The 57,332-nt window shown below is 63.7% G+C and carries 48 protein-coding genes and 1 other RNA gene (2 of these 49 running past the window's edge); 26 read left to right on the top strand and 23 right to left on the bottom strand.

Features of this window, described 5'->3' with window-relative positions:
- The 3 genes in view from purL to purS are tightly spaced (at most 22 nt apart) and all read right to left on the bottom strand, a layout consistent with a single transcriptional unit that may run on beyond the window.
- Positions 1-1,001, bottom strand: the beginning of a protein-coding gene (gene purL, locus P2G67_RS09985; protein WP_275822584.1) for a phosphoribosylformylglycinamidine synthase subunit PurL. 1,189 nt of this gene lie to the left of the window's left edge; only the first 1,001 of its 2,190 coding nucleotides appear in the window; it begins with the start codon at positions 999-1,001; its stop codon lies beyond the left edge, outside the window.
- Positions 1,002-1,023: 22 nt separating this feature from the next.
- Positions 1,024-1,713, bottom strand: a complete 690-nt coding sequence (gene purQ / locus P2G67_RS09980; protein ID WP_275822582.1) for a phosphoribosylformylglycinamidine synthase subunit PurQ — start codon at positions 1,711-1,713, stop codon at positions 1,024-1,026.
- Positions 1,713-1,955, bottom strand: coding sequence for a phosphoribosylformylglycinamidine synthase subunit PurS (purS, locus tag P2G67_RS09975; RefSeq protein WP_275822580.1), 243 nt, complete (start codon positions 1,953-1,955; stop codon positions 1,713-1,715). The genes purQ and purS overlap by 1 nt, the downstream gene beginning before the upstream one ends.
- An 81-nt stretch (positions 1,956-2,036) precedes the next feature.
- On the opposite strand from purS, the gene P2G67_RS09970 reads away from it, so the two are divergent.
- On the top strand, positions 2,037-3,374 hold the full coding sequence (locus P2G67_RS09970) for an NAD(P)/FAD-dependent oxidoreductase (protein WP_275822578.1): 1,338 nt from the start codon (positions 2,037-2,039) through the stop codon (positions 3,372-3,374).
- Between the two features lie 14 nt (positions 3,375-3,388).
- On the opposite strand, the gene radC is transcribed toward P2G67_RS09970, so the two are convergent.
- Both radC and map read right to left on the bottom strand, forming a co-directional pair.
- Entirely contained in the window at positions 3,389-4,075 is a 687-nt protein-coding gene (radC, locus tag P2G67_RS09965) for a RadC family protein (protein WP_275822576.1), read from the bottom strand.
- Between the two features lie 37 nt (positions 4,076-4,112).
- Positions 4,113-4,940 carry a type I methionyl aminopeptidase gene (gene map / locus P2G67_RS09960; RefSeq protein WP_275822574.1) on the bottom strand — a complete coding sequence of 276 codons (828 nt, stop codon included), beginning with the start codon at positions 4,938-4,940 and terminating at the stop codon, positions 4,113-4,115.
- Between the two features lie 172 nt (positions 4,941-5,112).
- Between map and P2G67_RS09955 the strand changes: the two genes are divergently transcribed.
- From P2G67_RS09955 to P2G67_RS09915, 9 genes are all read left to right on the top strand, one after another.
- Complete coding sequence (locus P2G67_RS09955) at positions 5,113-7,107, top strand: alpha-1,4-glucan--maltose-1-phosphate maltosyltransferase (RefSeq protein ID WP_275822572.1); 1,995 nt, start codon at positions 5,113-5,115, stop codon at positions 7,105-7,107.
- 8 nt (positions 7,108-7,115) lie between these two features.
- Positions 7,116-10,385 carry a maltose alpha-D-glucosyltransferase gene (treS, locus tag P2G67_RS09950; protein WP_275822570.1) on the top strand — a complete coding sequence of 1,090 codons (3,270 nt, stop codon included), beginning with the start codon at positions 7,116-7,118 and terminating at the stop codon, positions 10,383-10,385.
- Positions 10,382-12,589, top strand: a complete 2,208-nt coding sequence (gene glgB / locus P2G67_RS09945; protein WP_322099680.1) for a 1,4-alpha-glucan branching protein GlgB — start codon at positions 10,382-10,384, stop codon at positions 12,587-12,589. Before treS ends, glgB begins: the two co-directional genes overlap by 4 nt.
- 10 nt (positions 12,590-12,599) lie before the next feature.
- The gene (gene glgX, locus P2G67_RS09940) at positions 12,600-14,675 is read left to right on the top strand and encodes a glycogen debranching protein GlgX (RefSeq protein WP_275822568.1); all 2,076 of its coding nucleotides are present in this window, start codon (positions 12,600-12,602) and stop codon (positions 14,673-14,675) included.
- Positions 14,672-16,492, top strand: coding sequence for a malto-oligosyltrehalose trehalohydrolase (gene treZ / locus P2G67_RS09935; RefSeq protein WP_275822566.1), 1,821 nt, complete (start codon positions 14,672-14,674; stop codon positions 16,490-16,492). The genes glgX and treZ overlap by 4 nt, the downstream gene beginning before the upstream one ends.
- 4 nt (positions 16,493-16,496) lie before the next feature.
- Positions 16,497-18,335, top strand: coding sequence for a 4-alpha-glucanotransferase (malQ, locus tag P2G67_RS09930; RefSeq protein ID WP_275822564.1), 1,839 nt, complete (start codon positions 16,497-16,499; stop codon positions 18,333-18,335).
- Positions 18,332-20,902 carry a malto-oligosyltrehalose synthase gene (treY, locus tag P2G67_RS09925; RefSeq protein ID WP_275822562.1) on the top strand — a complete coding sequence of 857 codons (2,571 nt, stop codon included), beginning with the start codon at positions 18,332-18,334 and terminating at the stop codon, positions 20,900-20,902. Before malQ ends, treY begins: the two co-directional genes overlap by 4 nt.
- Before the next feature lie 135 nt (positions 20,903-21,037).
- Complete coding sequence (gene rpsD / locus P2G67_RS09920; protein ID WP_275822560.1) at positions 21,038-21,655, top strand: 30S ribosomal protein S4; 618 nt, start codon at positions 21,038-21,040, stop codon at positions 21,653-21,655.
- Between the two features lie 185 nt (positions 21,656-21,840).
- Entirely contained in the window at positions 21,841-22,611 is a 771-nt protein-coding gene (locus tag P2G67_RS09915) for a DODA-type extradiol aromatic ring-opening family dioxygenase (protein ID WP_275822558.1), read from the top strand.
- Positions 22,612-22,626: 15 nt separating this feature from the next.
- On the opposite strand, the gene rsmD is transcribed toward P2G67_RS09915, so the two are convergent.
- The 4 genes from rsmD to P2G67_RS09895 are packed head-to-tail and all read right to left on the bottom strand — an operon-like array spanning position 22,627 to position 25,110.
- Complete coding sequence (rsmD, locus tag P2G67_RS09910) at positions 22,627-23,205, bottom strand: 16S rRNA (guanine(966)-N(2))-methyltransferase RsmD (protein WP_275822557.1); 579 nt, start codon at positions 23,203-23,205, stop codon at positions 22,627-22,629.
- The gene (locus P2G67_RS09905) at positions 23,186-23,968 is read right to left on the bottom strand and encodes a pseudouridine synthase (protein WP_275822555.1); all 783 of its coding nucleotides are present in this window, start codon (positions 23,966-23,968) and stop codon (positions 23,186-23,188) included. Before P2G67_RS09905 ends, rsmD begins: the two co-directional genes overlap by 20 nt.
- On the bottom strand, positions 23,961-24,677 hold the full coding sequence (locus tag P2G67_RS09900) for a gamma-glutamyl-gamma-aminobutyrate hydrolase family protein (protein ID WP_275822553.1): 717 nt from the start codon (positions 24,675-24,677) through the stop codon (positions 23,961-23,963). The genes P2G67_RS09905 and P2G67_RS09900 overlap by 8 nt, the downstream gene beginning before the upstream one ends.
- Before the next feature lie 7 nt (positions 24,678-24,684).
- Complete coding sequence (locus tag P2G67_RS09895; RefSeq protein ID WP_275822551.1) at positions 24,685-25,110, bottom strand: DUF3775 domain-containing protein; 426 nt, start codon at positions 25,108-25,110, stop codon at positions 24,685-24,687.
- Between the two features lie 109 nt (positions 25,111-25,219).
- On the opposite strand from P2G67_RS09895, the gene P2G67_RS09890 reads away from it, so the two are divergent.
- The gene (locus P2G67_RS09890; protein ID WP_367575374.1) at positions 25,220-25,681 is read left to right on the top strand and encodes a nucleoside deaminase; all 462 of its coding nucleotides are present in this window, start codon (positions 25,220-25,222) and stop codon (positions 25,679-25,681) included.
- 276 nt (positions 25,682-25,957) lie between these two features.
- Positions 25,958-27,025: a GNAT family N-acetyltransferase gene (locus tag P2G67_RS09885; RefSeq protein ID WP_275822546.1), complete on the top strand. Its 1,068-nt coding sequence runs from the start codon at positions 25,958-25,960 to the stop codon at positions 27,023-27,025.
- Positions 27,026-27,042: 17 nt separating this feature from the next.
- Here P2G67_RS09885 and thyX read toward each other — a convergent pair whose 3' ends face one another.
- Positions 27,043-27,984: an FAD-dependent thymidylate synthase gene (gene thyX / locus P2G67_RS09880; protein WP_275822544.1), complete on the bottom strand. Its 942-nt coding sequence runs from the start codon at positions 27,982-27,984 to the stop codon at positions 27,043-27,045.
- Between the two features lie 145 nt (positions 27,985-28,129).
- Here thyX and ssrA point away from each other — a divergent pair.
- Together ssrA and P2G67_RS09870 are read left to right on the top strand one after the other, a co-directional pair.
- Positions 28,130-28,494: a transfer-messenger RNA gene (gene ssrA / locus P2G67_RS09875) on the top strand.
- A gap of 89 nt (positions 28,495-28,583) precedes the next feature.
- A complete protein-coding gene (locus tag P2G67_RS09870; protein ID WP_275822542.1) occupies positions 28,584-29,090 on the top strand; it encodes an SspB family protein in 507 nt (168 codons plus the stop codon).
- A 31-nt stretch (positions 29,091-29,121) separates the two neighbouring features.
- On the opposite strand, the gene pabB is transcribed toward P2G67_RS09870, so the two are convergent.
- Positions 29,122-31,185 carry an aminodeoxychorismate synthase component I gene (gene pabB / locus P2G67_RS09865; RefSeq protein ID WP_275822540.1) on the bottom strand — a complete coding sequence of 688 codons (2,064 nt, stop codon included), beginning with the start codon at positions 31,183-31,185 and terminating at the stop codon, positions 29,122-29,124.
- Between the two features lie 158 nt (positions 31,186-31,343).
- Between pabB and P2G67_RS09860 the strand changes: the two genes are divergently transcribed.
- Positions 31,344-32,555, top strand: coding sequence for an argininosuccinate synthase (locus P2G67_RS09860; RefSeq protein ID WP_275822538.1), 1,212 nt, complete (start codon positions 31,344-31,346; stop codon positions 32,553-32,555).
- Positions 32,556-32,675: 120 nt separating this feature from the next.
- On the opposite strand, the gene P2G67_RS09855 is transcribed toward P2G67_RS09860, so the two are convergent.
- The 3 genes from P2G67_RS09855 to P2G67_RS09845 form a co-directional block, all read right to left on the bottom strand.
- Positions 32,676-33,635, bottom strand: a complete 960-nt coding sequence (locus P2G67_RS09855; protein WP_275822536.1) for a ribonucleotide-diphosphate reductase subunit beta — start codon at positions 33,633-33,635, stop codon at positions 32,676-32,678.
- Positions 33,636-33,697: 62 nt separating this feature from the next.
- Positions 33,698-35,491, bottom strand: coding sequence for a ribonucleoside-diphosphate reductase subunit alpha (locus P2G67_RS09850; RefSeq protein ID WP_437124255.1), 1,794 nt, complete (start codon positions 35,489-35,491; stop codon positions 33,698-33,700).
- A gap of 317 nt (positions 35,492-35,808) precedes the next feature.
- Positions 35,809-37,125: a DUF2254 domain-containing protein gene (locus tag P2G67_RS09845; protein WP_275822532.1), complete on the bottom strand. Its 1,317-nt coding sequence runs from the start codon at positions 37,123-37,125 to the stop codon at positions 35,809-35,811.
- A gap of 118 nt (positions 37,126-37,243) precedes the next feature.
- Between P2G67_RS09845 and P2G67_RS09840 the strand changes: the two genes are divergently transcribed.
- From P2G67_RS09840 to P2G67_RS09830, 3 genes are all read left to right on the top strand, one after another.
- Positions 37,244-38,191: a threonine/serine dehydratase gene (locus P2G67_RS09840; RefSeq protein ID WP_275822530.1), complete on the top strand. Its 948-nt coding sequence runs from the start codon at positions 37,244-37,246 to the stop codon at positions 38,189-38,191.
- A gap of 99 nt (positions 38,192-38,290) precedes the next feature.
- Positions 38,291-39,412, top strand: a complete 1,122-nt coding sequence (locus tag P2G67_RS09835; RefSeq protein WP_275822528.1) for a TRAP transporter substrate-binding protein — start codon at positions 38,291-38,293, stop codon at positions 39,410-39,412.
- Between the two features lie 172 nt (positions 39,413-39,584).
- A complete protein-coding gene (locus P2G67_RS09830; protein WP_275822526.1) occupies positions 39,585-40,175 on the top strand; it encodes a tyrosine phosphatase family protein in 591 nt (196 codons plus the stop codon).
- A 19-nt stretch (positions 40,176-40,194) separates the two neighbouring features.
- Here the strand turns inward: P2G67_RS09830 and P2G67_RS09825 are convergent, their stop codons facing one another.
- The 6 genes from P2G67_RS09825 to phnD all read right to left on the bottom strand — a co-directional run bounded on the left by P2G67_RS09825 (position 40,195) and on the right by phnD (position 47,496).
- Positions 40,195-41,598 carry an MFS transporter gene (locus P2G67_RS09825; protein WP_275822524.1) on the bottom strand — a complete coding sequence of 468 codons (1,404 nt, stop codon included), beginning with the start codon at positions 41,596-41,598 and terminating at the stop codon, positions 40,195-40,197.
- 35 nt (positions 41,599-41,633) lie between these two features.
- Positions 41,634-43,916 carry an ATP-dependent helicase gene (locus P2G67_RS09820; RefSeq protein WP_275822522.1) on the bottom strand — a complete coding sequence of 761 codons (2,283 nt, stop codon included), beginning with the start codon at positions 43,914-43,916 and terminating at the stop codon, positions 41,634-41,636.
- 123 nt (positions 43,917-44,039) lie between these two features.
- Positions 44,040-44,843 (bottom strand): phosphonate ABC transporter, permease protein PhnE, encoded by an 804-nt coding sequence (gene phnE / locus P2G67_RS09815; RefSeq protein WP_275822520.1) that lies wholly within the window; start codon positions 44,841-44,843, stop codon positions 44,040-44,042.
- Positions 44,837-45,631 carry a phosphonate ABC transporter, permease protein PhnE gene (phnE, locus tag P2G67_RS09810; protein ID WP_275822518.1) on the bottom strand — a complete coding sequence of 265 codons (795 nt, stop codon included), beginning with the start codon at positions 45,629-45,631 and terminating at the stop codon, positions 44,837-44,839. Before phnE (P2G67_RS09810) ends, phnE (P2G67_RS09815) begins: the two co-directional genes overlap by 7 nt.
- Positions 45,628-46,422, bottom strand: coding sequence for a phosphonate ABC transporter ATP-binding protein (phnC, locus tag P2G67_RS09805; protein ID WP_275822516.1), 795 nt, complete (start codon positions 46,420-46,422; stop codon positions 45,628-45,630). The genes phnE (P2G67_RS09810) and phnC overlap by 4 nt, the downstream gene beginning before the upstream one ends.
- Positions 46,423-46,488: 66 nt before the next feature.
- A complete protein-coding gene (gene phnD / locus P2G67_RS09800) occupies positions 46,489-47,496 on the bottom strand; it encodes a phosphate/phosphite/phosphonate ABC transporter substrate-binding protein (RefSeq protein WP_275822514.1) in 1,008 nt (335 codons plus the stop codon).
- Between the two features lie 162 nt (positions 47,497-47,658).
- On the opposite strand from phnD, the gene mnmA reads away from it, so the two are divergent.
- On the top strand, positions 47,659-48,816 hold the full coding sequence (mnmA, locus tag P2G67_RS09795; protein ID WP_275822512.1) for a tRNA 2-thiouridine(34) synthase MnmA: 1,158 nt from the start codon (positions 47,659-47,661) through the stop codon (positions 48,814-48,816).
- 13 nt (positions 48,817-48,829) lie between these two features.
- On the opposite strand, the gene P2G67_RS09790 is transcribed toward mnmA, so the two are convergent.
- Positions 48,830-49,321, bottom strand: coding sequence for a copper chaperone PCu(A)C (locus tag P2G67_RS09790; RefSeq protein WP_275822510.1), 492 nt, complete (start codon positions 49,319-49,321; stop codon positions 48,830-48,832).
- A gap of 71 nt (positions 49,322-49,392) precedes the next feature.
- Positions 49,393-50,169, bottom strand: coding sequence for an SDR family NAD(P)-dependent oxidoreductase (locus P2G67_RS09785; RefSeq protein WP_275822508.1), 777 nt, complete (start codon positions 50,167-50,169; stop codon positions 49,393-49,395).
- Between the two features lie 123 nt (positions 50,170-50,292).
- On the opposite strand from P2G67_RS09785, the gene P2G67_RS09780 reads away from it, so the two are divergent.
- From P2G67_RS09780 to P2G67_RS09765, 4 genes are all read left to right on the top strand, one after another.
- Complete coding sequence (locus P2G67_RS09780) at positions 50,293-51,192, top strand: YicC/YloC family endoribonuclease (protein WP_275822506.1); 900 nt, start codon at positions 50,293-50,295, stop codon at positions 51,190-51,192.
- A 57-nt stretch (positions 51,193-51,249) separates the two neighbouring features.
- A complete protein-coding gene (gene gmk / locus P2G67_RS09775) occupies positions 51,250-51,855 on the top strand; it encodes a guanylate kinase (protein ID WP_275822776.1) in 606 nt (201 codons plus the stop codon).
- Positions 51,856-51,871: 16 nt separating this feature from the next.
- Positions 51,872-53,239 (top strand): cysteine--tRNA ligase, encoded by a 1,368-nt coding sequence (gene cysS, locus P2G67_RS09770; RefSeq protein WP_275822504.1) that lies wholly within the window; start codon positions 51,872-51,874, stop codon positions 53,237-53,239.
- A 73-nt stretch (positions 53,240-53,312) separates the two neighbouring features.
- Positions 53,313-54,197 carry a 50S ribosomal protein L11 methyltransferase gene (locus P2G67_RS09765; RefSeq protein ID WP_275822774.1) on the top strand — a complete coding sequence of 295 codons (885 nt, stop codon included), beginning with the start codon at positions 53,313-53,315 and terminating at the stop codon, positions 54,195-54,197.
- A gap of 18 nt (positions 54,198-54,215) precedes the next feature.
- Here P2G67_RS09765 and P2G67_RS09760 read toward each other — a convergent pair whose 3' ends face one another.
- Positions 54,216-54,638 carry a DoxX family protein gene (locus P2G67_RS09760; protein ID WP_275822502.1) on the bottom strand — a complete coding sequence of 141 codons (423 nt, stop codon included), beginning with the start codon at positions 54,636-54,638 and terminating at the stop codon, positions 54,216-54,218.
- 416 nt (positions 54,639-55,054) lie between these two features.
- Here P2G67_RS09760 and P2G67_RS09755 point away from each other — a divergent pair, with 416 nt between their 5' ends.
- The 3 genes in view from P2G67_RS09755 to P2G67_RS09745 are tightly spaced (at most 10 nt apart) and all read left to right on the top strand, a layout consistent with a single transcriptional unit that may run on beyond the window.
- Positions 55,055-56,056 (top strand): aliphatic sulfonate ABC transporter substrate-binding protein, encoded by a 1,002-nt coding sequence (locus tag P2G67_RS09755; protein ID WP_275822500.1) that lies wholly within the window; start codon positions 55,055-55,057, stop codon positions 56,054-56,056.
- A 10-nt stretch (positions 56,057-56,066) separates the two neighbouring features.
- Entirely contained in the window at positions 56,067-56,924 is an 858-nt protein-coding gene (locus tag P2G67_RS09750; protein ID WP_275822498.1) for an ABC transporter permease, read from the top strand.
- On the top strand, positions 56,917-57,332 hold the 5' portion of the coding sequence (locus P2G67_RS09745; protein WP_275822496.1) for an ABC transporter ATP-binding protein. Its footprint extends 322 nt past the window's final position; only the first 416 of its 738 coding nucleotides appear in the window; it begins with the start codon at positions 56,917-56,919; its stop codon lies off the right edge, out of view. Before P2G67_RS09750 ends, P2G67_RS09745 begins: the two co-directional genes overlap by 8 nt.

The following is a 57,332-nucleotide window of genomic DNA, read 5'->3' as shown; positions in this document are numbered from 1 at the left end:
AGGTCCCACTTCTCGAAGATGCGGCGCGCCCGGTCCTCGCGGCCGGGCTTGAGCACCATGAGCATACGCTCCTGGCTTTCCGAGAGCATCAGCTCGTAAGGCGTCATGCCTTCTTCGCGCATGGGCACCCGGTCCAGATCCAGTTCAACGCCGACGCCGCCCTTGGAGGCCATCTCGAAGGAGGAGGAGGTAAGGCCGGCCGCGCCCATGTCCTGGATGGCGACAATGGCGTCGGTCTCCATCAACTCCAGGCAGGCCTCGATCAGCAGCTTCTCCGTGAAGGGGTCGCCCACCTGCACAGTGGGACGCTTCTCCTCACTATTGGCGTCGAACTCGGCCGAGGCCATGGTGGCGCCATGGATGCCGTCGCGCCCGGTCTTGGACCCAACGTAGACCACCGGGTTTCCCGGACCGGCGGCCGCGGAATAGAAGATGCGATCGGCCGGCGCCAGCCCCACCGTCATGGCATTGACCAGGATGTTCCCGTTGTAGGCGGGGTGGAAGTTCACCTCACCTCCCACGGTGGGGATGCCGACACAATTGCCATAGCCGCCGATGCCAGCCACCACACCGGAGACCAGATGGCGTGTCTTGGGGTGGTCGGGGCTGCCGAAGCGCAGGGCGTTGAGGTTCATCACCGGCCGCGCACCCATGGTGAAGACGTCACGCAGGATGCCGCCGACGCCCGTGGCCGCGCCCTGGTAGGGCTCGATGAAGCTGGGATGATTGTGGCTTTCGATCTTGAAGATCGCGGCAAGGCCCTCGCCGAGAGCGATCACCCCGGCATTCTCGCCCGGCCCCTGAATGACTTGTGGCCCTTCGGTGGGCAGGGTCTTGAGCCACTTCTTGGACGACTTGTAGGAGCAGTGCTCCGACCACATCACTGAAAAGATGCCCAACTCCACCAGGTTCGGCGCGCGACCCAGGATATCCAGGACCTTCTCGTACTCTTGGGGCGTGAGGCCGTGTTCGGCGACCAGCTCCGGAGTTATCTCACTCACGTTGCTTACTCCCTCGGGGCGCTCAGGCCAGCGCCCGGGCCATACTATCGAAAAGGCCGCAGCCGTCAGTGCCGCCCTGCAGCGGGTCCGTGGCGTCCTCGGGATGCGGCATCATGCCAAGAATGCGGCGATTCTCGCTGAGAATGCCGGCGATGTCGCGACGCGATCCGTTGGGATTGGCGCGGCTCTCAGGTTCGCCCGGACCAGCTACATAGCGGAAGGCGACGCGCCCTTCGCCCTCCAGGCGGTCGAGCGTTGCCTCGTCGGCAAAGTAGTTGCCATCGTGATGCGCGACCGGAACCCGCACGACCTGGCCGAGACGATAGCCCTCGGTGAAGGGTGAGCGATCGCTCTCTACCCGCAGGTGCACGTCTCGGCAAACGAAACGCAGGCCCGCATTGCGCATCAGAGCGCCGGGCAGCAGGCCGGCCTCGGTCAGCACCTGGAAGCCGTTGCATATCCCGATCACGGGAACACCGCGCTCCGCCGCCTGACGCACGGCCTGCATGATCGGTGACTGCGCGGCCATGGCGCCGGCGCGCAGGTAATCGCCGAAAGCGAAGCCACCCGGCAAGAGGATCAGGTCCACGGCCGGCAGGCCGCTTTCCTTGTGCCAAATGATTTCCGGTTTGCGGCCGCAGGCCCGTTCAAGGGCAACGACCGCATCCTTCTCCCGGTTCGTACCGGGAAAGCGGATGACAGCCGTGCGCATCAGTCTTCGACCTCGACCGAATAGTTCTCGATCACCGTGTTTGCGAGCAGCTTTCGGCACATCTCTTCGACCGCGGCCCGCGCCTTGTCGGGGTCGCTTTCCGCAAGGTCGAGCTCGATGTACTTACCCTGGCGCACGTCATCGACGCCGGAGAAGCCCAGGGCGCCCAGCGCGTGCTGGATGGCTTTGCCCTGGGGGTCGAGCACACCGTTTTTGAGGGTGACGTGCACGCGCGCTTTCATGGAGGCTGGTACCTTCGGCTGTCGGCTGGAAAGATGGGCGGACACTAGCCTTCGCCGCCGCCTCATTCAACGACGACCGCCATGCCCCTGTACCCTCCCAGCTATTACAACACAGCGCAGCCCACGCCCTCCTGGTGGCAGGCCAGCGCCAGCGAGCCTGCACCGCTCTGTCCCGCCCTGGAGGGGGATGAGACTTGTGACGTGGCGGTTATCGGTGCGGGCTACACCGGCCTCTCGGCCGCCCTGCATCTGGCGCGCGATCACGGGCTGTCCGTTCGGGTGCTCGAGGCCGGCTATCCGGGCTGGGGTGCCTCGGGCCGCAACGGCGGCTTTTGCTGTATCGGTGGTGCCAAGCTCTCGTACCAGGCAATGATCCGCCGCTTCGGCCTGGAGGAGACCCGGGCCTTCTTCGGCGTGCAGCGCGCCGCCGTCGATCTGGTACGCGCCATGGCCCAGGACGAAGGGATTGACTTGGCTGCAGGCGACGCGCAGGGCGAGGTCTGTCTGGCCCACCGGCCCAATCGTGCGAAGGAGCTGCAGGAGGAGGGCGCCTTTCTTGCGCGCAATTTTGGCGTCGAGGCCCGCTGGCTTTCCCGCGAGGCCTTGGCCGAGGCGGGCCTGCGCAGCAGCCTGCACGGCGGTCTCTTCCTGCCGCAGGGATTCGGGCTACACCCCCTGAACTATGCGCGGGGTCTGGCCCGCGCGGCCTTGGCGCATGGCGCTGTGATTCACGGCCACAGCCAAGTCATCGGCTGGGCGCGTGAGGGGAGGGTGCATCGCCTGGCCACGGATCGGGGAAGCCTTCGTGCCGCGCAGGTCCTGCTCGCCACCAATGGCTATGAGCATGGCACGCTTTTGCCAGCGCAGGAACGGCAGCGCTTGCCGGTGCTCTCCAGCATTATCGTCACCCGACTGCTGAGCGCGGAGGAGCGCCGGGAGCAGGGCTGGCAGGCCACGACACTCGCCTACGACAGCCGCGATCTGCTGCACTACTTCCGTCTATTGCCGGACGGCCGTTTTCTTTTCGGAGGGCGGGGTGGGGTCAGCGGCAGGCCGGGGGAAACGGCCCGGCAGCGCCGCTGGATGGAGGCTCGCTTCCGCAGCTTCTTTCCGGCCTGGCGTGCGGTGCCCTTCACCCACTTCTGGAACGGCCTCGCCTGCCTGGCCGCCGATCGCTTGCCGCACATTGGGCCGATCGAGGGGCTGCCCGGCGCCCATCAGGCTTTCGCCTATCACGGCAATGGCGTGGCTCTGGCCACCTGGGCCGGGAAAGCCGTGGCCGAACAGATCGCCGGTCGCGCTCCGCACCTGCCGGCCCCGCTGCGCCAGGCCGCCGCGGCCTTCCCCGTACCAGCCCTGCGGAAGCTTTATCTCCGCAGCGCCTATTTTGGGCTGCGTCTGCGCGATGAATTGCTGTGAAGGGCGGAGATCGTCTACAGCAAGCCATGGCTGCGGAAGGAGTAGTGCCCACTGCGGCCGATGACAACGTGATCGTGCACCGTGATCCCGAGATGGCCCGCGGCCTGGGCGATGGCCTTGGTCATGTCGATGTCGGCGCGTGAGGGTGTGGGGTCGCCGCTGGGGTGGTTGTGGACCAGGATCAGGGCCGAAGCGCTCAGTTCCAGGGCGCGTTTGACCACTTCCCTGGGATAGACCGGCGTGTGGTCCACTGTACCCCTTTGCTGGCGTTCATCGGCAATGAGGCGGTTCTTCCGGTCCAGGAAGAGCAGGTGAAAGTTCTCCACGGAATCGTGCCCCAGGTGCACCCGGCAATAGTCGAGCAGGCGGTCCCACGAGGTGATCACGGGTGCCTCGAGCAGGGCTTCGCGGGTGGTGCGTTCCAGCGCGGCCTGGACGACCTTGATGGAGGCAGCGGCGGTCTCGCCCATGCCGGGGATCGCTGCCAGTTGTTCCGGGCTGGCCTTGAAAAGGCTTCCGAGGCTGCCGAAGCGCAGCAGCAACTCGCGCGCAAGCGGCTTGGTGTCGACCCGGGGCTTACCGGCGAACAGCAGCATCTCCACGATCTCGTGATCGCCGAGCGCCTGGGGCCCGCCGCTGAGCAGGCGGGCGCGCAAACGGCTGCGATGGCCTCGGTGAGGCGCCGGGGCGTCTTCCGGCACTGCAATCTCCTAGCGTAAAAACGCCTCGGAGATTACCCTATTCGTTGTAGGGAGGGAAGCGCCAGCCCTTGGGCGACTGGGTGAATATCTCGTAGCCCTCGGCCGTCACGGCGAGCGAATGCTCGAACTGGGCCGAAAGCGACCGATCGCGCGTCACAGCAGTCCAGCCGTCTTCGAGGATCTTCACGTCGTAGCGCCCCGCATTCACCATCGGCTCGATCGTAAAGAACATGCCCTCGCGCAGCTCCACGCCGGTGCCCGGCTTGCCGTAGTGCAGGACGGAAGGTGGCTCATGGAAAATGCGCCCCAGACCATGTCCGCAGAAGTCGCGCACCACGGAAAAGCGCTGCGCTTCCACGTAGGACTGAATGGCGTGACCGATATCGCCCAGCGTTGCGCCGGGCCGCACCGCCTCGATGCCGCGCATCATAGCTTCGTAGGTCACTTCCACCAGGCGCCGCGCCTTCACCGGCACCTTGTCGCCGAGCAGGAACATGCGGCTGGTGTCGCCATGCCAGCCGTCGAGGATGACCGTGATGTCGATGTTCATGATGTCGCCGTTGGCGAGCTTCTTCTGCTCGCTGGGGATGCCATGGCAGACGACATGATTGATCGAGGTGCAGATCGAGCGCGGGAAGCCCCGATAGTTGAGCGGCGCGGGTGTCGCGCCATGCTCCAGAATGAAATCGTGACAGAGCTTGTCCAGTTCGCCTGTCGTCACGCCGGGCTTCACGTAAGGCGTGATGAAATCCAGGGTTTCCGCAGCCAAGCGGCCGGCCCGGCGCATCCCTTCGAAGTCGTCGGGGCCATGTAACGTGATCTGGTCGCGTTCGCGTCCCGCAAAGCTGCTGAGTTCGTCCTGCATCTGCCTTCTCGATTGAACACCCCACGCTTGGTCGGGGTCTGATGTTCAGAAGATTGCGACTTTGCCCCGCAATCGCAACCCCTGGCCCGGGACTGTCGAGCTATCCCGGTACGGGAACCGGCTTACGGCGGCTGCGTTCTGATGGACAAGACGACGCGACAGGGTGGCAGGCATGGATGCGGCAGGCGATGCGCGGCTAAAAGGGATGGCGAGCCGGCGCATTGCCATCGAAGCGGTTTCGCCGGCCGTGGATCGTGGCCGCTTTGCAGCCAAGGCAATCGTCAACGAACCAGTTGGCATCGAAGCGGATGTCTTCTGCGATGGGCATGAAGTCATCGCGGTGGCGGTGGAGCATCGCCCGCGCGACGCCAAGAAATGGCTGGAGCAGCCGATGCGCCTGCTGGTCAATGACCGCTGGCGCACCCGGGTGACCTTCACCGAAGCCGGACATCATGTCTTCCGCATCCTTGCCTGGCGCGACCTCTTCGCCACCTGGCGCGCCGACACGCTGAAGAAGCAAGCCGCCGGTCAGGACATCGCGCTCGAACTGGAGGAAGGGCGCCGACTGATCGAATCCGCGGTACGCAGCCCACGCGCGGCCGCCCCGGCCGACCGGCAAGGGCTGGGCGCGACACTGGAGGAGTTGGCCGAGGCCCGCCACCCCGATCTGCTGGCGAGAGCATTGCTGAGCGAGCAGACGGCGGTTGCGATGGCCCACTCAGCCGCCCGGATCAACCTGACTATCAGCGACTGCAGCTTCCCGCTTTTCGTGGACCGGCCCAAGGCGGCCTTCAGCGCTTGGTATGAACTCATGCCGCGCTCCCAGTCCGGGCGGGTCGATCGGCACGGCACCTTCGACGATGTGATCGAACGACTGCCCTACGTCCGCGAACTAGGCTTCGATGTGCTCTACTTCCCGCCAATCCACCCGATCGGAAGAACGCACAGGAAGGGGCGGAACAACGCGCTGGTGGCCGCGCCGAACGATCCCGGCAGCCCCTATGCCATCGGCTCGGAGGAGGGCGGCCACGACGCCATCCATCCGGAGCTGGGCAGCTTCGAGGACTTCGCGCGGCTGTTGAAAGCGGCTCGCGAACATGGACTGGAGATCGCGCTCGATTTCGCGATCCAGTGCTCGCCGGATCATCCCTGGATCAAGCAGCACCCCGAATGGTTCGACTGGCGGCCGGACGGCACCATCAAGTACGCGGAGAACCCGCCCAAGAAGTACGAGGATATCGTCAACCTGCACTTCTACCGGGATGCCTTTCCCGGCGTCTGGTATGGGCTGCGGGACATTCTGCTGTTCTGGCACGCCAGGGGCGTGCGGATATTCCGGGTCGACAATCCGCACACCAAGCCCCTGCCATTCTGGGAATGGGTGATTGAGGAAGTGCGCGCCGTCGATCCGGGCGTGATCTTTCTTTCGGAAGCCTTCACGCGGCCGAAGATGATGAAGCGGCTGGCGAAGATCGGCTTCACTCAGTCCTACTCCTATTTCACCTGGCGCAACAGCAAGCAGGAGCTGACGGACTACCTCACGGAGCTCACGAGGGAAGACTGCCGCCACTACATGCGGCCGAACTTCTTCGACAACACGCCGGATATCAATCCCTACTACCTGCAGAGCAGCGGCCGGGCGGGCTTTCAGGCGCGCCTGGTCCTGGCCGCCACGCTTGCCGGCAACTACGGGATCTACAGCGGCTACGAACTCTGCGAGGCTCAGGCAATCCCGGGCAAGGAAGAGTACCTTCATTCGGAGAAGTACGAGATTCGCGCCTGGGACTGGGACAGGCCAGGACACATCAAGGACGACATCGCTTTCGTGAACCGGCTGCGCCGGGACCATCCGGCGCTCAAGTGCTTCACCAATCTGCGTTTCTACAACGCCTGGAATGACGCCATCCTCTACTACGGCCGCTTCACCGACGACCTGAGCGATTTCCTACTCTTTGCCGTCAACCTCGACCCCCACAACGATCAGTCCGCACATTTCGAGGTCCCGCTATGGGAGTTCGGTCTGCCCGACGATGCGTCCATTGAGGCTGAGGACCTGGTGCTCGAACAGCCCTTCCGCTGGAGCGGCAAAGTCCAGCACATGCTCCTCGACCCCAAGCAGCGTCCCTACATGGCTTGGCGCTTATTTGCGCCCGAGGTCAGGCAGTGATGCCGGCCGTGGACCAGGTCGAGCCGGAGGCGGCGTGGTACAAGGACGCGCTGATCTATCAGCTCCACATCAAGGCCTTCTGCGATGCCAATGGCGACGGCATCGGCGATTTCCAAGGCCTGATCGAGCGCCTGGACTACATCGAGCGCCTGGGCGTGACGACGATTTGGGTGCTGCCCTTCTATCCCTCGCCGTTGCGCGACGACGGCTACGACATCGCCGACTACCGTGCGATCAACCCCTCCTACGGCACCATGCGGGACTTCCGCAACTTCGTCGCCCAGGCGCACCGGCGTGGTTTGAGAGTCATCACCGAACTGGTGATCAATCACACCTCCGACCAGCATCCCTGGTTCCAGCGTGCCCGCCGAGCTAAGCGCGGGTCTGCGGCGCGGGGCTTTTACGTCTGGAGCGATGACGATGAGAGCTATACCGGAACGCGCATCATATTCCTCGATACCGAAACCTCCAACTGGACCTGGGATCCGGTGGCCGGCCAATTCTTTTGGCACCGTTTCTACTCACACCAGCCTGACCTGAATTTCGATAATCCGCGCGTTCTCAAGGAGGTCATCCGGGTGATGCAATTCTGGCTGTCCCTGGGTGTGGATGGCCTGCGCCTTGATGCCATTCCCTACCTTGTCGAGCGCGAGGGCACCAACAATGAGAACCTGCCGGAAACCCACGCCGTCCTGAAACGTATCCGCGCTGCGCTGGATGCCGCCTATCCCGATCGCATGCTGCTGGCCGAAGCCAACCAGTGGCCCGAGGACACCCGGCCCTACTTCGGCGAGGGCGACGAGTGCCACATGGCCTTCCACTTCCCGCTGATGCCGCGCATCTACATGGCCCTGGCCCAGGAGGACCGGCACCCGATCACCGACATCATGCGCCAGACGCCCGATATTCCCGACGGCTGCCAGTGGGCGATCTTCCTGCGCAACCACGATGAACTGACCCTTGAGATGGTGACCGACCGGGAGCGGGACTATCTCTGGCGGGTCTACGCCGAGGACCAGCGGGCCCGAATCAATCTCGGCATCCGGCGTCGGCTTGCGCCTCTCATGCAAAACGACCGGCGCAAGATGGAACTGATGAACAGCCTGCTGCTCTCCATGCCAGGAACGCCGGTGATCTACTACGGCGACGAACTGGGGATGGGCGACAACATTTTTCTGGGGGACCGCGATGGCGTGCGCACGCCAATGCAGTGGTCCATGGACCGCAACGGCGGCTTCTCCCGCGCCAACCCGCAAGCCCTCTACCTGCCGCCGATCATGGACCCGGTCTACGGCTACCAGACCATCAACGTCGAGGCGCAGGAGGCCGATCCTTCGTCGCTGCTAAATTGGATGCGGCGGATGATCGGGGTGCGCAAGCAGCACGCCGCCTTCGGCCATGGGGACTTCAGGCTGCACTATCCGGCGAACCGCCGGGTCCTGGTCTACACGCGCAGCTTGGGCGAAACGACCATTCTCTGCGTCGCCAACCTCTCCCGCTCGGCCCAGGCAGTGGAACTCGATCTCTCGGCCTTCCGCGGCACGGTGCCCATCGAGATGATCGGGCAATCCGCCTTTCCGCCGGTGGGCGATCTGCCCTACATGCTGACGTTGGCTGGCTATGGCACCTACTGGTTCCTGCTCGCCCAACCTGCCCAGCTTCCGGAAGGCTATGCCCCGGTAGAAGCCTTGCCGGAGCTGTTCACGCTCGCCTTGCGCGGCGGACGGCTGGAGCGTCTGCTCGAAGGCAGGGAGAAGCAGCTGCTGGAGCAGGAGGTGCTGCCCGCCTTTCTGCCGCGCCAGCGTTGGTTTGCTGCGAAAGGGGAAAGCGTTCTGAGCGCGCGCCTGCAGTCCATTGCCACGCTTGGCGAAGAGGCGGGGCTGCTCAGCGTGGTGGAGGTGGCCTTCAAGGAGGCGGACAAGCAGTCCTACCTGCTTCCCTTGAACAGCCATTGGGGCGAAGAGCAGGTGCAGCCGGGCGCGCCACTGCTCCCCGTAACCCTGGCCAGAGTGCGCAAGGGCAGTCTGCTGGGAGCGCTCGTCGACTCAGCGTTCGACGAGCGCTTTGCTTGGCATCTGGTGGAAGCAATGCGCCAGCAAAAGCAGCAAACGGTGGCTTCTGGCCTGCTGCGCTTTCACGGCACGTCGGCGCTGAGCGAGATGGTGCTGGACGAACCACCCAAGCCGCTGGCCGTAGAACAGAGCAATGTCTCAATCGCCTTCGGCCGACAGGCCCTCTTGAAGCTCTATCGCCGTCTGCGCACCGGCGAGCAGCCGGATGTCGAGGTGCCGCGTTTCCTGACAGAAGTGGCGAACTTCCGCTCCACGCCGGCCCATTTTGGCATGGTGGAACTGGAGGAGAATGGCGGCGCAAGGACGGTGCTGGCCAGCCTTTCAGCTTTCGTCGAGAACCAGGGTGATGCCTGGGGCGTTTTCGTCCACGCCTTGGAGCGCATCATCGAGGACACGATCCTGCGGGCAGGCAGCGACGAGGCGCAAGGGGAGGCGGCACCGCCTCTGCAATACCCACTCGATCTGCTGGAGCGGCTGGGGCAGCGCAGCGGCGAGTTGCATTGCGCACTGGCGGTCGACACTCATGATCCGGCCTTTCTCTGCGAAGCCGTGACAGCTCAGGATTGCCGCCGCTGGGCCAAGGAGGCGGGCCAGGAGTTCCATCAGGCGCTGGCCGCGCTGAAGCGCGCCCAAAGCCATTTGCCCGATCAGTTCCAACCTGCCCTGGAGAGACTGCTTGGTGCGGAGGAGGTCGTGAAGGGCAGGCTGGACAGCCTCGCAGGATTGGCGCCATCGGGTATGAAATCGCGCATTCACGGTGATTTTCACCTGGGCCAGGTGCTGGTCTCGAAGCAGGACTTCGTCATCATCGATTTCGAGGGTGAACCTCAGCGCCCGCTGGAGGAGCGGCGGCAAAAAACCCTGCCGCTGCGCGATGTCGCCGGCATGCTCCGATCCTTCGACTATGCTGCCTGGACCGCGGTGCGGCAGATCGCAGCGCGTCTGCCTGACCAGATCGGTGAGATGGCTCCCTTGGCCCGCCACTGGCGGGAACTCATGATCGAGCGGTTTCTTGCCGGCTACGGTCCGGCGGTTCAGGGCGCAGCGAACCAGCCGGAAAGTGACGATTTGCGCGCCGGTCTCTTGGAACTCTTCCTCCTGCAGAAAGGTTCCTATGAGGTTCGCTATGATCTTTCCAACCGTCCCGACTGGGTGGGCATTCCGATCATGGGCCTGCTTGAACTGATCGAAGGCACACCAGAATGATGTCGGCGGCAGCGGAGCCCTGGCGACTGTCCGACACCCACGCGGTGGCAGCGCTCGTTGCAGGGCGACACGGCGACCCTTTCGCATTGCTTGGCCCGCATGCCGTGGCGGAGGGCCTGGTGATCCGTGTGTTGCGGCCCGATGTCGAAAAGGTCTTCGCGATCGAACCGGGCGAGGGTGACGTCCTTGCGGAACTGGATCGGCGTCACGCCCGCGGTTTCTTCGAGGGATTGCTTGCCGATACGCCCGCCAGTCAAGGCTATCGATTGCGGTGCGAGCAAAAGGGGGCGGTCTGGGAGGAAGAGGACTGCTACCGCTTTCCTTCGACCTTCGGAGAGCTAGATCTGCATCTCCTGGGTGAGGGCCGCCATCATCAACTCTACAAAGTCTTGGGCGCTCACCCACTCGTGTATGAGGGGGTCGCGGGCACCCGCTTTGCCGTTTGGGCGCCCAATGCGAGCCGGGTCAGCGTGGTCGGCAACTTCAATCAGTGGGACGGTCGGCGCCATCCCATGCGACGCCATCCGGCGCAGGGCCTTTGGGAGCTTTTTGTGCCGACCGTGGCACCGGGCGCGCTCTACAAGTTTGAACTCCTCGGCAGCCAGGGTGAGATGCTTCCGCTCAAGGCCGATCCCTGCGCCTTCCGCAGTGAGGTGCCGCCGGCCACGGCCTCCATCGTTGCCGGTCTGCCCGAGCGGCAGTGGCGCGACGAGGCCTGGATGGAGCAGCGCCATGGACTACAGGACTGCAAGGCGCCGATCTCCGTCTATGAAGTGCATCTCGCATCCTGGCGCCGGCAGAGCGACGGGAACTATCTCAGCTATGATGAACTGGCCGACAGCCTGCTCCCCTACGTGAAGGACCTCGGTTTCACGCACATCGAGTGCCTGCCGATCAGCGAACACCCCTTTTCAGGCTCCTGGGGCTATCAACCCATCGGGCTTTACGCGCCGACAAGCCGGTTCGGTACACCGGAGGACTTCGCTGCTTTCGTGGATCGGGCCCACCGTGAAGGGATCGGTGTGATCCTCGACTGGGTTCCGGCTCACTTCCCGGCCGATGCCCATGGTCTCGCAACCTTCGATGGCACGGCGCTCTATGAGCATGCCGACCCACGCCTGGGCTTCCATCGCGACTGGAACACGTTGATCTACAACTTCGGCCGGCAGGAGGTGGCAAACTTCTTGCTGGCCAACGCGCTTTATTGGCTTGACCGCTTTCACATCGACGCTCTTCGGGTCGATGCAGTCGCCTCCATGCTCTACCTGGACTACAGTCGCGGCCCCGACGAGTGGCTGCCCAATGTCCATGGCGGACGGGAGAACCTTGAAGCCATTGCCTTTCTCCAGGAAACGAACAGCGCACTTTTCGCCGAGCATCCTGGGGCCACCTCTATCGCAGAAGAGTCCACTGCCTATCCTGGCGTCTCTCGACCGGTCTATGCCGGCGGGCTAGGCTTCGGCTTCAAGTGGAACATGGGTTGGATGCACGACACCCTGGACTACGTTGGCCGGGATCCGCTGTACCGTCATCACCACCACGACCGGATGACCTTCGGCCTGCACTACGCCTTTTCGGAGAACTTCGTCCTGCCGCTGAGCCATGACGAGGTGGTGCACGGCAAGGGCTCGCTGCTGGGGCGGATGCCGGGCGATACCTGGCAGCGCTTTGCGAACTTGCGGGCTTATTTCACCTTCATGTGGACCCATCCGGGAAAGAAGCTGCTGTTCATGGGTGGCGAGTTCGCCCAGATCCGCGAATGGGATCATGACAGCGAACTCGATTGGCACCTACTCGAGCAACCGCTGCACCGGGGCATGCAGGACCTCATAAGGGATCTCAATCACCTGTATCGCCAGGAACCCGCGCTGCACGAACTGGATTGCGAGCCTGAGGGATTCGAGTGGATCGATGCCTCCGCACCCGACCTCGGCACCTTCATCTTCTTACGCAAGGCCAGGGACGGCAGGCGGCCGCTGATCGTGGCCTGCAATTTCACGCCGCTGGTACATGAGAACTTCCGGCTCGGCGTGCCGCGTAATGGCGGCTGGGAGGAGCTCTTGAACAGCGACGACAGCCGTTACGGCGGCTCGGGCGTTGTCAATCGCGGGCTGCGCGCAGAGGAGCAGCCGTGGCACGGCCGGCCCGAATCGCTCGTTCTCCGACTGCCGCCGCTGGGCGGCTTGGTTCTGGCACCGACATGAGGAATCCAACATGCGCGTGGAACCTGGGCTGCCTTACCCTCTCGGAGCGACCTGGGACGGGGCCGGGGTCAACGTCGCTGTCTTCTCAGCCCATGCTGAGAAGCTCGAGCTTTGCCTCTTCGATCAAAAGGGCAATCGCGAGCTTCAGAGGATCGCGCTGCCGGAGCACACCCATGAAGTCTGGCACGGCTACTTTCCCGACCTTTTTCCGGGTCAGGTTTACGGCCTGAGGGCCCATGGTCCGTATGACCCGGGGCAGGGGCATCGTTTCAATCCGGCAAAGCTGCTGATCGACCCTCATGCGAAGCTGCTGATGGGTAACCTACGCTGGCACGACGCCTGTTTTGGGTATCGCGTGGGCTCGTCACGACAGGACCTATCTATCGATCGGCGCGATTCCGCATTCGTCATGCCGAAATGCGTGATCAGTGACACGGCCATGACCTGGGGCGAGGACGTGAGACCCCAGCATTCCTGGTCGAATACGGTGATCTATGAAGCGCATGTGAAAGGCATGACCGCACGGCTGGACGACCTTCCTGACCAGCTGCGCGGCACCTTTGCCGGGCTGGCTCATCCCCGCGTGATCGACCATCTGGTCAAGCTTGGGGTGACCGCCATCGAATTGCTGCCGATACAGGCCTTCTTCGATGATCGCTATCTGGTGGAGAAGCGCCTGGTGAACTACTGGGGCTACAACACCATCGGCTTTTTTGCCGCCGCCCCACGCTATGTCTCTCCTCACGGAGGTGTGCACGAATTCAAGCGCATGGTGCGCAAGCTGCACGCAGCGGGCATCGAGGTGATCCTCGATGTGGTCTACAACCACACCGCCGAGGGAAATCAACTCGGCCCGACACTGTCCTTCCGCGGGCTGGACAACGCCAGCTACTACATCCTCGGCGATGACCCACGCTACTATTATGACACCACGGGCTGCGGCAACACGCTGTATTTGAAGCACCCACGGGTGCTGCAAATGGTGATGGATTCCCTGCGCTATTGGGTCGAGGAATGCCATGTGGATGGCTTCCGCTTCGATCTGGCAACCGCTCTGGGGCGGGAGAGGGATAACTTTGAACCCTCTTCGATCTTCTTCGACACGGTGCACCAGGACCCGGTGCTTTCGCGCGTTAAGCTGATCGCCGAGCCCTGGGATTTGGGGCCGGACGGCTATCAGTTGGGCAACTTCCCGCCGGGTTGGGCCGAGTGGAATGGGGCTTATCGCGACCAGGTGCGCTCTTTCTGGCGGGGCGATGAACACCTTGCCTCGGGGCTGGCGTCTTGCCTGCTCGGCAGCGCTGAGACCTTTGATCGCCGGGGGCGCAAGCCTTGGGCCAGCGTCAACTTCATCACGGCGCACGACGGTTTTACGCTTGCCGACCTCTATGCCTACAACGAGCGCCACAACGAAGCGAACCTCGAAGACAATCGCGACGGGCACAGCGACAACCGCAGTTGGGACTGCGGGGTGGAAGGCCCAAGCGACGACCCGGAGGTTTCGCACCTGCGGGCGCGGATGCGGCGGAATCTCATCAGTACCCTGCTGCTCTCTCAGGGAACGCCGATGCTGCTCATGGGCGATGAAGTCGGCCGCTCGCAGCAGGGCAACAACAATGCCTACTGCCAGGACACGGACATCAACTGGCTTGCCTGGGACGACCTGGACGAAGAGTCGCTGGCCTTCTGCGAGTTCGTTGCCCGCCTTGTTGCGCTACGTCACACCCATGAACGCCTGCGCATTCCGCATTTCCTGCATGGCCGTCCGGTTGACGAACGCTTCCGTGACGTCACCTGGCTTGCGCCCTCCGGCGAAGAGTTGACGCCGGAGCAGTGGGACGATCAGGACCTGCGCAGCCTCGCGCTGATGCACTGCACGCGCGATGGCGACTGCCTTCTCCTGCTGATCAACGCAGCGCCAGACGATGTGAACTTTCACCTGCCTGTACTCGACGAGCAGCAAGAGTGGCACCTTGTGATGCACACCGACTGCGACACCTGGGGTGGCTGGGAGGAAAGACACCATAGCGGCCATGTGGTTGTCACCGCACGCTCGCTCACCCTGTTGGAGAGAGACCCACAATGAGCAGGCCGGCTTTCGAGCCCCGCTGGGGTGCCCATCTGCGTGGCGACGGCACGGCCTGCTTCCGCCTCTGGGCACCGGCTGTCGAGGCGCTTGAGTTGGATCTGCTGTCCGACACGCCAGTGGCGATGACCGCAGTAGGGGACGGTTGGTTCGAAACCAGCCACGACGGCCTCGCGGAAGGGCAGCTCTATCGCTATCGGCTGCCCACGGGCAGAAACGTGCCAGATCCCGCGGCCCGGGCGCAGAAATCGGACGTGAACGGACCCAGTCTGCTGACCTCCAGCGCCTTCGATTGGCAGTGCAGCGACTGGAAGGGGCGACCCTGGGAAGAAACCGTAATCTACGAACTGCATCCCGGAACCTTCACGCCCGAGGGAAGCTTTGACGGCGTCATCGGCAAATTGGACCATCTCGCCGACCTGGGCGTCACGGCCATCGAGTTGATGCCGGTGGCCCAGTTCGCCGGGGAGCGGGGCTGGGGCTATGACGGCGTGCTGCTCTACTGCCCCCATCGGGCCTATGGCGGCGTCCGGGGACTCAAGCGGCTGGTGGATGCGGCGCACCAGCGCGGCCTGATGGTCTTCCTCGACGTGGTCTATAATCACTTCGGCCCCGAGGGAAACCACCTGGCCGACTACGCCCCGGATTTCTTCGATCCGGACCGGCAAACCCCCTGGGGTGCCGCCATTCGCTATGCTGAGCCCGCAGTCCGGGACTTCTTCGTCGATAACGCACTCTATTGGCTCGACGAGTTTCGCCTCGACGGCCTGCGCTTCGATGCCATCGACCATGTGATCGATGACGGTGCGCCGCACCTACTGGAGCAGATGGCCGCACGCATCCGGGAGCATTGGCCGGATCGACACATCCATCTTATGACCGAGGACGAGCGGAACATCGTCACGCTGCATCCCTATGATGAGCGGAATCAGCCTCGGCTCTTCACAGCTGAGTGGAACGACGACCTCCATCATGCCGCCCATTGCATCGCCACCGGCGAGAGCAGCGGCTACTACGCAGCTTTCGCCGACGATCCGCTTGAGCATCTGAGCAAGGCCCTGGCCAAGGGCTTCGTCTATCAGGGCGAGGCCTATGCGCCCTGGAACGGCCAACCCCGAGGCGTGGCCAGTGGGAAGCAGCCGCCGCAGTCCTTCATCGCCTTCCTGCAAAACCATGACCAGATCGGCAACCGGGCCTTTGGCGAAAGGTTGAGCCGGCTCAGCGACCCGAAGAGCTACGAGCTCTTGCTGGCCATGCTGCTGCTCAACCCGCAGGTTCCGCTGCTTTTCATGGGCGAGGAGTATGGCGAAACCCGTCCCTTTCTCTTCTTCACCGACTTTCACGGCGCGTTGGCCCGGGCGGTTCGGGAGGGGCGTCGCCACGAATTTCGCGCCTTTCCGGCATTCAGCGCCGCAAAGGCAGCAGCCATTCCCGATCCCAACGAGCTTTCGACCTTCGAGGCCAGTCAACTTGATTGGGCTGAGGCCGTCACGCCGCAAGGCGAAGCGCGCCAGAACCTTATTCGAGACCTGCTTGCCATTCGAAAGCGGGAGATCAGCCCGCTGCTGCCGCACATGCGCTCCTTTCAGGGGCGGGCGGCTCGGCTGGCTCCCGATGCGCTCTTCGTGTGCTGGCAAGTGCTGGACGAGCAACTGATGCTGCACCTGAACCTGGGGACAACGGACTGCCAGGCCATGCCCGGCGCCGGCACGGGGCGCCTGCTATACGAGAGCGACCAGGGCAGCGGTGCGGCCCTGCGCCAGGGCAGCCTCTTCGCGCATAGTCTGGTGACGACCCTGGGACCGGCCGGAGGCTAGGGGCATGGCACCTGAACTGGACCGTCTGGCCATGGCCTATGGCCTCGTGACCCGCTATCGCGGTGCTGATGGAAGGCTGTTCCAGGTGCCGGAAACGAGTGTGGCGGCTCTGCTCGAGGTGCTCGGCCATGGCGCGGTGCCAGCCGAAGGTTTCCCGGTTCCCCAAGAACCCTGGCCCCCGCCGCCCGAGGCACCGGAGGGCGTCACGTGTCATCTACCCAGCTTTCTCACGCGTGGTCGCGTCTGGGGCGTGACCTGTCAACTCTATGCCCTGCGTTCGCAGCGCAACTGGGGAATGGGTGATTTCGAGGATCTGGCCCGCCTGGGCGAAATGCTTGCCGGCAGGGGGGCGGATTTTCTCGGGATCAATCCGCTGCACGCCCTTTTCATGGCCGCTCCGGAGCGCAGCAGCCCTTTTTTTCCAAGCCACCGCAGCTTCCTCAACCCGCTCTATATCGCGGTCGACTGCGTAGAAGGCTTCATTCCAGCGGACGTTGATGCGGCTGCACTTTCCGGGCTCCGTTCGGTAGAGACGCTTGATTATGCCGCCGTCGGTGCGGCCAAGCTGCGCGCCCTGCGTCACGTGTGGCAACGTCGACGGCCGAGCGTGCCGCAAGCCTTCCTGGAGCAGGGCGGAGCGGAGCTGCAGCGCTACGCCCTCTTCGAGGCGCTGAGCTGTTTCATGGTGTCCGAGGGCTTCGGCGCTGGATGGACCAGTTGGCCCGCCGCCTATGAACATTCCGAGAGCCAGGCGGTGGCACTCTTTGCGCATGAGTACGACGGCGAGGTGGACTTTCATCTCTGGCTGCAATGGCTCGCCCAGGAGCAGCTCGCAGCGGCGAAGCAGCGCCTGAAGCAGGCCGGTATGCGCATTGGGCTCTACCTCGATCTTGCGGTCGGCACCGCTCCGGACGGCGCGGCCACTTGGAGCGACCGCAGCCTGACGGTCGTGGGGGCGACCATCGGCGCGCCACCGGACAGCTTCAACCCGTTGGGTCAGGATTGGGGGTTGGCGCCCCTCTCGCCGGCCGCACTGTTCAAGAGCGAGCTGATGCCGCTGCGACGTTCCTATGACGCGATACTGAGCCAGGCTGGCGCCTTGCGGATCGACCACGCCATGAGCGTCTATCGCCTGTTCTGGATCCCGGAAGGTGCCACGCCGGCGGAAGGCGCCTATGTGCTTTATCCGATGGATAGGATTCTGCGCGCCCTTGCTGCGGCATCGCAGGAGGCCCGGGCGCTCATCATCGGAGAGGACTTGGGAGTGGTGCCCGCAGGCTTCCGCGATGCCATGGCGACGGTGGGCATGGCCGGCTATCGCCTGTTCTATCTTGAGCGCAGCAGGACCGGCGGCTTTAAGCCGCCGGCACGCTGGCCGCGGTCAGCCCTGGCCTGTCTTGGCAGTCACGACACCCCCACATTCGCCGGCTGGTGGCGGGGCGAGGATGTCCTAATGCGACGATCTCTCGAGCTGCTTTCGGCAGACGCCGCCGAAGGGCTCAGCAATGCGCGAGCGAGCGAGAAACAGGAAGTCTTGAAGGCTCTGGCTGCGGAGGACATCGACAGTGGTGAGATCGCTGCGGGCGAGCCGCCAGTCATTGGCGTGCATCGCTTCCTCGCCCGGACGCCCAGCCGCCTGATGGCCGTGCAGATCGAAGACCTTCTGGGAGAGCGCAGGCAGGTCAATCTCCCTGGAACGCGCGCGGAGTACCCCAACTGGCGACAACGGCTCTCCTGCAGTCTCGAGGCACTGGACGCCGAGCCGCTTTTCAACGCCACGCTGGCAGCGGTGGCGGCGGAGCGGCCGCGACCTAACGCGCAGGGGGCGAGCAGGCTGCCATGACTGAGTTTCTTGCTAGCTATCGCCTGCAGTTTCGCAACGGCATGACCTTCGCGAAGGCAGCGGAGCTGGTGCCTTATCTGGCCGAGTTGGGGGTCAGCCACCTCTACGCGTCGCCGATCTTTGCCGCCGTGCCCGGCTCGACTCACGGCTACGATGTCATCGATCACCAGCGGTTCGATCCCGGCCTGGGAGGAGAGGAGGGATTCCGGCTGCTTTCGGAAACACTACGCGATCACGGCCTGGCGATGCTGTTGGATATCGTGCCCAATCACATGGCTGCCCGCACCGCGAACCCCTGGTGGCATGACCTGCTGATCCATGGACAGGACAGCACTTACGCGCACTGTTTCGATATCGACTGGGGGGCACCGCGCCTGCTTCTGCCTCTGCTGGCGGAGCCCTATGGTGAGGCACTGGCGGCGGGTCACTTTTCCGTGGTGTGGCATCAAGAAAGTGATGAGTTCCAGTTTCGCTACAGGGACCTGCACCTGCCTTTGCATCCGGCTTCGCTGGATGTGGTGTGCGGCGCAACGCTGGACAAGCGCAGCGTAGTGGAACGGGTCAATCGCAACCCTGAACTGCTCCACGCTCTGCACGAAGCGCAGGTCTGGCGCCTGGCTCATTGGCGATTGGCCAGGGCCGCACTCAGCTATCGTCGCTTCTTCGAGATCACGGATCTGGTTGGGGTGCGCGTTGAGGACCCGCGTGTTTTTGCAGCCGTTCATGCCCTGCCGTTGCGGCTGCTCCGGGAAGGCTCGGTCGATCGTTTGCGGATCGACCACATCGACGGGCTGGCAGATCCGAAGACCTATCTCTTTCGTCTCCGCGAGGCGAGTGGGCGCAGTTCCGCCCTCGTCGAGAAGATCCTTGGGCCGGATGAAAGCCTTCCGGAAGACTGGGCCTGTGCCGGCACCACGGGCTATGAACTGGGTGCGATGCTAACGGCCCTGCAGGTCGATCCGGAGGCTGAACCTGCTTTCACCGAGGCCTGGTGTCGTTTCACCGGAGCCGGGGCCGATTATGCTGCGGCGCTTCGGGCCGCCAAGCGGCAGGTCCTGAGCGACAATCTTGCAGCCGAGTTGACGGCGCTCGTCGAAATGATGACGCAGATTGCAGCCGAGGACACGGCAAGCCGGGACCTTCCTGCGGATTCCCTAAGGAAGGCGATCATCGAATTGCTGATCGCGCTCCCCGTTTACCGAACCTATATCGACACCGGCGGCCCCTCGCGGCGCGATCGCTTGCTCCTGCTCCAGGCTGCCCAAGAGGTGGTGTCCGATCGCCGGATAGAAGACAGACGCGCGCTGGGATTCATCATAGATCTGCTGCTGCAGCCGGTGAAAGAGGACCCCTGGCATGGCGGTGTTCGCCGGACCTTCATTCAACGCTTTCAGCAGACCAGCGGCCCTCTGATGGCGAAGGCCATGGAGGATACACTCTTCTATCGTTTCAATCGCCTCATCGCCCTCAATGAGGTTGGGGCGGAGCCGGCGCGCTTCGGGCTGGAAAGCGAGCACTTCCATGACGCCATGGGCCGACGCCAAGCACAGGGATCCGGCGCGCTTTCGGCCACTGCAACCCATGACACCAAACGTGGAGAGGATGCCCGCGCCCGCCTTGCCGTGTTGAGCGAAATGCCGTCTGCCTGGGCCGAGGCGGTGGAGCGCTGGCGGGCTGCAGCCGCGCCTCTCTGGCCGGCTCCGGACGTATCGGGACTGCCGGACCGATCGGTCGAGTGGCTGCTCTACCAAGCCTTGCTGGGCGCCTGGCCGCCGGAACTTGCGCTGGACAATGAGGACGGGCTGCAGGAGCTGGCAGAGCGGACTGCCGGTTTCTTGATCAAGGCGGTGCGCGAAGCCAAGGAGCGAACGAGCTGGACCGCACCGAACCGGGCTTATGAACAGGGCTTGGAAACCTTCGTCAGGGGGCTGTTCGAGCCGGCACAACGGCCGCTGCTGCGCGACATTCGCGCAACCATCGCACAGACTGAAACGGCCGGGGCGGTGAACTCCCTGTCGCAACTCACCCTGAAGCTGACCCTGCCGGGCGTGCCCGATATCTATCAGGGCTCGGAACTCTATGATTTCAGCATGGTCGATCCGGACAATCGCCGGCCCATCGACTTCGTCCGGCGTATGCAATTGCTGGAAGAGGCGAAGGCCCTCACGGCGACGCAGGTTCTCGAGCGCTGGCGCGAAGGCTTGCCGAAGCTTTGGTTGCTCACCCACCTGCTGGGCCTGCGCCAGGCGAGGCGGGCGCTGTTTCAGGACGGTCACTACGAGCCGCTCAGAGTCGAGGGTGACGAAGCGCAGCACGTGCTGGCCTTCTCGCGCAGCCTGCCCGACAGCAGGCTTATCGTGGCGGTTCCCCGCCTGGTGCTGCGGCATCTTTTGCCCGGCCAACTGGCCTGGAGCCCCGGCGCGTTTGCCCGGACCTTCCTGTGCTTGTCCAGCGGTTCGGTCTTGCGCATGCTCAGTGGCCGCCGCGTGCCGGACGGCCGTATAGCCTTGGATCGGCTGTGGCGCGACTTTCCGGTGGCGGTTGCCTGGACCGACGCTGGCCCTTGACCTTTGCCCGCCGCCGGATAAAGTGCCGGCCTCACTCCTGGGAACGCGGGCGTGCACCTTGTTGTGCGTCCCGCCATTGCCTTTCGGCTTTGGACTACCGGGACAAAGGCAACCGCTCAAGCGAAGGATCAGCGCATGTCAAAGCGCCTTCAGTCTAAGTACAAGATCAATCGCCGTCTTGGCGAAAACCTCTGGGGCCGGCCGAAAAGCCCCGTCAATCGCCGCCAGTATGGCCCGGGCCAGCATGGCCAGAGCCGCCGGCGCAAGCCTTCCGACTTCGGCACCCAGCTCTCTGCGAAGCAGAAGCTGAAGGGCTACTACGGCAACATCGGCGAGAAGCAGTTCCGCAAGTACTACGAGGAAGCCACCCGTCGCCGCGGCGACACGGGCGAGAACCTCATTGAGCTGTTGGAGCGCCGCCTGGACGCGGTGGTCTATCGCTCCAAGTTCGTGCCGACCGTCTTCGCTGCCCGCCAGTTCGTGAACCACGGCCATGTGCTGGTCAACGGCAAGCGGGTGAACATTCCCTCCTATCAGCTGCGCGACGGCGATGTGGTGGAAGTGAAGCAGAAGAGCCGCGAGCTTGTTCTGGTGCTGGAGGCCGTGAGTTCCGCCGAGCGCGACGTGCCGGACTACATCGACATCGAAGACAACGGCCTGAAGGCCACCTATCTGCGCGGCCCGAAGCTGGCCGACGTGCCCTATCCGGTGCAGATGGAACCGAACCTGGTCATCGAGTTCTACTCCCGCTAACGCGACGCGGGCCGGGGCTTCTGCTCTGGCCCGCTGCGCGAAACGACAAGATTGTCACCCGTGGCGAAACAGTCATTCGCCACGGGTGTTTCTTATTCGGCCGCCGGTAAAGGGTTATCTTGACGTCCAGGAGGTGTTGCCGCCCGGTCGGTGACGCCGCACTCCAGAGACGATAGGTGCCCGAGATGACTCGCAAGCTTCCCAGCCTTTTCCTTTCTCACGGCGCGCCGACGCTGCCGCTTGAGGAAGGCGCGACGCCTGCCTTCCTGCGAACGCTCGGGCAGAACCTGCCGCGACCGAAGGCCATTCTGATCGTGTCCGCACACTGGGAAGCGACCGTCCCCTCTCTCGGCACGGCGGAGCGGCCCGAGACCATTCACGACTTCTACGGCTTTCCCGATGCGCTCTACCGGCTGCGCTATCCGGCACCGGGCAGCCGAGACCTGGCCGAGCAAGCAGCGGCGCTGCTCGGCGATGGCGGACTTCCACCGAAAGCAGTCGCGGACCAGGGCCTGGATCACGGCGCCTGGGTGCCCTTGCTGTTGATGTACCCCGAGGCGGACATTCCGGTGGTGCAGCTTTCGCTGACCCGCGGGCAGGGCGCGGCCCATCACCATGAGATCGGACGCCTGCTTGCGCCGTTGCGTGAGGAAGGCGTGCTGCTGGTCGGCTCCGGCGGCGCCGTGCACAATCTGCGCGCCCTGAGCCACAGCGATCGCCCTGCGGCCTGGGCTCAAGCCTTCGAGGACTGGCTGGTGGAGAGCGTGACGGAAGACCGGCGCGACTCTTTGCTGGCCTGGCAGGATCGCGGCGATGCCCGGCAGGCCCAGCCGACGGACGAGCATTTCTTGCCGCTCTTCTTCGCCATGGGAGCGGGGCAGGGCGCCGGACGCCTGCTGCACCGCGGCTTCACCTACGGCAACCTCTCTATGGCGGCCTTTGCCTGGGACCAGTGACACGCACCGGCCGGATCAATCCTGAAGGCTGACAGGGTCTTGACGCAGGAAGGACAGGCGCGCGCGCCCGTAGCGCCGCTGATCCAGCAGGATAAAGCCTTCCGGGGCGTGCTCCAGTTCCCGGTTTGATGTCTCCACGACAACCAGGGTCTCGGGACCGATCCAACCGGCATCCGCCAGCGCCGTTAGAGCAGGGGCTGCGAGGCTGCGGTCATAGGGGGGGTCCATCAGAACCAGATCGCTGGGTGCTGGCGCGACGGGCGGTTTCAGGACATCCGCACCTTTGACCTGCAAGGCGTCGGAAGGTTCTAGGCCCCTGAGATTGCGGCGCAGGAAAGTCAGGGATTCCTGGGCGTTCTCCAGGAAGCAGACACTCGCTGCCCCCCGGGAGAAGGCTTCGATGCCAAGCGCCCCCGTACCGGCAAAGGCGTCGAGCACTCGGGCGCCCTGCGGCAACCGACGACCTTCGCTGCGGCGACCGGACTCCAGGATGCTGAAAAGCGCTTCCCGGCTGCGTTCCGAGGTGGGGCGAAGATTGCGGCCCTGTGGCGCCTCGAGCCGACGGCCCCCGTATCTACCGGCGACGACGCGCATGCCCGCCGCTGTCGATCTTGCCTGGAGCAGGTGTCGCAGCCGTCCCCAGCTGTTCGCGTAGGACCTTGGCCGGCACTTCCTCCAGCTCGCCCTCGGGCAAGGCGCCGAGCTGGAAGGGTCCGTAGGCGACCCTCAATAGTCGGTTCACCCGGTAGCCGAGGTGGTCGCAGAGCTTGCGGACTTCGCGATTCTTGCCTTCGCGCAGCCGGAAGGTGAGCCAGGCGTTGCTGCCGCTCTGCGAGTCGAGCCGCGCCTGCACCGCGCCATAGACGACGCCATCGATCGTCACGCCGTGGGACAGCCGATCGAGATCGCTTTGCTGCACCCGGCCATAGACCCGCACCCGGTAGCGCCGCAGCCAGCCGGTGGCGGGCAGTTCGAGACGCCGTTTGAGCCCACCGTCATTGGTGAGCAGCAGCAGGCCCTCGGAGTTCAGGTCCAGGCGCCCCACGGGCATGATTCGCGGCAATCCCGCCGGCAGGCGGTCGTAGATCGTCGGACGCCCCTGTGGGTCACGCTCGGTGGTCAGCAGGCCCTTCGGTTTGTGGAAACGCCAGAGGCCCGCGGGTTCGGCCGCGGCCAGGGCTTCGCCATCGACCGTGACCCGCTGACCGGGCAGCACCTTGGTTCCCGGTTCCTGCACCGTCTGTCCGTCGAGGTCGACGCGCCCCTGTTCGATCAGCGCCTCCGCTTCCCGCCGCGAACAGAGGCCGGAGCGGGCGATGACCTTGGCAATACGCTCGCCGGTTTCAATTTCAGCCACGTGCTGCCTCGACAAAGGAATGAAAAAGGGCGTGGTCGGCAGCCGAGATCTCATACTCAGGATGCCATTGCACCCCGATACAGAAAGCCAGATCAGGGTGCTCGATGCCCTCGATTACCCCGTCCGGGGCCCGGGCGTTGATGACCAGCCCGGTGCCCAGGTCGGCCACCGCCTGATGATGGGCCGAATTGACCTGCAGTTCGCCGGCACCGCAGACGCGTTCCAGGCGGGTGCCGGCGACGATGGAAACGGCATGGCCCGGGCGGTCGCGCGGTCCGGGCTGCTCGTGCGCCAGAGCCGCTTCGACACTGTCGGGGATGTGCTGGATCAGGGTGCCGCCGAAGACCACGTTGAGAAGCTGGGCGCCGCCGCAGATGCCGAACAGCGGCAGGTCGCGTTTGACTGCAAGGCGTGCGGCTTCCAACTCGAAGGCTGTGCGCGCCTGCTTCATGGTGACGCTGGGATGGCGTTCTTCTTCCCCGAAGAGGGCAGGGTCGATGTCGAACGCACCGCCGGTGACGATGAGACCATCCAGCAGATGAAGGTAGGCCGCCGCAAGCTCCGCCTCGTGGGGCAGGGCCAAGGGCAGGCCGCCGGCACGTACGACGGCGGAGAAGTAGTTCCGTCGCAAAGCGTACCAGGGCATCGCTGAGTAACCGCCGGCTTCCTCCGAATCGAGTGTCAGGCCGATGACTGGGCGTCGCGCCATGGCTGGGTTACATCCTCGCTTCGTCAAATTCGGCACAGGACAGGCCGAAGGTGTCCAGCCCTTCCTCAAGGTAGTCGGCCACCATGGGCATCCCCAATAGGTACTCGGCCGTGCGTTGATTGCTCCGGTCCGCAGCCGCCTCCAGAGCGTCGCCCCATTCAGTCTTGTCGTAGTCGCCTCGCCCGAGCCAGGCCAGCGCCACCAACTCGACCTGCTCGTCCTCGCTCATGGCGTCGATGAAGCCTTCCAGTTCCTCATGCAAAGGATTGGCTTCCTGCGGGTCATGCCCATCCAGCTCGTCGAAGGCCTCCTCATGGGCAAGATCGAAATCCTCGTCGTCGTCCTGTTCCGGATTCTCGATCAGATCTTCTTCCTGCAGTTCGCGCGCGCGCAGGACGATGAAGCAGACCTTGTCGGGGTTCATCTGAAGCATGGCCGCTCCCGAATGGATGCTTGTGGTTGGTGCTAAGGGTTACCGACGATTAGCGGAAAAGGGGTAGCGTGATCCTTGACCCAGCGCAACGGCGGTGCAGTCTCAAGCCATGCATGTAAACGACAGCTCCCCTATGCAGTTTGCCCTGGCGCAGGCTGAACAGGCAGCCAGGGCCGGAGAGGTGCCGGTTGGTGCGGTTGTGGTTGAAAGCCGAAGCGGGCGCATTCTTACTGCGGCGCACAATCTGGTGGAGCGGGATTGTGATCCAACCGCCCATGCCGAGCTTCTGGCAATCCGCGCCGCTGCTGCAGCGCTTCATAGTCCGAGGCTGGTGGAGTGCGATCTCTATGTCACGCTGGAGCCCTGCGCCATGTGCGCTCAGGCCATTGCCTTTGCACGCATTCGCCGTTTGATCTTTGGTGCCTATGATCCCAAAGGCGGTGGCGTGGAGCACGGTGCCAGAGTGTTCGAACGAACCACCTGTCATCACAAGCCGGAGGTAATCGGTGGAGTGATGGAAGCTGCCGCGGCCAGGCTGTTGCGAGACTTCTTCCACGCGAAAAGAAGATAGTGACGCAGCAAGAGGCTGTCGTTCTCCCTTTGGTCACTCCTCAAAGTGGCAGTACAGATCGCCCATTGATCCTGCCTACCGCCATTCCCCCGCGTAACGGACCGAAAAGTGACCCAGCTCAGCAGGCCCTTCACCTAAACTTTGAGTAGCTCGGACCAGAGCTTGTTACGCTGATAGGTGCAGTCTTCACGGGTGGGGGATACGATGGAGCCGCACATTAAAGTGCTCAAGACCTCGGCTGAGGCCGAGGCCTTAGTGCCGGCTTGGCGCGCACTCGTGGGCAGCCAGGAACGCCATGTGAGCACATTTCAAACGCCTGAGTGGATACTGGCGCTGTTGCGCCAGCAGCATCGCGGCCAGGAGAGGGCACGCGTGGTCGCTGCCTTTGATCAGGGAGAGCTCTTGGTGATAGCGCCCATGGCTTTCGTGGAGCGCAATGGCGTTGGAGTGCTGCAATGGCTCGGGGAACCGCTTTCCGCTTACGGTGATGTGGTGGCCCAGGACGAATGCGATGTCCGGGCGCTCATGAACCGGATCGTCGACCACCTGCGGCGTGATGGCGACCAGATCGATGTCATCTACCTACCCAAGACACGCACAGACGCTGCGGTGATGCCCTTCATTAGGGATTTCAAGGCCGTGCCCCTGGCTGAGAAACGGGGACCCTATGTCGATTTGGCATCCTTCGACTCCTTCGAGGATTACCTTGCCACGCTCAGCAAAAGCGCTCTTAAGAGCTATCGCCGTAAACGCCGCCGCCTGGAAGAAAGCGGCACCCTATGCTTCGCTGTCCATAAGGGCGGCACCCGGGCCCGGGACCTGGGCCGGCGTGCGATCGATCTGAAGGTCGAATGGATGGAAACGCACGGCAAGATCAGCCGCGTCTTCGCGGATGCCGGCTGCTTGGCCGCGTTACTCGACTTTCTTGAATGCGAGGAATCCGGTGGCTTCGTCTCGGAGCTGAACCTGGACGGTCATCCGATTGCCCTGGAAATCGGGTTCATCAGCAAGGATCACTACTATTCGTTCCTTGGCGCGATGGACGCTGACTATGCGCGTTATAGCCCGGGGCACCTTCAGCTTCTGGAGACACTGCGATGGTGTTTCGACACAGACATCACGGTCTTCGACCTGCTTCCCTCCGACAGCGCATACAAGCGCGCCTGGGCCACGCATTTCGCAACCGAGAACGAGTGGATCCATGCTTGCACTTTCCGCGGTATGCTCTACGCCGATTTGATCGTCAGAGGGGTCATGCCCCTTTTGAGGCGGCTCTATGCTCGCACGCCCCTGTCGTTGCGTCGGTCGGCACGTTCAACGGTCCACAAGGTCATGCAGATCTGATCGACCAGCGCGACAGGTCAGGACTGGCCGCGCCCCAGCAGCCCCATGAGCTCACGCCACTCACGTGGAGACAACCCGCTGTCTTCCTGTTCGACCTGTTCGCCGGCGAGAAGGCGTCGCGTCACCTCCAGCCCCTGGCGCGAGAGCTGTGCCCCGCCGGCAATATAGTCCTCGTATGCCTCAAAAGTGAGCGGCACCCAGCGCTTGGCTGCCTCCAGCATGGCTTCGGCGTAGGCCCGAATCTCGTACTGTGCGTGGGGGTCGGCGCGCAGGGAGAGGAAGTGCAGCAGATTGTGCAGGTCGGTCTTCCAGTACCACTGAGTGTAGAAGTTCACCGGCAGGTTCATGCGCGCCAGCTCGCGCGCTAGCCCCTTACGACCGGGGTCGATGATCTCCCCGGAATCGGTCTCGTTCAGCATAGACTGATAGTCGGCATAGCTCTGCGCGGCATCGCGCTTGAGCAGCTCCAGAACCTCGGCAGCTTCCTCGCCTTCGAGCAGATTGCCGCGGCCTTGCCGGTTGCTGCGTGACTGCGCGGCCAGATGCTCCGGGGCCGGGATGTAAAACTCCCGGTCCATGATGGAATAGCGGCCGGAGTACTCGTTCACATTCGCCGTGCGGTGCCGGATCCACTGCCGAGCGACAAAGATTGGCAGCTTCACGTGCAGCTTGATCTCGCACATCTCGAAAGGCGTGGTGTGGCGGTGACGCAGCAGATAGCGGATCAGCCCTCGATCCTCCTGCACCCGCTTCGTGCCGCGGCCATAAGAAACCCTGGCCGCCTGAACCACCGCGGCATCGTCACCCATGTAGTCTATGATGCGCACAAACCCGTGATCGAGCACCGGCAGCGCCTGGTACAGAATCTCTTCGAGCGCCGGCACCGTTGCGCGGCGGGTGGCTTGCGTTTCGTCGCGCAGGCGTTCGACCTCGGCCTGCTGCTCGGGCGTCAGCGGCATGCTCCACACTCCTCCGGAAAGGGATGGAGGAGCCTAGCGCATATACCCCGAGTCTGCTCGCGCAAAGTCCACTGCACAGGAAGTGCCGCCAAGTGGGGTGCACGGCCGCTCACGCGCTCATCAGTGAGCCTTGCGGTACATTTGCCCCCTTCCATGGGGCGCGCAGACGTCCTATATCATTGCGTACCGGGCAACCGGTTATGGCGCTAAACTGGCACTTGGCATAAGCGCAGTGGACCCGGGGGCAGTACCCGGCGCCTCCACCAATTTCGCCGCCGCAGCTCAAGGCGTGGCGGCTTCATGGGGGCGAAACAGGATCGACACGCGTGGTAAAGAAGTGTTGGGCGCTCGGCATGGTACCGCCGTTATCGGGCCGAAATATAGTTGCGAATGACAACTATGCTGAGGCTCGCCTCGCCGCGTAAGCGGTCGGGTGAACCGATCTAAGTCCTCAGGGTTCAGCCCCTGAGGCGGGGTTTGGGGCGCACCTGGCAACAGAAGCGCCCCGCTTTCTTTCCACGCATTGCTTGATCGCTTCGGCCAAGCGCGCAATATGGGTGCCGCGCTGCTATCTCAGTGGCTGACAAGGAACGGTTCTTATGAGTGATGAGGTCTTGCGCTACGACCTGATGGTTGAGGACGCCCTGCGCGGTGTCGTTCGCGTGGCGTTGCAACAGGTGGTGGCAGAAGGCCTTCCGGGCGAGCACCATTTCTATATCACCTTCCGGACGACGCACCCGGGCGTGCAGATCGCCGATCGCCTGCGTGCGCGCTATCCGGATGAGATGACCATTGTGCTGCAGCACCGTTTCTGGGACCTCAAGGTCGAGGAAGAGCACTTCGAGGTAACCCTGACCTTTGGCGACATCGCCGAGAACCTGGTCATTCCCTTCGACGCCCTTACGGGCTTTGCCGACCCCAGTGTGCGGTTCGGCTTGCAGTTCGGTGCGCTGTCAATGCTGCAGGATAGCGTTGAAGAGGGTGACGGCACCGAAACGACTGCCAGTCCGGATGAGGGCGAGACCGAGGCGGAGCAGCCTGATTCGGCGCCAGTCGACGAAGGGGAGAAGGTGGTCACCCTCGACCGGTTCCGAAAAAAGACCTGAGCTGCGAGGCAGCTTCACCTTCCCAAGCGCGTTACTCAGCAGCCTCGCCGTTGTGCGTGTGGTAGCGCCAAGCCGAGGGGTCGCCGGTGACGGCAAGGGCCAGCGCAGCTAACGGCGCCTGGGCTTTCAGAAACATTTCTTCCAATTCGGCCTCAGGGTCTGAGAGCGCAGTGATGGCCCCGCCTGCACCCAGGCTCCAGTGATCGGGCGTCTCCTGCACCAAGGTGCGAATCACCACGGAGAGATCCGCCGCACCATCCATGCCGATCCAGCCCAGCGCACCGGAATAGGCTCCGCGCGGCCCCTCTTCGAGGCTGTCGATGATCTCCAGGGTCCGACGCTTCGGGGCCCCGGTCATGGAACCGGGCGGGAAGGCGGCTCGGATCGCGTCTACCAGCGTATGATCGGGAGCCAGCTGTGCCTCGATGGTGGAGACCAGCTGGTGGACCGTCGCATAGCTTTCCACCTGCATCAGGGCGGGCACCCGCACACTTCCCAGCTGCGCCACCCGTCCAAGGTCGTGACGCAAGAGGTCGACGATCATCAGGTTCTCTGCCCGATCCTTCTCGCCGCTGCGCAAGGTGTCGGCCAGAGCGGCATCACGCGCGGGATCAGCATCACGCCGGACCGTTCCCTTGATTGGCTTGGCCTGCAGTTGGCCCTCGGCCGTCGCTGAGAGGAAGCGTTCCGGCGAAGAACTGACCAGCGTAAGTTCGCCTAGACGCAGATAGGCTGCGTGGGGGGCGGGATTGAGCCGGCGCAGGTTGCGGTAAACCGTAAGGGGATCGACCGCGGCCCAAACTTCCAAGCGATTGGTGAGACAGACCTCATAGGATTCACCATCCCGGATCGCGGCTTGGGCTTGCCTGATCCGAGCCAGATAGGCATCAGCCTCGTGCCTTGCCTGCACGAGCAGGGAGGTGGCGCCCGGCCCCGGTGGCTGCGTCGCCAAGGGCGCAACTTGAGACTGGGCCGAGAGCTGTTCCTGCACCTGGTCAAACCAAGCCTCGATTTCGGTGGCAGGGGTGCCGTCGCACGCAGCGAAAGCCAGCCAGGCCCGCCCGTCGCAGTGATCGATGGCAAGAAAGCGATCAACGAAGAGGAAGCCCGTCTCCGGCAAGGTGGATGCGAAGCGGCGCGGGTAGCCGCATTGCTCCTTCGCTTCATAGCCGATCCAGCCAACCCATCCGCCACGGAATGGAAAAGGCGCCTCTCCGCCCTCGAGGCTGACCGATGCGAGAGCGTTGTCCAGTTCGTCCAGACTGCCGGGGCCAGGCCGGCCCGTGCCTAGGAAGGACCAGCGCGACAGGCCCGGGACCACCTTCGCGCTGTCCAGCCAGAAGGCATTTGGCTCCTCAGCGAAACAGGAGAGGTAAGCCATTTCTGCCTCAGGCACTGCGGGCAGTTCACGCAGATGCAGGCGGCAGCGGCCTGGAGGGTGCCCGACCTCCTGCCTGACTGCCTTGGGCGCTTCGGGTACGGGCGGCTTGCGGTAGCCCATTTGGGTGCGCGCCAGGGCATCTCGGCTGAGGTCGCGAAAATTCTGGAGCAGCGCGCTGCCTGACTCAGAGCAGATCGACTCAGGGTGAAACTGCACACCCCAGCGTGCCTGCCGCTCATCCGCCAGCGCCATGATCAGGCCACTGGCGTTGCGGGCCGTCACGCGCAGGCCGGCCGGCAAGGGGTCATAGGCCAACAGCGAGTGATAGCGCACGACCTGCAGAGGGTTGGGCAGGCCGGCGAAGAGCCCCAATTCTTCATGCCTTATCCGGTCGAGACGTCCATGCATCGGCTCGGGCGCGTGCCGGACAGTGCCGCCGGCGAGTTGCACCATTGCCTGATGCCCCAGGCACACGCCCAGCAAGGGCACCTGGGCATGGTGCACTGCCTCTGCCGAGAGTCCCAGATCCTGCGCGCGCGCCGGCGTGCCGGGTCCAGGCGATATGAGGATGTTGTCGAAGGACAAAGCCTGGATCTCCGCCCAGGTACAGGCATCCTGCGACACCACCAGTGGCGCTTCGCCATTCACCTCTCCCAGCAGGTGGAAGAGGTTGAACGTGAAGGAATCGTGATTGTCGATGATCAGTGTGCGCATGCGTTCCGTCACCGTGCAGCAGAGGCGCTTCTAGCCCGACGGAGGCGGTGCTGCCAAGGCCGACATCCGCTTCCCGCACTGCTTGCGGGCCGGAGCCTTTGCCCTATACTGCCGCGCCAAACACGATCCTCGCTTACACCAGCCTCACGGACTTCCCCATGCGCGACGTCAAGAAAGTGGTTCTCGCCTATTCCGGCGGCCTCGACACCTCTGTCATCCTCAAGTGGCTGCAGGAAACCTACGAGTGCGAGGTGGTGACCTTCACCGCTGACCTCGGCCAAGGCGAGGAGTTGGAGCCGGCGCGCAAGAAGGCCGAGTTGCTCGGCATCAAGTCGGAGAACATTTTCATCGAAGACCTGCGCGAAGAGTTCGTGCGGGATTTCGTCTTCCCGATGTTCCGCGCCAATGCGCTCTATGAGGGGCTCTACCTGCTTGGCACTTCCATTGCCCGGCCGCTGATCGCCAAGCGCCAGATCGAGATCGCCCGCCAGAGCGGGGCCGATGCGGTTTCCCACGGCGCCACGGGCAAGGGCAACGACCAGGTTCGCTTCGAATTGGGCTACTACGCCCTGGAGCCGGGCATCAAGGTGATCGCCCCTTGGCGCGAATGGGACCTGAACAGCCGCACCAAGCTGATCGACTTCGCTGAGAAGCACCAGATTCCCATCGCCAAGGACAAGCGCGGCGAGGCGCCTTTCTCCGTGGACGCCAATCTGCTGCACATCTCCGCCGAGGGGAAGGTTCTGGAGGATCCCTGGGAGGAGGCGCAGGAGTATGTCTACTCCCGCAGCGTTTCCCCGGAACAGGCACCGGACAAGCCGACCTACATCGAGGTCGAGTTCGAGAAGGGCGATCCCGTTGCCATCGACGGCGAGCGCATGAGCCCGGCCACACTGCTGACCGAGCTCAATCGACTGGGCGGGGAAAACGGCATCGGCCGGCTTGACCTGGTTGAGAACCGCTTCGTCGGCATGAAGAGCCGCGGCATTTACGAGACGCCGGGCGGAACGGTTTTGCTTCAGGCCCATCGCGGCATCGAGCAACTCACTCTCGACCGGGGCGCCATGCACCTGAAGGACGAGCTGATGCCGCGCTATGCGGAGTTGGTCTACAACGGCTTCTGGTTCGCGCCCGAGCGCGAGATGCTGCAAGCGGCCATCGACAAGAGCCAGGAGCATGTGGAGGGCACAGTGCGCCTCAAGCTCTACAAGGGCTCGGTCAATGTGGTGGGGCGCAAGAGCCCGCGCAGCCTCTACAGCGAAGCGCATGTGACCTTCGAGGAAGACACGGTCTATGACCAGCGCGACGCCGAAGGCTTCATCAAGCTCAACGCCCTGCGCCTGCGTCTCCTGGAGCGCCGCGGCCACTGATTTAGGGCTGCGGCGGTTCCGTCCACCGAGAGGGGCCTTGCGGGAACGTAGTGCGGTGGCGCTGCGGGAAGGCGAACTCCGCGTTCTGTACGCGAAACCGGAAGCCTTTCGGTCGCCCCCTTATTCGAAGGCTTCTTCCCAGCTCCCCTGGGTTGCCGCCTTCGAATACTCGGTCGAGCGATTCTCGAAGAAGTTGGTGTGCTCCATGCCGTTGAGCATGGCGTCGAGCCAGGGCAGGGGATTGCGCTCGCTGCGATAGATCGGCTGTAGGCCAAGCTGCGTCAGACGTCGGTCGGCGATGTAGCGGATGTAGCGCTTCACATCCTCGGCTGTGAGACCCTGAACGCCGTCCATCTCGAAGGCGAGGTCGATGAAGGCGTCTTCATGGGTCACGATGGTCTCGCAGGCGCGGTAGAGCTCGCGCTCCAATTCCTCGCTCCAGACTTCGGGGTTCTCGTCCATGAAGGTGCGGAACAGCCGGATGATCGAGGCGGTGTGTAGGCTTTCATCGCGCACCGACCAGGAAATGATCTGCCCCATCCCCTTCATCTTGTTGAAGCGCGGGAAGTTCAGCAGGATCGCGAAGCTGGCGAAAAGCTGAAGCCCTTCTGTAAAGGCTCCGAAGACCGCCATGGTAATGGCAATATCGCGCTTCGTTTCGACGCCGAAGGCCTGCATATAGTCATACTTGTCCTTCATCTCCTTGTAGTGGAGGAAGGCGCTGTACTCGGCTTCCGGCATGCCTAGCGTGTCGAGCAGGTGACTGTAGGCGGCGATGTGCACCGTTTCCATATTGGAGAAAGCGGCCAGCATCATCTGCACTTCCGTGGGTTTGAAGACCCGCGAATAGTGCTTCATGTAGCAGTTGTTCACTTCCACGTCCGACTGGGTGAAGAAGCGAAAGATCTGGGTCAGCAGATTGCGCTCGCCTTCGCTGAGCACGCGCTGCCAGTCCTTCACGTCGTCTGCCAAGGGAACCTCTTCCGGCAGCCAGTGGATGCGCTGCTGCTGCAGCCAGGCATCGTAGGCCCAGGGATAGCGGAAGGGCTTGTAGATGGGGTCGGACTCAAGAAGGGACATGAACAGAGACTTTCACTGAAACGAATGTGTCTTGATGGCGGCCCGAGCGTCGTGCCGGCGGTTCACTGGCAGGCGAGGCATTCCTCGTAATCCAGTGTGGAAGCCGCGGGCTCATCCTGGCCGTTCACCTTCCCCAGCATCGGCACGACGCCGAGCCCGGCGGCCAGCACCGATTCCGCCCGCTGCAAGGAGCGAGAACGGCAGTAGTAGAGGCTCTTCACACCTTTCTTCCATGCCAGCAAATGAATCTGATGCAGATCGCGCTTATGCACATTGGCCGGCAGGAAGAGGTTGAGCGACTGTGCCTGGCAGATGTGCGGGCTGCGATCGCCGGCGTGTTCGATCAGCCAGCGCTGATCGAGTTCGAATGCCGTCTTGAAGACAGCCTTCTCGTCCTCGTCCAGACACTCAAGGTGCTGCACCGAGCCTTCATTGATGGTGATAGAAGTCCAAGTGTCTTCGTCGTTTCGGCCCTTCTCCTCGAGTAGTTTCTCAAGATAAGGATTACGCACCGCGAAGGAGCCGGACAGCGTCTTGTGGGTAAAGGCGTTGCCGGCCAAGGGCTCAATGCCCGGCGAGGTACCACCGCAGATGATGGAGATGGACGCGGTCGGAGCGATCGCCAGTTTGTGGGAAAAGCGTTCCATGATGCCGTGCTCTGCCGCATCTGGGCAGGGGCCACGCTCTTCTGCCAAAACCCGCGACGCGGCATCCGCTTGCTCGCGGATTTGCTTGAACATGCGGTTGTTCCAGACCTTCGCCATGACGCTTTCGAAGGGAATGCGTTGCTTCTGCAGGAAGGAGTGGAAGCCCATGACCCCCAGACCAACCGAGCGTTCGCGCATGGCGGCATACTTGGCGCGGTCCATGGATTCCGGCGCGTTGGCGACGAAGTCCGAGAGCACATTGTCGAGGAAGCGCATGACATCTTCGACGAAGTCGGGATGGTCGTGCCACTCCTCCCAGGTCTCGAGATTGAGCGAGGAGAGGCAGCAGACCGCCGTGCGATCGCGCCCGCGGTGGTCGATGCCCGTGGGCAAGGTGATCTCGCTGCAGAGATTGGACATCTTCACCGTGAGACCGGAGAGCTTGTGATGCTCGGGCATCGCCCGGTTCACGTGGTCGCCGAAGATGATATAGGGCTCGCCCGTCTCGATGCGCGAGGTGAGCAGGCGAATCCACAGGCTGCGTGCGGTAACCTTGCGCACCACTGATTGGTCCTTCGGGCTCTTCAGCGCCCACTCCTCATCGTCCGCCACGGCACGCATGAAGGCATCGGAAACCACAACACCATGGTGCAGGTTCAGTGCCTTGCGGTTGGGGTCACCGCCGGTGGGCCGGCGCAGTTCGATGAACTCCTCGATCTCAGGATGATCTATGGGCAGGTAGACGGCGGCTGACCCGCGGCGCAATGAACCCTGGCTGATAGCGAGCGTCAGCGAATCCATCACCCGGATGAAAGGGATGACGCCGCTCGTCTTGCCATTCATCCCCACCTTCTCGCCGATCGAGCGGAGATTGCCCCAGTAGCTGCCGATGCCCCCACCGCGGGCCGCCAACCAGACATTCTCGTTCCAGAGATCGACGATGCCCTCCAGGCTGTCGTTGGCTTCGTTCAGGAAACAGGAGATCGGCAAACCTCGCTTTGTGCCGCCATTGGACAGGACAGGCGTGGCGGGCATGAACCAGAGCTTGGAGATGTAGTCGTAGAGCCGCTGCGCATGCGCGCTGTCGTCCGCAAAGTGGGCAGCCACGCGCGCAAAGAGGTCCTGATAAGACTCGCCTTCCAGAAGGTAGCGGTCGTCGAGCGTTGCTTTGCCGAAGCGAGTCAACAGGCCGTCGCGCTCCCGGTGCATATGCACCGTGATGCCTCGCTCGTTTTGGAATCGGTCCCGGAACTCCCCGGTCGGCAGCAGATCGCCCATGGCAGATTCATGTGTCCGCTTGCTGTCCACAGCCTTATCCACAGCCTCCGGATAGGCGCGGGCAGGGCCGTTTTCCTGCAGAATCGTCGAGCCATCCATGACTGTCTCCATTTTTCCCAAGGCTGTGGATTATTCGCGCTGTGCACTAAATATAGCGGGTGCGAACGGTGCGCCGACCAAATCTAGCAGAGAATGACCGTCTGTCACCCGGAACATAAAGAGAACAATAGCCCGGTGGTCGCAGTCCATCAAGACCGTGCAGCGTGCTCCATGGCAGCCAGGTGCCGTCTCGCCTCGGCGGCGCGCGTTTCCAGCGGCCTGCGGTCGTAAGCGGCCGCGATGCAGCGTTCTCCAGCGTCGAGCACCAGCCCTACCTGCTCATCAAGCGCCTGTCGATGTTCCTCGGTGCGCGCCTGTTCGGCCAGCTGTTTGAGGATGGCCATCATCTGGATCAGGATCGCCGGTCGCCCCCCTGACTGGCGAATCTGATTGAACGCTGCATCAGTCAGACCGGCAAAGGTAATGGGCTGGCCGACGACCCGGGTGCAGCCCTCATCATCCTGCCAGATCGCCTTGGGTGGATCCCGCCGCATGATCTCGGCCAGACACAAGCCCAGACGATCGATCACCACGATGGCCGTGAAGGGATCGTTGATGCCGGGCGACAGCGCGCGCAGAGCCACCTCGACGAGCTGGCGAATGGCGTATTCAAGATCCTGGGCCGCGCTGCGTTGACCGCCCACGGCGATGGCGTTGCGGACCCCCTGAATTAGTTTTTCAGAGCAGTTCGATGCAGGGTAGACCCTGCCGTGCGCGCCGTGAGGAATAAGAAAGTGGCCGGGTCGAAAGTCGAGCAGAACTTGGCACTGGAAATCTTTGGCACATTCCACAAGGGCGTCATGATCGACCGCCTGAACATAGCCGCCGCGCACCAGGCTAAAGACTGCGCCGTCGTCGTGGGAAGAGGAGTGGGAAGCGGGCTCGGACGGAGTGTTTTCGGACTTGGGCAACATCTCCTCAATGGTGGCGTCGAGTTGCCGTCCGACCCGTTCGATCACCGTGTCCGCAACGATTGAGCGCCCCAGGTGGTGCACGAAAAACAGCAGCAGAACGACGCAGCCCAGCGACAAAGCAGCGCCGACGGTCGCAACAACGTGATGACTCTCTTCCCTGCCCAAATCGGCGTTCACGCCGCGCAGAACCACAACGAGATAGACGATGGTGGCCAGGAAGAATCCCAGCATGAACTGCGTGCTTTTGTCGGCCATGAAGCTGCGAATCAGGCGCGGGCCCAGTTGGCCGGCGGCCAGCGTCAACACGACCATGGTGATGGAGATCGCAAGCGTCGCAAGCGTGATCATCGAAGTGAGTAAGGTGGACAGCAATGCCGCCACCGACTCGCGATCGCCACTGCTCAGCCACCAAAGGCTGTCCGGATCGAAGCCTGCGAGCGACACGGCCATGCTCAACCACGCCAGCAGCAGTGCGCCGAGCAGCATCAATCCCGGAACAAACCAGAGGCCTGTGTTGATCTGCTCCCATAACGCCTGTAAACGAGCAAACATGCGCGCGGTCTCCTGGTGAGGGACAGTCTCTGCTCGCCCCCTTATAGAGACTTTCGGGACTCGTTGAACCGCCTTACCCTGCGCTCGCCGTTCTCAAAAGCAGCGACAGGGTGACAACGTGGCCGATAGCAGCGCCGTTACACGAGATGCCATCGCCGATGCAGCCGAGCGTGTTGCGCCATACCTGCGCCGAACACCGGTGATTGAGGTCAGCGGCGCGGATTTCGGCCTCAAGACGGAAAGGCTCTGCTTCAAGCTCGAGTTCCTGCAACGCTCTGGCGCCTTCAAGGCGCGCGGCGCCTTTGCCAGTCTGCTCCTGCGTACACTTCCCGAGGCAGGCGTCGTTGCCGCTTCCGGCGGCAACCACGGTGCCGCGGTGGCCTGTGCTGCACAGGCACTGCAGGTGCCAGCCAGCATCTTCGTACCCACCATCGCATCAGAGGCCAAGTTGGCGCTTATCCGCAGTTTTGGCGCCAGACTCGTCGTGGGAGGCGGGCGCTACGCCGATGCGCTCAGCGCCAGCGAAGACTGGCAAGCACAGAGCGGTGCACTGGCAATCCATGCCTACGATCAGGTGGAAACGCTCCTGGGGCAGGGCACTGTGGGCTGCGAGCTCGAACAACAGGCGCCGGACATAGATACGCTCTTGGTTGCCGTTGGGGGAGGGGGGCTGATCGGCGGTCTGGCCGGCTGGTATCGCGGCGCGGCGAAACTGGTCGGTGTCGAGCCGGAAGGGGCGCCCACCTTAACTCGGGCTTTGGAAGCGGGTGAGCCTGTGGACGCGCCGGCCGAGGGCTTGGCGGCGGATTCCCTGGCACCGAAGCGGATCGGGTCCCTAGGCTTTTCCCTGGCGCAGCAGTTCGTCGCCCAGACAGTGCTCGTGAGCGATGACGCCATCCGGCAGACCCAGAATGTGCTTTGGCAAGTGCTGCGCGTCGTTGCCGAGCCGGGCGGCGCTGCGGCAATGGCTGCCTTGCTGTCCGGCGCTTACCAACCGAAGGTAGGGGAGCGCGTGGCGGTACTGCTCTGTGGCGCCAACACCACTTCGGTGACGTTCACCGGCTGATTGCGCGGTGGCTGCGTCAGGGGCAATGTCCTCGAAGCGCCGCGCCATATCCGCCTGCGTCTGGCGCGGGCTGATCTAAAAGGAGAGGGAGTGAAATCTATGAGCCAGGATATCAGCCGGAATCGTCGGCGCTTCATAGCTGCCGGCGGCGGCGCGCTTGTCGGCGCCGCAGCGGTGGCTTCAAGCAGTTTGTCGACACCGGCCATCGCCCAGGACGTGCGCGAACTGAACATGGTTACCTCCTGGCCGAAAGGCGCGCCAGGCGTGGGCGTGAATGCGGAACGTTTCGCGCGACGCTTGGAGAGACTCTCGGGCGGTCGTCTTGTCGTACGCTTCTTCGGTGCCGGTGAACTGGTGCCGCCCTTCGAAGTCCTGGACGCGGTCAGTGGAGGAACCGCTGACTTGGCGCACTCGAGCCCCTACTACTGGGCAGGCAGTTCGCAGGCTCTGCACTTTTTCACTGGCATTCCCTTCGGCCTGACGGCCACCGAGTGCGCTGCCTGGCTCGAGTTTGGCGGTGGGCAGGCGCTATGGGACGAGGTCTATGCCCCCTTCGGCGTCAAGGCCTTCTATGCAGGGTCGAGTGGTACGCAGTTCGGCGGTTGGTTCAACAAGGAGATCAACAGCCTGGACGATTTGCACGGCCTGCGCTTCCGCATTGCCGGCCTTGGCGGTGAAGTCATGCGGCGACTGGGCGTCTCCCCAGTCATGACGCCTCCTGGCGAGATCCCCGTGGCCCTTGCATCCGGTGCGGTGGATGCGGTGGAGTGGATCGGCCCCTGGAACGATATGGCCTTCGGGCTAGAGCGCATGGCACGTTACTACTATGCGCCCGGTGTTATGGAGCCAGGTCCGGGCCTGGAGATCATGATCAACCAGAGCACCTGGGACTCGCTGCCGGAAGATCTGCAGGAAGCGGTCCGCAGCGCCGCTCATGCCACGGCCTATGAAACCTATGCAGATTTCATCTACCACAACACAGAGAGCTTCGCAGATATGCTAGCGGAGACCGACGTGGAGATGCGCTCCTTCCCTGATGACGTGAACGAGGCGATCGCGCGCGAACTCGAGAACGTGCTGGACGGCTTCTCTGCCGAGGATGAGGTGTTCGCTCGTGTTCGGGAGTCCCATGATGCCTTCCTGCGAAAATCCCTGGCCTACTCGCCGCAGGCCGAGGGCGGTGTGCTGCAGGCTCGTGCCAAGACTCTGGGGCGCGGCTAACTCATCTCTTTCGTGACAGCTGTGGTCCAGGCCGGCTGTTACCGGCCTGGACGCCCTGTCGCCGTGGCGCCGGCTCTGGTTGCCATCTGACAGCTCACATGGCCCATGACCCCGCGGGTCCGTCGTGGCATCCTGAAGCGGTTCAGGAACAGTTGAGATCGGATGTGCAGGTATGGAAGATTTGATTGCCGGCCGTTTGCTGCGGGTTTGTGGATTACATGAACTGGAAGGCCATTGCGCCGACCGACCCTCGCATCTGGTCTCCATCCTCGACCCCGGCACAGAACGCAGTCCGCATCTCGATGGCTTCGCCACGACGGAGATCCATCAGTTCGATTTTCACGATGTGATCGACCCCACACGCGTGGATCGACCGCCGACCGAGGCCGATGTCGAAGAACTGCTGGGCATTGGTGAGCGCGCGTTCCCCGATGCCCGTGCCCTCGAGACCGGCTCTGGCTGTTTGTTGATCCACTGCTACATGGGCATTTCCCGCTCAACCGCGGCACTGACCATCATGCTCGCCGCGCGGCACCGCGGACCGGAGGCAGAGCTCTTCGACTTCGTTCGCCAGGTGCGCCCGCAGGCGTGGCCCAACCTGCTGATGATCCGCTACGCCGATGGGCTGATGGGCCGCGAGGGGCGCCTCGAAAAGGCCCTGGCCGAGCACTATCGCTTCCAGGCTGCCGAGCGCCCGGATCTTGCCGAGGCCATCGGTCGGCTCGGCCGCGATGAGGAGTTGCGTCTGGCCGGCGTGCTGTAATGCCGTAAGGAGGCCGGTCTCAGTCGTCGGCTTTCCGAGGCGGGACTGCTTGCTCAGGCTGTTCTTCGTGCAGGTCGGCGCCGTCGTCCATCTGTTGTTCTGTCGCGCCCTCGGGGCGCGTTTGGGCTTCCGATGCGGCTTCCGGTTCCGGTAGATCGGCCGGCTCGGCCTGCACGTCTTCAGGCACTCCCCCGTCGCTGCTTTCTTCGTCCGCGCGCGGGTCGAGCGCGACCGGGTTGGTGGCAACGGTTTCCGCCACCACAACGAACTCTGCGCCGTGGGTTTCGGCCGGTAGCGGGCGGATACGCATGCGCAGGAAGGCGAAGGCGCACAGCACCAGATAGATAATCGCAATGAAGAGGAAGAGGGCGGCCGGTCCCGCGTAGCCCATAGCAGCCGCCGCCAGCAGCGGACCGATCACTGCAGCAATGCCATTGACCAGGAGCAGGCCGCCGGACACCTCGACGAAGCTCTCATTGGTGATCAAGTCGTTCACATGGGCGACCGAGAGCGCGTAGACTGGGAAGGAAAAGGCGCCGAAAGCAAAAGCCAGTGGCGCAATGGCAATGGGCCAACGTCCGGTTACCAAGAATAGCCCCAGCCCGCTTATCGCCGAGAGCAGGCCGACCCCAATGATCACCACACGACGGTCGAGCCGGTCGGACAGTCGGCCGAAGGGCCACTGCGACAGCGCGCCGCCGATAACCGTTACACTCATGAAAAGTGCGATCTGGGTGGTGTTGAAGCCAATGCCCACTGCATAGGCTGGCCCGAGAGACCAGAAGGCACCGTTGCACATGCCAATGGCTGCGCAGCCCACCACACCTACTGGTGAGATCCGCAGGAGGTGGAGGGGGCGCATGCGCACGTCGGATAAAGGCGCAGGCGCCGCCGAAGTGGTTAGTGCCACGGGGATCGCCGCAACCGAGACCAGCACCGATGCAATGGCAAAGAGCGGGAACAGCGCTGGATCGTAGAACATGATCATCAGCTGTCCGACAGTGATCGCCGCATAGTTCAACGTGGTATAGATCGAAAAGATTGCCCCGCGGGTATGATTGTCTGCGCGCTCGTTGAGCCAGCTCTCGATCACCAGGAAAAGCGCGGCAATACAGAAGCCGGTAACCGCACGAAGCACCCACCAGGCCACGGGATCGATCACAAGGATGTGGACCAGTGGCATGGCCGACGCACCCGCCACCATGGCAGTGAACACGCGGATGTGACCAACGCGCCGCACGAGATTGCTGGTCAGCAGGCAGCCGGCGACAAAGCCCAGGAAGTAGGCCGAGCCCATCACACCGATGGAGAAAGCGGGAAAGATCTCCATCTCGGCACGGACAGGCAGAAGCGTTGTCTGCAGGCCGTTGCCCGCGAGCAGAATGGTCGCACTCAGCAGCAGTGCCGCAACGGGAGCCAGCATTCGCAAGGCGCCAGACCCTCCCCTCGAAATGGCGATCAGTTCGCGTCTTCAGCAGCGGTCACGAAGCCGGCGACAACCTTTTTCTCACCGCTATGGTCGAAGGCGATGGTAAGGCGCTCCCCTTCAACGAGCGATACCGTACCGTAGCCAAATTTCTGATGAAACACCCGACTTCCCGGGCGGTAGCGTGAGTCGCGCCGGGGTGTGCTTTCCACCACTTGGGCCTTGGCATCAATGACAGGCGCTGTGGTTGTGCCCGTGCGCTCGCGTCGCGCGCGGGCGCGCTCCATGCCCGGGGAGTAACGCGTGTCGCCCCAGGACTGGAAGCCACCGAAGTTTCCCCCGCCCCAGGCCTGATGCGCTGCTCCGTAGATCCCTTTGTCGCTTTCCTGTTCGCAGTGCTCTTCCGGCAGTTCGTCAACAAAGCGTGAGGGAATTGCCGCTGCCCAGGAGCCGTAGAGCCGCCGATTGGCAGCGAAGCTCACGATGGCCCGTTTGCGCGCGCGCGTTAAGCCCACATAGGCGAGGCGGCGCTCCTCTTCCAAGCCGCGGTTACCTTGTTCGTCCAGCGCCCTCTGGTTGGGAAAGAGACCCTCCTCCCAGCCCGGCAAGAAGACCGTATCGAACTCCAGGCCCTTGGCGGCATGCAGAGTCATGAGAGTGACCTGCGCGCTCTCAGGCTCTTCCAGGTTCTCCATCACAAGTGAGACATGCTCCAGAAAACCGGCCAGGGTCTCGAACTCTGCCAAGGCTTCGATGAGGGCTTTGAGGTTTTCCAGTCGGCCGGGCGCCTCGATCGAGCGGTCCTCGCGCCACATTTCGAGATAGCCCGACTCCTCAAGTACGCGTTCGGCCAATTCCGGATGCGAGGTGGTGCGCAACTCGTCGCGCCAGCGCTCGATGCTCTCGACGAACTGTTTGAGCGGCCGTCGGGTTTGCGCGCGCAGTTCGTCTGTGCCCACCAATTGGTGGGCGGCGATGTACAGGGATGTTCCGCCACTCCGGGCCGCCGAATGGAGTTTGCGCAATGCCGCTTCCCCCAGACCGCGGCGCGGCTTGTTGCAGATCCGCTCGAAAGCCAAATCGTCGTCGGGCGATTGCAGCAGGCGCAGGTAGGCCAGCGCGTCACGGACTTCCAGGCGCTCATAAAAGCGCGGCCCACCGATGACGCGGTAGGGCAGCCCCAGCGTGACGAAGCGCTCCTCAAACTCTCGCGTTTGCGCACCGGTCCGCACCAGGATCGCCATCTCGCCCAGAGAGTGGCCTTCGCGCTGCAATGCTTCGATTTCCTGGCCGACAAAGCGGGCTTCCGCTTCTCCGTCCCAGAGCCCGCGCACCCGCACCGGCTCGCCCGCGTCGCCTTCAGTCCAGAGCGTCTTGCCCAGCCGGCCTTCGTTGCGTGCGATCAGCCCCGATGCCGCGCCCAGGATGGCCGGCGTGGAGCGGTAGTTGCGCTCCAACCGGATAACCTTGGCATCGGGAAAATCGCTTTCAAAACGCAGGATGTTTTCGACCTGTGCGCCCCGCCATCCGTAGATCGACTGATCGTCATCGCCAACGCAGCAGATGTTGTTCTCCGGCAGGGCGAGCAGGCGCAGCCAAAGATACTGCGCGACGTTGGTGTCCTGGTACTCGTCCACCAGCAGATAGCGAAAGCGCTGCTGCCAGCGTTGGGCCACATCCGGCCTGGTCTGGAACAGCGTGAGATTGTGCAGCAGAAGGTCGCCGAAGTCGCAGGCGTTCAAGGTGCGCAAACGCTCCTGATAGGCAGCATAGAGCGCCACGCTGCGACCCTGGGCGAAGTCCCCGACTTCCTGGCTCGGCACCCGGTCCGGCGTAAAGCCCTTGTCCTTCCAGCGCTCGATCAGGTGGCGCAGGCTCTTAGCAGGCCAAGATTTTTCGTTCACGCCTTCGGCAGCCATGACCTGTTTGATCAAGCGGAGTTGGTCATCGCTGTCCAGGATCGTGAAGTTGGACTTCAACCCGACCGCTTCGGCTTCCTGTCGCAGGATGCGCGCAGCGAGGGCGTGAAAGGTACCCAGCCACCAGCCTTCCACCGAGGGCCGGCCAAGCAGGGCCGCCACGCGCTCTTTCATCTCGCGCGCAGCCTTGTTGGTAAAGGTGACGGCCAAGATCTCCCCGGGGCGGGCTCGGCCGCTCCAGAGCAGGTGGGCCAGGCGGGTGGTCAACGCGCGGGTCTTGCCAGTCCCGGCACCGGCCAGCAGAAGCACGGCACCATCGAGCGCCTCGACGGCGGCTCGCTGCGCATCATTCAGGCCCTGGAGGTAGGGGGCGGAACTTTCTGTGGTAAGAGTCATGCGCCCTATATAGCCGCTTGGCCCACGAGTCGGGAGGGTGCCGCCCGACAAAGGGCACAGGGCGAGGACAATACCTTTCGCAACGCTGATCCCCGAGCTACCTGACAGCCGCTCACGTTGGGGTCAGATGATCCGTCGGCGCAGGGCCATCGCTACGAACTCGCCGATGATCACCAGGGCCAGGATGGCGAGGAGGACGGTGGCGGCTTCCTGCCAGTTGAAGGTGTCGATCGCGCCCTGCAAGATCAGGCCGATGCCGCCGGCGCCCACGAGGCCGAGCACCGTGGACTCCCGCAGATTGATGTCCCAGCGCAGAATGCTGACAGACCAGAAGACCGGCATGACCTGGGGCACAATGGCGTAGAGAATCACCTTCATACGAGAGGCGCCGGTGGCCTCAAGTGCTTCCACGGGTCGGCGGTCGATCTCTTCGATGGCTTCGCCCAACAGCTTTCCGATAAACCCGATCGAGCGGAACATGATCGCCAAGATACCGGCGACGATACCGGGGCCGAAGATCGCCACAAACAAGAGAGCCCAGATGATGGTGTTCACGGAGCGGCTGGAGACCAGGATGAACCGGCCGAGCCAGAGCGTGGCGATGTTGGGTGTGGTGTTCTGCGCGGCGATGTAGGCCACCGGAAGCGAGACCACCACGGCAACGGCGGTCGCGATGGTCGCAATGTTCACCGTTTCCAGAAGCACCCAAAGGATGGTGCCCAGATTGGTGGTGTCCGGCGGTATCATGCGGCCGAAGAGGTCTCCCATCTGCTCCGGTGAGTCCCAGACCCAGGCCCAGATCACATCGATGCTGGTGAGCGCCCAGACGATGGCGGCAATGCTGAAGAGATAGATCAGGAAGCGCTGCAGTCTCTGCTGCGGCGTGTAGCGCGCCCAGCTTTCGGGGGTCGATTCCATGTCTACCATAGCCGTTTCCTGATCTGGCCGCTGATCGCCTCGCTGATGAGGATGACCCCCACGATCACCATGGTGATGGCCAGAGCGAAGTCGTAGTCGTAGCGCCCGAAAGCGTTGGCCAGCGTCGAGCCGATACCGCCTGCACCGACGATTCCGACCACTGCCGAGGCGCGCAGGTTGGAGTCCAGCTGATAGATGCTAAGCCCAATCTGGCGCGGCATGATCTGCGGGAAAACCGCGTAATAGAGGGTGGCCAGGTAGCCGGCTCCAGCGGCGCGCATGGCCTCCACCTGCCCCCAGTCGATCTCCTCGATGCGCTCCGCCAGCATCTTTGCCACGAAGCCGATGGAGTAGACGATCAGAGTTAAAACGCCGGCAAAGGGGCCGAAGCCTACAGCCTTGACGAAAACAATGGCCACGATCACCGGATGAAAGCTGCGCGCGACAATGATGATGGCGCGTCCCAGCAGATAGATTGGCATCGGCGCCAAGTTTCTGGCTGCCATGAAGGCGATGGGAATGGAGAGCAAGACGCCGCCGACCGTGGCCAGAATGGCGATCTTGAGGCTTTCGGAAAAGCCTTTGATCAACAAGCCGCTGCGCTCGAAGCTTGGAGGAAAGGCGCCGCTGAAGATGCGCTGGGCGCGGGTGATTCCTTCACTCACGCGGGCCCAGTCGATGGGCAGCATGCTGATTGCCCAGACCACGTAGACCAGAATTGCCAATGCCAGCCCGTAGCGCAGCAGCGGGTTGGCAATCATCGGCGGCTTGCGCCAAGTCTCGGGATAATCGCTCATGCGGTTTGCGCTTGCAGTGTCTCGGCGGCACCGGCTTCCGCCCGCTCTTCAGCGGGGGTGCCGGCGTAGATTTCGTCCATGGCCGCGGCATCCAGGGCATCAGGCTCGGCGTCGAAGATGATGCGGCCGTAACGCATGCCGACAATGCGGTCGGCGTAGGTCTTGGCTTCGGCCACGTTGTGGATGTTGATCAGCACGGGCAGGGAGAACTCGCGCGACAAAGAGCGCAGCAGTTCCATGATCTGCTCGGAAGTCTTGGGGTCGAGCGATGCAGTTGGTTCGTCGGCGAGCAGAATCTCCGGTTCCTGCATCAGCGCACGTACCACACCGACGCGTTGGCGCTCACCGCCCGAAAGCGCATCCGCCCGCTTGTTTGCGTAATGAGCGATGCCCACCCGCTCCATAAGTTCATAGGCACGACGGATGTCTTGTTTGGGGTAGCGGCGCATGACGGCGCGCCAGAGCGGGATATAGCCCAGGCGGCCAGACTGTACGTTCTCCATGACCGTCAAGCGGTCGACCAGATTGAAGCCCTGAAAAATCATGCCGATGCGCCGGCGCGCATGGCGCAGTTGGGCGCCCCGCAAGGCGGTGAGGTCAACGCCGTTTAGGTCGATTTTACCCGCTGTCGGTTCGACCAAACGGTTGATACAGCGCAGCAGCGTGCTCTTGCCGGCGCCCGAAGCCCCAATGATGGCAACGATGCTCTCGCTCTCAACGGTGAGGTCGAGGTCCTTGAGGACGGGATCGCCGTTGCCGTAGCGCTTTACCAGTTTCGAAATCTTCAACATGCAGGATGGGGCTCCAAAAGACGCGGGCCGCAGTCATCCGGACTGCGGCCCGCAACACTTCATAACTTACTCGTTGGCGAGATCCTGTGGCGTGTAGCTGACGCCGTTGGCAGCCTGAATCTGCCGGATAACCGCCCAGTCATCCTCGTAGGAGATGGGGATGAACTTGCTGACGCCCGAGAACTCCTCGCCCAGCGCGGTACCTTCAAACTCAAAAGAGAAGAAGGCTTCCTTAATCTTCTCAACCAGTTCCGGATCGAGGTTGTGGGCGTGGGTGTAGGAGGTCGTCGGGAAAGCCGGCGATTCCCACACAATCTTCACCTCTTCCGGATCGTAGAGCCCGCGCTCAGCCATGCGATCGACCACCTCAGAGGCGACCGGCGCTGCATCGTAGTCACCGGCGACGACGCCGAGCATCGACTGATCGTGGGAACCGGAATAGGTCACCTCGTAATCCTCGTCCGGGACCACGCCCAGGTCCGGGAAGAGGGCCCGCGGCGCCTGATTGCCGGAGTTGGAGGTTGGCGAGGTATGGGCAATGCGCTTGCCTTTCAGATCCTCCATGCTGTCGATGCCGCTGTCGTTACGGGTGTAGACCTGCAGCGTGTAGCCGAAGCGGCCATCGTCTCCGCCCATCAGGGCGAAGGGCACGGCGCCAGCCAAGTTTACCGCAAAGGGCGTCGGGCCGGTGGAGAAGCCGGCGATGTGCAAGCGCCCGCTGCGCATGGCTTCCACCTCGGCCGAGTTCGACTGCACGGCAAAGAACTGGACATCCTTGCCGGTTTCCTCTTCGAGGTGATCGATGAAGGGCTGCCAGATGTCTTCATAGATGGCCGGATCCTCGACCGGGGTATAGGCGAAGACGAGCGTATCCGGGTTGACGAGATCATCCAGATTGCTGGGCGGGTCGGCGACCAGATCGCCGTCGGCGTCGCAGTAGGCCTGGTCGAGATCGCCGCGATCGGCGCACTCTTCTGCCTGTGCAGGGGCAATGGCCAGGATTGCGGCAAAGCCGAAAGCCGCTGCGATCGCGTAGCTGATGTAGCCGGCGCCGGGCGCCACCTTGTAGGTCATAGCTTTCCTCCCGTTGGAACGTAGGGCGATCCTTCGATCTGCCTGATGGCAAACTATCGATGCTCTGCTGGGAACTGCAACTGTTTGTTACTAGGCTGTTAGAATGGGAATCAGCACGAGCGGTCATTGCAGCCGAGGCTGTCCGGTCGCATATTCTCCGCCATGAACTCCCTCGGTTTCGATAAGCCCCCTGCGCAGACCCGCGTCGTCGTTGCCATGTCCGGCGGCGTGGACAGTTCCGTCACGGCTGCGCTGCTGCAGGCAGAAGGCTATGACGTGGTTGGCATCACGCTGCAGCTTTACGATCATGGCGCTGCGATTGCCAAGAAGGGCGCCTGCTGTGCTGGCCAGGACATCCACGACGCTCGGCGAGTGGCTGAGACGTTGGGATTTCCTCATTACGTGCTCGACTACGAAAGCCGCTTTCGTGACAGCGTGATGGAGGAGTTCGCCGATTCCTATTTGCGGGGTGAAACCCCGATCCCCTGCGTGCGCTGTAACCAGTCAGTGAAGTTTCGCGATTTGCTGGGGACTGCCCGTGACCTTGGAGCGGAGGCACTTGCGACCGGCCACTATGTGCGCCGTAGCGTGGGCGCGCAGGGACCGGAAATGCATGTGGCCGAGGATGCGGATCGCGACCAGAGCTATTTCCTTTTCGCCACCACCCGCGAGCAGCTCGACTTCCTGCGATTCCCGCTGGGCGATCTGCCCAAGCGCGAGGTCCGCGCACTGGCGGAGCGGTTCGGTCTCGCCGTGGCAGACAAGCCGGACAGCCAGGACATCTGCTTCGTGCCCAACGGCTCCTATGCCCGGGTTGTGGAGAAGCTGCGCCCCGGTGCTATCGATCCGGGGGAGATTGTAGATATTGAGGGGCGGATTCTGGGCCAGCACCAGGGCATCATCGGCTTCACTGTGGGTCAGCGCCGCGGCATCGGCATCGGCGGAACCGAAGAACCGCTCTACGTGGTCCGGCTGGAGCCGGAGAGCCGGCGCGTCGTGGTCGGCCCGCGGCGTGCCTTGGCGCGGGACCGCGTGCTTCTACGAGAGATGAACTGGCTCGACAACGCTCTGCCACCCGAGGGCGTGCGGGTCGCAGTAAAGCTGCGCTCAGCGCAGGACCCGGTGCCGGCGCTGGTCCGCCCGTTGGGCTGGAGCGGCGCCGAAATTCAGCTCGATGAACCGGCCTACGGCGTTTCGCCGGGCCAGGCGGCTGTCTGCTATTCAGGCAGCCGCGTCCTGGGCGGCGGCTGGATTGCCGAAACCGCCCTGACCCAGGCTGAGTTCACGGGAAGCCGAGACGCGGAGCGCGTGTCGGCCTGAGGCTTCGCCGCCGCTATACGTTCGAATCCGGCTCTTCTGCATCGTCGCGGCGCAGTGGTTCGACCTCCACCTCAACAGTGAGGGCACCGGCTTTCTCGAACTGCAGAGTTAGGTCGAAGTGGTCACCCGGAAAATGGCTGCTTTGCAATCCGATAAGCTGGATCTGCACACCGCCCGGCTGCAGCGTCAGGCTCTGGCCCGGGGCAATCTCCAGGGATGCGATCGTCTGGGTGCGCAGCACGCCCGCGTCATCCAGCACCGGGGCCTGGATCTCGGCATGGCTGAAGAAGTCGCCGGTGACACCGGTCAGGCGGTCGGGCTGATCGCCGTCGTTGACGATGGTCAGGAAGACGGCGTTGGCATGGGCACTGGGGGCGTTCTCGTGCGTCCAGGCATGACTCACGACGACGTCGCGCGCCGCATAGCTTTCCCCGGCGTGATGGGCCAGCGCCGCCGGAGCGGCCAGGAACGCGGCCAAGAGCAGACCGCTGATCAATCGACGCATGACGCACTTCTCCCTGACTGACTCTATCGCGAGCAGGACCATCGAGTGGCACGGAAAGGCGGGGCGCGCAATCATTCCTTGGCCGGCAGGCGCCGCAGCAGCGGATCGGTAAGGCCGGGCGGAAGCGCCCCGAGCAGCCAGGCGGCGAAGTAGGTGGGGAAGGGGAAAGCAATGCGCGCCCGATTGCGCGCCAACCCGCGTTTACAGATGCGCGCTGCCCGCTCCGACGACATCAGCAACGGCATGGGAAAGCGATTGACCCGCGTCATAGGCGTATCGATGTAGCCGGGGCAGATGACTGAGACCCCGATGCCGTCGGGAGCCAGAACGCCGCGCAAGGCTTCGCCCCACACCCGCACCATTGCCTTGGAGGCACAGTAGGCCGGGGCGCCGGGAAAGCCGCGAAAAGCAGCGAGAGACGACATGAGTGCGATCTGGCCGTGCCCTTGTCGGCGCATCAGGTCGATGGCCGGTAGCACGCTGTTGACCACGCCGTCGCCGTTGACGGCAAAGATGCGCCGAACCTGCTCCTCCGTCTCGCCATCGCCGCCGGTCCCGGCGGATATGCCGGCATTGGCGATCAGGAGGTCCAGCGGGCGTTGCCGGTGCACCTCTTCGATCCATCGTGTCAGGCGCTCTCGGTCGCAGACATCGAGGGTGGCGGCGACCACCTCGGCACCCGCTTTGCGGCAGGACTCCGCAACCGCGGCCAGCCGCGTGCCGTCGCGGCCCGTAAGCGACAGCAGGCGGCCCGGTTCGGCGTAGGCCTGCGCCAAGGCGGCGCCGATGCCGCTGGTGGCGCCCGTGATCAGCACGTGCCGAGGATTGCTGAAGGTCTGCCGCGTCATCTCGCCTCCCGATCTGCTGAGCCGAAACCCTAAAGGATTCGCCATGCTTGCACAGGCACATCGCTTGGCGCTGACCGTCCGGGCCGCTATAAGGGCGCCGTCCCTTCCCGCCAGAGAGATGCCATGTCCGCCGATCTGCGATCCATGACCGCCTATGCCCGCGCCCAGGGCGGCGACGAGCGCTATGCCTGGAGCTGGGAAATCCGCAGCGTGAACGGGCGAGGGCTGGATATGCGCACCCGCCTGCCGCAGGGCTGGGACCGGCTCGACAATCCCCTTCGCCAGCGGGTCCAGGGCAAGCTGCAGCGCGGCAATCTCCAGATCGGCCTCACCCTGCGCCAGACGGGCGAGGTCGCTCCCATAAAGGTCAATCGTGCCCTTCTGGCCGAGCTGGCCGAGGTCGCCCGAGAACTGCACGAGGAAGGCGCCGCCGTCTCCGCCAGTGCCGATGGGCTGCTCAGCCTGCGCGGCGTGCTGGAGCCGGTCGAGGAAAGCGCAGAGGAGGACGAGGCCCAGCGCAACCGCCGCGACAGCGCGCTGCTGGCTGACCTGGACGAGGCGCTGGACCAGCTTATGGCGATGCGGCGGGCGGAAGGGACGCAGCTCGGGAGCCTGCTCGAGGGCCACTTGCGCGACATAGAGGATGGGGTTGCGCAGGCGTCGGCACACGCGGCGACGCAGCCGGACGCCCTTCGCACCCGCCTGCGCAACCTCGTGGAGGAGCTCCTGCAAGCCTCACCGGCCTTGCCGGAAGAGCGCCTGGCGCAGGAGGCGGCGCTGCTGGTGGGCAAGGCCGACGTACGCGAGGAACTGGATCGTCTGCACGCCCATATCCAGGCCGCCCGCAAGCTGCTTTCGGAAGGGGGCGCCATTGGTCGGCGGCTGGATTTCCTCTGTCAGGAGTTCAACCGCGAGGCCAACACGCTCTGTTCCAAGTCGGCGGACGTGGAATTGACGGCCATAGGCCTGCAGCTGAAGGCCGTGATCGAGCAGTTGCGCGAGCAGGTACAGAATCTGGAGTAGGCAGAGTTGACGGATACCGCCAAGGATACGCCGACGGAGGTGAAGCGCCGGGGCTTGATGCTGGTGCTTTCCTCTCCCTCCGGCGCGGGCAAGACGACGATTTCCCGCGCGCTGATGGCCGAGGAACCCAACCTCACGCTTTCCATCTCCGCCACCACCCGGCCCAAGCGTCCGGGAGAACGCGATGGGGTGGACTACTATTTTGTGGACCACCCCCGCTTCGAGGCCATGGTGAAGGCCGAGGACATGCTGGAGCACGCACTGGTCTTCGGCAACCGCTACGGCACGCCCCGCGCCCCGGTGGAGGCCGCCCTGGAGGCCGGGCGCGACGTGTTGTTCGACATCGACTGGCAGGGGACCCAGCAGGTGTCTTCCCGGATGCCCCGCGACTTGGTGCGGGTGTTCATCCTGCCGCCTTCCCACGCGGAGCTGGAACGCCGCCTGCGAACCCGCGCCCTGGACCCGGAAGAGGTGGTGCAGGAACGCATGGCCAAGGCGGCGGACGAGATGAGCCACTGGGACGCCTATGACTACATCATCGTCAATCGCCAGGTAGAACGATCGGTGGCGGAAGTAAAATCGATCCTGACCGCCGAGCGCCTGCGGCGCGATCGCCAGGTGGGCCTGACGGAATTCGTCAGCCGCCTGCGCAGCGCGGCCTGAGGCAGAAAGCAAGCCCATGCGTGAACTGCATCTGCACAACACCCTGACCCGCAGCCGGGAGCTGTTCCATCCTGACGATCCGGACAATGTCCGGCTCTATGTCTGCGGGCCGACGGTCTATGATTTCGCGCACATCGGCAACGCGCGGCCCGTGGTGGTCTTCGATGTGCTCTTCCGCCTGCTGCGGCACCTCTATGGCGCGGAGCACGTCACCTACGCGCGCAACATCACGGACGTGGACGACAAGATCATCGCCGCTGCCAAGGAGCGGGGCGTGGCGATCGAGACGGTGACCGAAAGCACAACGGAAGCATTCCACGCCGACATGGCCGCCCTGGGCGCGCTGCCGCCCAGCATCGAGCCGCGGGCCACCGGCCACATCGCGCAGATGATCGCGATGATCGAGCGCCTGATCGAGCAGGGCCATGCCTACGAGGCGGAAGGGCATGTGCTCTTTGCCGTGGGCACCATGGCGGATTACGGCGCGCTGTCGCGACGCGACCGTGAGGAGCTGATCGCCGGCGCGCGGGTCGAGGTGGCCCCCTATAAGCGCGACCCGGCCGATTTCATCCTCTGGAAGCCGGCTGCAGCCGAAGAGCCGGGTTGGGACAGTCCCTGGGGGCGAGGACGGCCAGGTTGGCACATCGAATGCTCCGCCATGTCGGCCGCCCATTTGGGGGAGACCTTCGACATTCACGGCGGCGGCCTGGACCTCATCTTTCCCCATCACGAGAACGAGATCGCCCAGAGCCGCTGCGCCCACGGCACGCCCCACATGGCACGGCTATGGATGCACAACGGCTATGTGGTCGTGGGCGGCGAGAAGATGTCCAAGTCCCTGGGCAACTTCCTCACGGTGCGGCAGCTGCTGGAAGAGGGCGTTCTGGGCGAGGCCATTCGCCTGGCGCTGCTGTCCGGACACTATCGCCAGCCGCTCGACATCACCCGGGAGAAGCTGGCCGAGGGGCGGGCGCAGCTCGACGGGCTTTATGGCGCCCTGCGGGGCCTGCCGCTGGACGACACTGCGGAGCCGCCCGAAGGCCTGATCGACGCGCTTTGTGACGATCTGAACACCCCTCTGGCGCTGGCGAAGCTTCATGAGGCCGCCCATGCTGTCAACAAGGCATCGGGCGACGAGAAGGCGCAGGCCGCCGCCGTTCTGCGTGCCGGTGGGGCGCTGCTTGGCTTCCTGCAGCAAGACCCCGAAGCCTGGTTTCAGGCGGGCGAGGACGATGCCGCAGCCATAGAAGCGGCCATCGCCGACCGGCAGGCGGCGCGCAAGGCGCGTGACTTCGCCGAGGCGGACCGCATCCGCGATGCACTGGCGGCGCAAGGCATCCTGCTTGAGGACGGCCCTCACGGCACCACATGGCGGCGCGCATGACCATTTGCAGCGGCAACCTGCGGCGCCGGTGCCGCCGTTTCACCAGTGAAAGGTCCTGACCAGCGTGGCCAAGATGCTGCCCATCTATCTCCTGTCGCTCCGGGTGCCGGAGGGCAGTGTGCCGATGTTCGAGGCCGCTCTGGAGGCCCTGGGTGGGGCCCTGGATGTGGGCGGTCCCGACGAAAAGGGGCTGGTGCCGCTGCAGCTTTATCTCGGCGAGGACCCCGGCCGGCCAGCGGTCTACGCCCAACTCTCCGTGGCAGCGATGGTGACCGGCTGTGACGTTCCGGAGTTCACGCTCGAGCTCATGCCCGAGATCGACTGGGTTGCCGAGAGCCGGGCGTCGCTTCCGGCCCTGACCGCCGGGCGTTTCTGGGTCTACGGCAGCCATGTGGATCGAAAGCCGCCCTCTGGCTCAATCCCGCTGTTGATCGATGCGAACGTTGCCTTCGGGACCGGACGGCACGAGACGACGCGCGGCTGCCTGCTGGCTCTGGAAGCGCTCGCCAAAGACCGTCGGCGCAAGCCAAGGCGTGCGCTGGACCTGGGCTGCGGCTCAGGCATCCTTGCTTTCGGCGCGGCGCGGCTTTGGCCGCATCTCCGGGTGCTCGGCAGCGACCTGGATGCGCCCTCGGTGTCCGTGGCGCGCGACAATGCAAAACTCAATCGAGTTGCGACGCGGGTCACGCTCGTGGAAAGCCGGGGATACCGGTCACACGAGATCAGCCGCCGCGCTCCCTACGACCTGATCCTCGCAAACATTCTGGCCGGGCCACTTTGTGCCATGGCCACCGACACAGCCCGGCATCTGGCGCCGGGCGGCCGGGTGGTGTTATCGGGCCTGATCCGACGACAGGAGCGCCAAGTTCTGGCCCGTCACCGTGCCGTTGGTCTCAAGCTCGAACGCCGCTGGCGCATCGGCAACTGGAGCACGTTGCTTCTGCGTCGCGGCGCTTGAGACGGCCCGTCGGATCAATCACGCCCAGCCGCGGGCTTCCAGGGGACGCAACGCGGGAATGCGCAGCGCATAGGCCCCCGGGCCGATCAGGGCCTGTGCCAGCAGAGCCGCGATCCAGAACACCGGATATTCCCAACCGCCACCTTCGGCACTGAACACCCAGCCGTTCCCGGTGTGTTCAAGCAGGGCGCCAATCATGGTGGGCAGGAGCAGAAGTGCGATCAACCTCACCTGAACACCCAGGATGAGGAGCAAACCGCCGCCAATCTCTGCGAGGATAACGAGGTAGGCGAAAAGTCCGGGATAACCGAGGCTCTCAAAGTAGGCCACGGTGCCAGGAATGGTGAACATGAACACCTTCATCAGCCCGTGAGCGACAAAGGCGACTCCAAGGGTCAGGCGGAGCAACAGAGCGCCCAGCGGTGCGGTCGGCGGAAGCATGGTTCAGGTCCTCTTTGATTTCGGGTGGGGCAGGGCGGCCCCGTACGGACCGCGTTGAGGTCAGAGATGCCATGCGCAGCCTCAAATGATAATCCAGCTAGATGGGCATAATTTGTTTCTTGACCGGCAACTATTGGGGGGCTGAAAGCGGCCATAGGAAGAAATTTGACCCGCCGCGCATTTTTCGTTTGACCTGCGCGCAGGATCGGCTTTAGGAAAATCATACAGCGCCGCTTTGAGGCTCAGCTTGCGGGGCGCTATATAAATTCCAGCTAAAGCGAGCGGGTTCGGACCCGCCGCTCAGGATCGGCGGGTTTTTTATTGCCCAGTTCCTGGCGGACTTCTCCTTACCCGATGTCGTGGAGCCTCGCTCATGCAAGAGGCGCCTACGGCGTCGCAAGAGGGAGGAGTAAATCATGTTCCCCGTTACCAAGCGTTACTTTCTGTCACTTGGGGCCGCATTTCTCGCCGGCGGCCTGCTCGCCGCTTCGCCTGCTCCGCTTCAGGCAGCGTCGCCCCCCGACCGCATCAACATCGACTGGGCCTACTACAACCCGGTCAGCATCCTGCTGAAGAACAAGGGCTGGCTTGAAGAAGCCTTTGCCGACGAGGGCACCGAGGTGCGCTGGGTTCTGTCCCTCGGGTCCAACAAGGCGCTCGAGTTCCTGCGCGGCAGTTCCATCGACTTCGGCTCCACCGCCGGTGCCGCAGCCGTTATCGGCAAGGCTGGCGGGCTGCCGATCAAGTCCATCTACGCCTATTCCAAGCCCGAATGGACTGCACTGGTCACCCGTGCCGATTCCGATATCGAGAGCGTCGAAGATCTGAAGGGCAAGTCGGTGGCCGTTACCCGGGGCACCGACCCGCATATCTTCCTGCTGCGTGCCCTGGACGCCGCGGGCTTGAGCGAAGAGGACATTCGCCCAGTCCTGCTGCAGCATCCCGACGGCTATCGGGCCCTCGTCGGTCGCCAGGTGGATGCCTGGGCCGGCCTGGATCCTCACATGGCCACAGGCGAGCTGGAATCGGGTGTCCGCCTCTTCCACCGTGCTCCCGATCTCAACACCTACGGCATCTTGAATGTGCGGGAAGCCTTTGCAGAGGCTCATCCGGAGACGGTGGAGCGGGTGCTAGAAGTCTATGAACGGGCCCGGCGCTATGCACTCGAACACCCCGACGAGTTGCAGGCCGCATTGGTTGAAGCGGCGAAGATCACGCCGGAGGTCGCTCAGAAACAGCTCGAGGAGCGCACGGATCTCAGCACGCCGGCGATCGGACAGCCGCACCGCGAAACCTTCGTCGCGGCCGGGGAAGTGCTGCAGAAGATCGGCGTGATCGACGAGGGCACCGACATAGCCCTGCTTGTCGACGAGCTGATCGATGAGCGCTACCTCAACGCCGTCGTCGAGACGCAGTGAGGCATCGCACATGTCCGTGATCACCTTGGAGCGCCGGGCGGACCTTCCGCCCGGCGTGCAGGGCAGGGCGACGCCGCGCGTCCCTCTGCCTCGCCTGGCGCGCTTGCGTGCTTTCGCTCTTCCGGCGGTGTTGCTGCTCTTGTGGCAGAGTCTGACCAGCGCCGGCGTCTTCCCCGACTATCTGCTGCCCGCCCCGGCCGTCGTGGCCAACGAGTTGCTAGCGCTTGCCGCCGGTGGTGTGCTGGCCGAGCACATCGCCATCACCGTTTGGCGGGTAGCCGTTGGCTTTGCCGCCGGTGCGCTTGCGGCCACCCTCCTCGGCGCGCTGACCGGCTATTCCAGCAGCGCCCGGGCCTATCTCGACCCCACGCTCCAGGCCCTCAAGGCCGTGCCCTCGCTCGCCTGGGTGCCGCTCTTCATTCTCTGGTTTGGCATCTTCGAAGCCTCGAAGATCACCCTCATCGGCGTCGGAGTCTTCTTTCCCGTCTATCTGAACCTGATGAGCGGCATTCAGTCGACCGATCGCAAGCTGGTGGAGGTGGCCCGGGTCAACGGCCTCGGCCGTTTCGATCTCATTCGGCGCATACTCATTCCCGCCACGCTGCCCAGCTATCTCACCGGCCTGCGCTCCGGCCTGGCACTGGGCTGGATGTTCGTGATTGCCGCGGAATTGATGGGGGCAAGCCAGGGACTCGGCTTCCTGATGATCGATGGGCAGATGACCGGGCGCCCGGCAATCATCATCGGCGCCCTGTTGCTCTTTGCCGTGGCCGGAAAGCTCTCTGATGCGCTGATTGCTGCCGCGGCGCGACGCCTGACTGCCTGGCAGGATGGCTACGGCGCCAGCCAGGAGTCCGGCCGTGCTTGATATCTCGCAACTCAGCAAGACCTTCGCTGATGGCGGCGGTCTGACCCACACGGCCCTGGAAGGGGTGGATCTTCGCATCGGTGACCGGGAAATCGTGAGCCTGGTTGGCACATCCGGTTGCGGTAAATCCACCCTGTTGCGGCTTGTCTGTGGTCTGGACCAACCCACCGGCGGCGACATTCGCCTTGAAGGCCGGCCGGTGACCGGGCCCTCACCCAATGTGGGCATGGTGTTCCAGGAGCCGCGGCTGATGCCCTGGCTGTCAGTGACCGAGAATGTGCGCCTGGCCCTGCTGGACCTGGCACGCCGCGAACAGGATCGGCGAATAGCAGATGCTTTGGAAAAGGTGGGGCTCGCAGACTTCGCTTCGGCCCTGCCGCGACAGCTTTCAGGTGGCATGGCCCAACG

Source organism: Aquibaculum arenosum, assembly GCF_029222965.1.
Lineage (GTDB): Bacteria > Pseudomonadota > Alphaproteobacteria > Kiloniellales > DSM-21159 > Aquibaculum > Aquibaculum arenosum.
The sequence above is the reverse complement of the archived record's forward strand: the minus strand, read 5'-3'. Positions and strand labels throughout refer to the sequence as shown.

Coding starts and splice junctions, on each gene's coding strand:
- P2G67_RS09760 (WP_275822502.1), bottom strand. CDS start 54,638: ATGCTTCCGCCGACCGCACCGCTGGGCGCTCTGTTGCTCCGCCTGACC.
- P2G67_RS09915 (WP_275822558.1), top strand. CDS start 21,841: ATGACTCGCAAGCTTCCCAGCCTTTTCCTTTCTCACGGCGCGCCGACG.
- cysS (WP_275822504.1), top strand. CDS start 51,872: ATGCGTGAACTGCATCTGCACAACACCCTGACCCGCAGCCGGGAGCTG.
- P2G67_RS09835 (WP_275822528.1), top strand. CDS start 38,291: ATGAGCCAGGATATCAGCCGGAATCGTCGGCGCTTCATAGCTGCCGGC.
- P2G67_RS09895 (WP_275822551.1), bottom strand. CDS start 25,110: ATGCTTCAGATGAACCCCGACAAGGTCTGCTTCATCGTCCTGCGCGCG.
- P2G67_RS09900 (WP_275822553.1), bottom strand. CDS start 24,677: ATGGCGCGACGCCCAGTCATCGGCCTGACACTCGATTCGGAGGAAGCC.
- malQ (WP_275822564.1), top strand. CDS start 16,497: ATGGCACCTGAACTGGACCGTCTGGCCATGGCCTATGGCCTCGTGACC.
- phnC (WP_275822516.1), bottom strand. CDS start 46,422: ATGTTGAAGATTTCGAAACTGGTAAAGCGCTACGGCAACGGCGATCCC.
- purS (WP_275822580.1), bottom strand. CDS start 1,955: ATGAAAGCGCGCGTGCACGTCACCCTCAAAAACGGTGTGCTCGACCCC.
- phnD (WP_275822514.1), bottom strand. CDS start 47,496: ATGACCTACAAGGTGGCGCCCGGCGCCGGCTACATCAGCTACGCGATC.
- P2G67_RS09790 (WP_275822510.1), bottom strand. CDS start 49,321: ATGCGTCGATTGATCAGCGGTCTGCTCTTGGCCGCGTTCCTGGCCGCT.
- P2G67_RS09750 (WP_275822498.1), top strand. CDS start 56,067: ATGTCCGTGATCACCTTGGAGCGCCGGGCGGACCTTCCGCCCGGCGTG.
- P2G67_RS09860 (WP_275822538.1), top strand. CDS start 31,344: ATGCGCGACGTCAAGAAAGTGGTTCTCGCCTATTCCGGCGGCCTCGAC.
- P2G67_RS09755 (WP_275822500.1), top strand. CDS start 55,055: ATGTTCCCCGTTACCAAGCGTTACTTTCTGTCACTTGGGGCCGCATTT.
- P2G67_RS09765 (WP_275822774.1), top strand. CDS start 53,313: ATGCTGCCCATCTATCTCCTGTCGCTCCGGGTGCCGGAGGGCAGTGTG.
- treZ (WP_275822566.1), top strand. CDS start 14,672: ATGAGCAGGCCGGCTTTCGAGCCCCGCTGGGGTGCCCATCTGCGTGGC.
- P2G67_RS09890 (WP_367575374.1), top strand. CDS start 25,220: ATGCATGTAAACGACAGCTCCCCTATGCAGTTTGCCCTGGCGCAGGCT.
- rsmD (WP_275822557.1), bottom strand. CDS start 23,205: ATGCGCGTCGTCGCCGGTAGATACGGGGGCCGTCGGCTCGAGGCGCCA.
- P2G67_RS09825 (WP_275822524.1), bottom strand. CDS start 41,598: ATGCTGGCTCCCGTTGCGGCACTGCTGCTGAGTGCGACCATTCTGCTC.
- gmk (WP_275822776.1), top strand. CDS start 51,250: ATGCTGGTGCTTTCCTCTCCCTCCGGCGCGGGCAAGACGACGATTTCC.
- P2G67_RS09870 (WP_275822542.1), top strand. CDS start 28,584: ATGAGTGATGAGGTCTTGCGCTACGACCTGATGGTTGAGGACGCCCTG.
- P2G67_RS09845 (WP_275822532.1), bottom strand. CDS start 37,125: ATGTTTGCTCGTTTACAGGCGTTATGGGAGCAGATCAACACAGGCCTC.
- phnE (WP_275822520.1), bottom strand. CDS start 44,843: ATGGTAGACATGGAATCGACCCCCGAAAGCTGGGCGCGCTACACGCCG.
- purQ (WP_275822582.1), bottom strand. CDS start 1,713: ATGCGCACGGCTGTCATCCGCTTTCCCGGTACGAACCGGGAGAAGGAT.
- treY (WP_275822562.1), top strand. CDS start 18,332: ATGACTGAGTTTCTTGCTAGCTATCGCCTGCAGTTTCGCAACGGCATG.
- rpsD (WP_275822560.1), top strand. CDS start 21,038: ATGTCAAAGCGCCTTCAGTCTAAGTACAAGATCAATCGCCGTCTTGGC.
- P2G67_RS09855 (WP_275822536.1), bottom strand. CDS start 33,635: ATGTCCCTTCTTGAGTCCGACCCCATCTACAAGCCCTTCCGCTATCCC.
- thyX (WP_275822544.1), bottom strand. CDS start 27,984: ATGCCGCTGACGCCCGAGCAGCAGGCCGAGGTCGAACGCCTGCGCGAC.
- pabB (WP_275822540.1), bottom strand. CDS start 31,185: ATGCGCACACTGATCATCGACAATCACGATTCCTTCACGTTCAACCTC.
- map (WP_275822574.1), bottom strand. CDS start 4,940: ATGCAGGACGAACTCAGCAGCTTTGCGGGACGCGAACGCGACCAGATC.
- mnmA (WP_275822512.1), top strand. CDS start 47,659: ATGAACTCCCTCGGTTTCGATAAGCCCCCTGCGCAGACCCGCGTCGTC.
- P2G67_RS09850 (WP_437124255.1), bottom strand. CDS start 35,491: ATGCACCGGGAGCGCGACGGCCTGTTGACTCGCTTCGGCAAAGCAACG.
- P2G67_RS09955 (WP_275822572.1), top strand. CDS start 5,113: ATGGATGCGGCAGGCGATGCGCGGCTAAAAGGGATGGCGAGCCGGCGC.
- phnE (WP_275822518.1), bottom strand. CDS start 45,631: ATGAGCGATTATCCCGAGACTTGGCGCAAGCCGCCGATGATTGCCAAC.
- P2G67_RS09820 (WP_275822522.1), bottom strand. CDS start 43,916: ATGACTCTTACCACAGAAAGTTCCGCCCCCTACCTCCAGGGCCTGAAT.
- P2G67_RS09830 (WP_275822526.1), top strand. CDS start 39,585: ATGGAAGATTTGATTGCCGGCCGTTTGCTGCGGGTTTGTGGATTACAT.
- glgB (WP_322099680.1), top strand. CDS start 10,382: ATGATGTCGGCGGCAGCGGAGCCCTGGCGACTGTCCGACACCCACGCG.
- P2G67_RS09780 (WP_275822506.1), top strand. CDS start 50,293: ATGTCCGCCGATCTGCGATCCATGACCGCCTATGCCCGCGCCCAGGGC.
- P2G67_RS09970 (WP_275822578.1), top strand. CDS start 2,037: ATGCCCCTGTACCCTCCCAGCTATTACAACACAGCGCAGCCCACGCCC.
- glgX (WP_275822568.1), top strand. CDS start 12,600: ATGCGCGTGGAACCTGGGCTGCCTTACCCTCTCGGAGCGACCTGGGAC.
- P2G67_RS09785 (WP_275822508.1), bottom strand. CDS start 50,169: ATGACGCGGCAGACCTTCAGCAATCCTCGGCACGTGCTGATCACGGGC.